General features: G+C 72.1%; 56 protein-coding genes and 4 tRNA genes (2 of these 60 only partly in view). 11 read left to right on the top strand and 49 right to left on the bottom strand.

Going from position 1 to position 55,187, the window contains the following annotated elements; translation table 11 throughout:
* The 14 genes from rplP to QSK52_RS17800 form a co-directional block, all read right to left on the bottom strand.
* Positions 1-107: the 5' portion of a 50S ribosomal protein L16 gene (gene rplP / locus QSK52_RS17865; protein ID WP_030457415.1), read on the bottom strand. 313 nt of this gene lie to the left of the window's left edge; the window shows 107 of its 420 coding nt (coding positions 1-107); it begins with the start codon at positions 105-107; the stop codon falls past the left edge of the window.
* A gap of 5 nt (positions 108-112) precedes the next feature.
* Positions 113-937 carry a 30S ribosomal protein S3 gene (gene rpsC, locus QSK52_RS17860; protein WP_285737071.1) on the bottom strand — a complete coding sequence of 275 codons (825 nt, stop codon included), beginning with the start codon at positions 935-937 and terminating at the stop codon, positions 113-115.
* Complete coding sequence (gene rplV, locus QSK52_RS17855; RefSeq protein WP_014136282.1) at positions 937-1,284, bottom strand: 50S ribosomal protein L22; 348 nt, start codon at positions 1,282-1,284, stop codon at positions 937-939. Before rplV ends, rpsC begins: the two co-directional genes overlap by 1 nt.
* A gap of 67 nt (positions 1,285-1,351) precedes the next feature.
* Entirely contained in the window at positions 1,352-1,633 is a 282-nt protein-coding gene (gene rpsS / locus QSK52_RS17850) for a 30S ribosomal protein S19 (RefSeq protein WP_014136283.1), read from the bottom strand.
* 11 nt (positions 1,634-1,644) lie between these two features.
* Complete coding sequence (rplB, locus tag QSK52_RS17845) at positions 1,645-2,481, bottom strand: 50S ribosomal protein L2 (RefSeq protein WP_111554922.1); 837 nt, start codon at positions 2,479-2,481, stop codon at positions 1,645-1,647.
* 45 nt (positions 2,482-2,526) lie between these two features.
* Positions 2,527-2,844 (bottom strand): 50S ribosomal protein L23, encoded by a 318-nt coding sequence (rplW, locus tag QSK52_RS17840; protein ID WP_033214018.1) that lies wholly within the window; start codon positions 2,842-2,844, stop codon positions 2,527-2,529.
* Positions 2,844-3,521 carry a 50S ribosomal protein L4 gene (gene rplD, locus QSK52_RS17835; RefSeq protein ID WP_285737070.1) on the bottom strand — a complete coding sequence of 226 codons (678 nt, stop codon included), beginning with the start codon at positions 3,519-3,521 and terminating at the stop codon, positions 2,844-2,846. The genes rplW and rplD overlap by 1 nt, the downstream gene beginning before the upstream one ends.
* Positions 3,522-3,526: 5 nt before the next feature.
* Entirely contained in the window at positions 3,527-4,174 is a 648-nt protein-coding gene (gene rplC, locus QSK52_RS17830) for a 50S ribosomal protein L3 (protein WP_285737069.1), read from the bottom strand.
* Positions 4,175-4,188: 14 nt separating this feature from the next.
* Positions 4,189-4,497 (bottom strand): 30S ribosomal protein S10, encoded by a 309-nt coding sequence (gene rpsJ, locus QSK52_RS17825; protein ID WP_012785157.1) that lies wholly within the window; start codon positions 4,495-4,497, stop codon positions 4,189-4,191.
* Between the two features lie 518 nt (positions 4,498-5,015).
* Positions 5,016-6,209 (bottom strand): elongation factor Tu, encoded by a 1,194-nt coding sequence (gene tuf, locus QSK52_RS17820; protein ID WP_285737068.1) that lies wholly within the window; start codon positions 6,207-6,209, stop codon positions 5,016-5,018.
* A gap of 206 nt (positions 6,210-6,415) precedes the next feature.
* On the bottom strand, positions 6,416-8,521 hold the full coding sequence (gene fusA / locus QSK52_RS17815) for an elongation factor G (protein ID WP_285737067.1): 2,106 nt from the start codon (positions 8,519-8,521) through the stop codon (positions 6,416-6,418).
* A 39-nt stretch (positions 8,522-8,560) separates the two neighbouring features.
* A complete protein-coding gene (gene rpsG, locus QSK52_RS17810) occupies positions 8,561-9,031 on the bottom strand; it encodes a 30S ribosomal protein S7 (protein WP_030457432.1) in 471 nt (156 codons plus the stop codon).
* Positions 9,032-9,033: 2 nt separating this feature from the next.
* Positions 9,034-9,405, bottom strand: a complete 372-nt coding sequence (gene rpsL / locus QSK52_RS17805) for a 30S ribosomal protein S12 (RefSeq protein WP_014144289.1) — start codon at positions 9,403-9,405, stop codon at positions 9,034-9,036.
* A 334-nt stretch (positions 9,406-9,739) separates the two neighbouring features.
* Positions 9,740-10,333, bottom strand: coding sequence for a DUF1707 and DUF4190 domain-containing protein (locus QSK52_RS17800; protein ID WP_285737066.1), 594 nt, complete (start codon positions 10,331-10,333; stop codon positions 9,740-9,742).
* A gap of 192 nt (positions 10,334-10,525) precedes the next feature.
* On the opposite strand from QSK52_RS17800, the gene QSK52_RS17795 reads away from it, so the two are divergent.
* The 5 genes from QSK52_RS17795 to QSK52_RS17775 all read left to right on the top strand — a co-directional run bounded on the left by QSK52_RS17795 (position 10,526) and on the right by QSK52_RS17775 (position 16,660).
* Positions 10,526-11,305: an ABC transporter ATP-binding protein gene (locus QSK52_RS17795; protein WP_285737065.1), complete on the top strand. Its 780-nt coding sequence runs from the start codon at positions 10,526-10,528 to the stop codon at positions 11,303-11,305.
* Positions 11,302-12,948, top strand: coding sequence for a transporter (locus tag QSK52_RS17790; protein WP_285737064.1), 1,647 nt, complete (start codon positions 11,302-11,304; stop codon positions 12,946-12,948). The genes QSK52_RS17795 and QSK52_RS17790 overlap by 4 nt, the downstream gene beginning before the upstream one ends.
* On the top strand, positions 12,945-14,039 hold the full coding sequence (locus tag QSK52_RS17785; RefSeq protein ID WP_285737063.1) for a hypothetical protein: 1,095 nt from the start codon (positions 12,945-12,947) through the stop codon (positions 14,037-14,039). Before QSK52_RS17790 ends, QSK52_RS17785 begins: the two co-directional genes overlap by 4 nt.
* A gap of 272 nt (positions 14,040-14,311) precedes the next feature.
* Positions 14,312-15,604, top strand: coding sequence for a DUF2786 domain-containing protein (locus QSK52_RS17780; RefSeq protein ID WP_285737062.1), 1,293 nt, complete (start codon positions 14,312-14,314; stop codon positions 15,602-15,604).
* Positions 15,605-15,634: 30 nt separating this feature from the next.
* A complete protein-coding gene (locus tag QSK52_RS17775; RefSeq protein WP_285737061.1) occupies positions 15,635-16,660 on the top strand; it encodes an ADP-ribosylglycohydrolase family protein in 1,026 nt (341 codons plus the stop codon).
* 168 nt (positions 16,661-16,828) lie between these two features.
* Here the strand turns inward: QSK52_RS17775 and QSK52_RS17770 are convergent, their stop codons facing one another.
* The 19 genes from QSK52_RS17770 to QSK52_RS17680 form a co-directional block, all read right to left on the bottom strand.
* Positions 16,829-17,803: an ADP-ribosylglycohydrolase family protein gene (locus tag QSK52_RS17770; RefSeq protein WP_285737159.1), complete on the bottom strand. Its 975-nt coding sequence runs from the start codon at positions 17,801-17,803 to the stop codon at positions 16,829-16,831.
* Positions 17,804-17,852: 49 nt separating this feature from the next.
* Positions 17,853-19,094, bottom strand: coding sequence for a cytochrome P450 (locus QSK52_RS17765; RefSeq protein ID WP_435053278.1), 1,242 nt, complete (start codon positions 19,092-19,094; stop codon positions 17,853-17,855).
* A gap of 59 nt (positions 19,095-19,153) precedes the next feature.
* A complete protein-coding gene (locus QSK52_RS17760) occupies positions 19,154-19,903 on the bottom strand; it encodes an SIR2 family NAD-dependent protein deacylase (RefSeq protein ID WP_285737059.1) in 750 nt (249 codons plus the stop codon).
* Positions 19,900-20,481 (bottom strand): hypothetical protein, encoded by a 582-nt coding sequence (locus tag QSK52_RS17755; RefSeq protein WP_285737058.1) that lies wholly within the window; start codon positions 20,479-20,481, stop codon positions 19,900-19,902. The genes QSK52_RS17760 and QSK52_RS17755 overlap by 4 nt, the downstream gene beginning before the upstream one ends.
* Before the next feature lie 118 nt (positions 20,482-20,599).
* Positions 20,600-21,274, bottom strand: a complete 675-nt coding sequence (locus tag QSK52_RS17750; RefSeq protein WP_285737057.1) for a response regulator — start codon at positions 21,272-21,274, stop codon at positions 20,600-20,602.
* 25 nt (positions 21,275-21,299) lie between these two features.
* Positions 21,300-22,472: a sensor histidine kinase gene (locus QSK52_RS17745; RefSeq protein ID WP_285737056.1), complete on the bottom strand. Its 1,173-nt coding sequence runs from the start codon at positions 22,470-22,472 to the stop codon at positions 21,300-21,302.
* 110 nt (positions 22,473-22,582) lie between these two features.
* The gene (locus QSK52_RS17740; RefSeq protein WP_285737055.1) at positions 22,583-24,034 is read right to left on the bottom strand and encodes a WGR domain-containing protein; all 1,452 of its coding nucleotides are present in this window, start codon (positions 24,032-24,034) and stop codon (positions 22,583-22,585) included.
* Between the two features lie 101 nt (positions 24,035-24,135).
* Positions 24,136-24,804, bottom strand: coding sequence for a hypothetical protein (locus QSK52_RS17735; RefSeq protein ID WP_285737054.1), 669 nt, complete (start codon positions 24,802-24,804; stop codon positions 24,136-24,138).
* A gap of 165 nt (positions 24,805-24,969) precedes the next feature.
* Positions 24,970-28,863 carry a DNA-directed RNA polymerase subunit beta' gene (locus tag QSK52_RS17730; protein ID WP_285737053.1) on the bottom strand — a complete coding sequence of 1,298 codons (3,894 nt, stop codon included), beginning with the start codon at positions 28,861-28,863 and terminating at the stop codon, positions 24,970-24,972.
* Positions 28,864-28,962: 99 nt separating this feature from the next.
* Entirely contained in the window at positions 28,963-32,436 is a 3,474-nt protein-coding gene (rpoB, locus tag QSK52_RS17725; RefSeq protein ID WP_285737052.1) for a DNA-directed RNA polymerase subunit beta, read from the bottom strand.
* A gap of 607 nt (positions 32,437-33,043) precedes the next feature.
* Entirely contained in the window at positions 33,044-33,427 is a 384-nt protein-coding gene (gene rplL / locus QSK52_RS17720) for a 50S ribosomal protein L7/L12 (RefSeq protein WP_285737051.1), read from the bottom strand.
* An 83-nt stretch (positions 33,428-33,510) separates the two neighbouring features.
* Positions 33,511-34,065, bottom strand: coding sequence for a 50S ribosomal protein L10 (gene rplJ / locus QSK52_RS17715; RefSeq protein ID WP_014136320.1), 555 nt, complete (start codon positions 34,063-34,065; stop codon positions 33,511-33,513).
* A 294-nt stretch (positions 34,066-34,359) separates the two neighbouring features.
* Positions 34,360-35,160 carry a hypothetical protein gene (locus QSK52_RS17710; protein WP_285737050.1) on the bottom strand — a complete coding sequence of 267 codons (801 nt, stop codon included), beginning with the start codon at positions 35,158-35,160 and terminating at the stop codon, positions 34,360-34,362.
* A 105-nt stretch (positions 35,161-35,265) separates the two neighbouring features.
* Positions 35,266-36,081, bottom strand: coding sequence for a hypothetical protein (locus tag QSK52_RS17705; protein WP_285737049.1), 816 nt, complete (start codon positions 36,079-36,081; stop codon positions 35,266-35,268).
* A gap of 194 nt (positions 36,082-36,275) precedes the next feature.
* The gene (rplA, locus tag QSK52_RS17700; protein WP_285737048.1) at positions 36,276-36,998 is read right to left on the bottom strand and encodes a 50S ribosomal protein L1; all 723 of its coding nucleotides are present in this window, start codon (positions 36,996-36,998) and stop codon (positions 36,276-36,278) included.
* A 77-nt stretch (positions 36,999-37,075) separates the two neighbouring features.
* Positions 37,076-37,510, bottom strand: coding sequence for a 50S ribosomal protein L11 (gene rplK / locus QSK52_RS17695; protein WP_030457453.1), 435 nt, complete (start codon positions 37,508-37,510; stop codon positions 37,076-37,078).
* Between the two features lie 165 nt (positions 37,511-37,675).
* Positions 37,676-38,554, bottom strand: a complete 879-nt coding sequence (gene nusG / locus QSK52_RS17690; RefSeq protein ID WP_285737047.1) for a transcription termination/antitermination protein NusG — start codon at positions 38,552-38,554, stop codon at positions 37,676-37,678.
* A 179-nt stretch (positions 38,555-38,733) separates the two neighbouring features.
* Positions 38,734-39,102: a preprotein translocase subunit SecE gene (secE, locus tag QSK52_RS17685; RefSeq protein ID WP_285737046.1), complete on the bottom strand. Its 369-nt coding sequence runs from the start codon at positions 39,100-39,102 to the stop codon at positions 38,734-38,736.
* A 141-nt stretch (positions 39,103-39,243) separates the two neighbouring features.
* Positions 39,244-39,316, bottom strand: a tRNA-Trp gene (locus QSK52_RS17680).
* Positions 39,317-39,625: 309 nt separating this feature from the next.
* Between QSK52_RS17680 and QSK52_RS17675 the strand changes: the two genes are divergently transcribed.
* The gene (locus QSK52_RS17675) at positions 39,626-40,864 is read left to right on the top strand and encodes a pyridoxal phosphate-dependent aminotransferase (RefSeq protein WP_285737045.1); all 1,239 of its coding nucleotides are present in this window, start codon (positions 39,626-39,628) and stop codon (positions 40,862-40,864) included.
* A 93-nt stretch (positions 40,865-40,957) separates the two neighbouring features.
* Positions 40,958-41,986: an adenosine deaminase gene (locus QSK52_RS17670; protein WP_285737044.1), complete on the top strand. Its 1,029-nt coding sequence runs from the start codon at positions 40,958-40,960 to the stop codon at positions 41,984-41,986.
* Here QSK52_RS17670 and QSK52_RS17665 read toward each other — a convergent pair.
* The 10 genes from QSK52_RS17665 to QSK52_RS17620 form a co-directional block, all read right to left on the bottom strand.
* The gene (locus QSK52_RS17665; protein ID WP_285737043.1) at positions 41,983-42,363 is read right to left on the bottom strand and encodes a hypothetical protein; all 381 of its coding nucleotides are present in this window, start codon (positions 42,361-42,363) and stop codon (positions 41,983-41,985) included. The genes QSK52_RS17670 and QSK52_RS17665 overlap by 4 nt on opposite strands.
* 75 nt (positions 42,364-42,438) lie before the next feature.
* Positions 42,439-43,476: a UDP-N-acetylmuramate dehydrogenase gene (locus tag QSK52_RS17660; RefSeq protein WP_285737158.1), complete on the bottom strand. Its 1,038-nt coding sequence runs from the start codon at positions 43,474-43,476 to the stop codon at positions 42,439-42,441.
* A 230-nt stretch (positions 43,477-43,706) separates the two neighbouring features.
* Complete coding sequence (locus QSK52_RS17655; protein ID WP_285737157.1) at positions 43,707-44,093, bottom strand: antibiotic biosynthesis monooxygenase family protein; 387 nt, start codon at positions 44,091-44,093, stop codon at positions 43,707-43,709.
* 68 nt (positions 44,094-44,161) lie between these two features.
* On the bottom strand, positions 44,162-45,595 hold the full coding sequence (locus QSK52_RS17650; protein ID WP_285737042.1) for a DHA2 family efflux MFS transporter permease subunit: 1,434 nt from the start codon (positions 45,593-45,595) through the stop codon (positions 44,162-44,164).
* Positions 45,596-45,676: 81 nt separating this feature from the next.
* Positions 45,677-46,246 carry a TetR/AcrR family transcriptional regulator gene (locus tag QSK52_RS17645; protein WP_435053283.1) on the bottom strand — a complete coding sequence of 190 codons (570 nt, stop codon included), beginning with the start codon at positions 46,244-46,246 and terminating at the stop codon, positions 45,677-45,679.
* A 119-nt stretch (positions 46,247-46,365) separates the two neighbouring features.
* Positions 46,366-46,794, bottom strand: a complete 429-nt coding sequence (locus tag QSK52_RS17640) for a MaoC family dehydratase (protein WP_285737041.1) — start codon at positions 46,792-46,794, stop codon at positions 46,366-46,368.
* Positions 46,791-47,252 (bottom strand): MaoC family dehydratase N-terminal domain-containing protein, encoded by a 462-nt coding sequence (locus QSK52_RS17635; protein ID WP_285737040.1) that lies wholly within the window; start codon positions 47,250-47,252, stop codon positions 46,791-46,793. The genes QSK52_RS17640 and QSK52_RS17635 overlap by 4 nt, the downstream gene beginning before the upstream one ends.
* A gap of 94 nt (positions 47,253-47,346) precedes the next feature.
* Positions 47,347-47,511, bottom strand: coding sequence for a 50S ribosomal protein L33 (gene rpmG / locus QSK52_RS17630; protein WP_006604855.1), 165 nt, complete (start codon positions 47,509-47,511; stop codon positions 47,347-47,349).
* Between the two features lie 83 nt (positions 47,512-47,594).
* Positions 47,595-47,667, bottom strand: a tRNA-Met gene (locus QSK52_RS17625).
* A 42-nt stretch (positions 47,668-47,709) separates the two neighbouring features.
* Positions 47,710-47,782 (bottom strand) — tRNA-Thr (locus tag QSK52_RS17620).
* Positions 47,783-48,099: 317 nt separating this feature from the next.
* Between QSK52_RS17620 and QSK52_RS17615 the strand changes: the two genes are divergently transcribed.
* Positions 48,100-49,353: a hydrolase gene (locus QSK52_RS17615; protein WP_285737039.1), complete on the top strand. Its 1,254-nt coding sequence runs from the start codon at positions 48,100-48,102 to the stop codon at positions 49,351-49,353.
* A gap of 87 nt (positions 49,354-49,440) precedes the next feature.
* On the opposite strand, the gene QSK52_RS17610 is transcribed toward QSK52_RS17615, so the two are convergent.
* Positions 49,441-49,521: transfer RNA gene (locus QSK52_RS17610), tRNA-Tyr, on the bottom strand.
* Positions 49,522-49,735: 214 nt separating this feature from the next.
* On the opposite strand from QSK52_RS17610, the gene QSK52_RS17605 reads away from it, so the two are divergent.
* Positions 49,736-50,224, top strand: coding sequence for a YajQ family cyclic di-GMP-binding protein (locus QSK52_RS17605; RefSeq protein WP_285737038.1), 489 nt, complete (start codon positions 49,736-49,738; stop codon positions 50,222-50,224).
* A 108-nt stretch (positions 50,225-50,332) separates the two neighbouring features.
* Here the strand turns inward: QSK52_RS17605 and QSK52_RS17600 are convergent, their stop codons facing one another.
* Positions 50,333-50,791: a hypothetical protein gene (locus QSK52_RS17600; RefSeq protein ID WP_285737037.1), complete on the bottom strand. Its 459-nt coding sequence runs from the start codon at positions 50,789-50,791 to the stop codon at positions 50,333-50,335.
* 117 nt (positions 50,792-50,908) lie between these two features.
* Positions 50,909-51,373 (bottom strand): hypothetical protein, encoded by a 465-nt coding sequence (locus QSK52_RS17595; protein WP_285737036.1) that lies wholly within the window; start codon positions 51,371-51,373, stop codon positions 50,909-50,911.
* 190 nt (positions 51,374-51,563) lie between these two features.
* On the opposite strand from QSK52_RS17595, the gene mug reads away from it, so the two are divergent.
* Positions 51,564-52,151: a G/U mismatch-specific DNA glycosylase gene (mug, locus tag QSK52_RS17590; protein ID WP_285737035.1), complete on the top strand. Its 588-nt coding sequence runs from the start codon at positions 51,564-51,566 to the stop codon at positions 52,149-52,151.
* 79 nt (positions 52,152-52,230) lie between these two features.
* Positions 52,231-53,607: a GH1 family beta-glucosidase gene (locus tag QSK52_RS17585; protein ID WP_285737034.1), complete on the top strand. Its 1,377-nt coding sequence runs from the start codon at positions 52,231-52,233 to the stop codon at positions 53,605-53,607.
* On the opposite strand, the gene QSK52_RS17580 is transcribed toward QSK52_RS17585, so the two are convergent.
* The 3 genes from QSK52_RS17580 to QSK52_RS17570 form a co-directional block, all read right to left on the bottom strand.
* On the bottom strand, positions 53,589-54,389 hold the full coding sequence (locus QSK52_RS17580; RefSeq protein WP_285737033.1) for a phosphotransferase: 801 nt from the start codon (positions 54,387-54,389) through the stop codon (positions 53,589-53,591). The genes QSK52_RS17585 and QSK52_RS17580 overlap by 19 nt on opposite strands.
* A gap of 85 nt (positions 54,390-54,474) precedes the next feature.
* The gene (locus QSK52_RS17575; RefSeq protein ID WP_285737032.1) at positions 54,475-54,876 is read right to left on the bottom strand and encodes a YccF domain-containing protein; all 402 of its coding nucleotides are present in this window, start codon (positions 54,874-54,876) and stop codon (positions 54,475-54,477) included.
* Positions 54,877-55,038: 162 nt separating this feature from the next.
* Positions 55,039-55,187, bottom strand: partial view of an SHOCT domain-containing protein gene (locus QSK52_RS17570; RefSeq protein WP_285737031.1) — the 3' end only. Its footprint extends 277 nt past the window's final position; only the last 149 of its 426 coding nucleotides appear in the window; the start codon falls outside the window, past its right edge — the gene reads right to left on this strand; the stop codon is at positions 55,039-55,041.

Below are 55,187 nucleotides of genomic sequence, written 5' to 3'. Positions count from 1 at the left end.
GCCTGGATGCCGAACTGGCCGAACGCCAGCTCGGTGCCACCCTTGGCAGCGCCGCGGCGCTTCGGGTGGTGCTGCTTGCGGTGCTTGACCCGACGGGGGATCAGCATTGCGGTCAGGCCTCCGTTCCGGTGTTCTCGGCAGCCGGAGCCTCGGCCACCGGGGCCGCGGGGGCCTCGGCAGCGGCGGGACGACGGCCGCGGCCACCGCGCTCGCCACCGCGACGCTCGCCACCGCGGGCGGGACGACCGCCCTCGGGACGGGCCGGGCGGTTGCCGGAGCGGGCAGCGGCGTTCTCAGCGCGGACCTCGGCGATGTTCTTGACGTCGCCCTTGTAGATCCAGACCTTCACGCCGATGCGGCCGAAGGTGGTCTTGGCCTCGAAGAAGCCGTAGTCGACGTTCGCGCGCAGGGTGTGCAGCGGCACACGGCCCTCGCGGTAGAACTCCGAACGGCTCATCTCGGCGCCGCCGAGACGACCGGAGCACTGGACCTTGATGCCCTTGGCGCCGGCCTTCATGGTCGACTGCATGCTCTTGCGCATGGCGCGACGGAAGGAGACGCGGGAGGACAGCTGCTCCGCGACGCCCTGAGCCACGAGCTGGGCGTCCAGCTCGGGGTTCTTGACCTCGAGGATGTTCAGCTGGACCTGCTTGCCGGTCAGCTTCTCCAGGTTGCCCCGGATCTTGTCGGCCTCCGCGCCGCGGCGGCCGATCACGATGCCCGGACGGGCGGTGTGGATGTCCACGCGGACGCGGTCACGGGTGCGCTCGATCTCCACCTTCGAGATGCCGGCGCGCTCCATGCCCTTCGTCATGAGACGCCGGATGGCGACGTCTTCCTTGACGTAGTCCTTGTACAGCTTGTCGGCGTACCAGCGGGACTTGAAGTCCGTGCTGATGCCGAGGCGGAACCCGTGCGGGTTAACCTTCTGGCCCATTACCGGGTCCCTTCCTTGCTGCTGACGACCACGGTGATGTGGCTGGTCCGCTTGCGGATCCGGTAGGCACGGCCCTGGGCGCGCGGACGGAACCGCTTCAGGGTCGGACCCTCGTCAACGTACGCCTCGGAGATGTAGAGGTCGTCCACGTTGGAGTGGTTGTAGTTGTGCGCGGCGTTGGCGATGGCGCTGTTGAGCACCTTGCCGACCGGCACGGTGGCGGCCTGCGGAGCGAAACGCAGGACCGCCTGGGCCTCCGTGGCCGGCAGGCCACGGATGAGGTCCACCACGCGGCGGGCCTTCATGGGCGTGACGCGGATGTACCGCGCCTGGGCCCTGGCTTCCATGGTTGTCCCCTTAATGGAGTAAGTCACTTTGTCGTTCTGGCGCTACAGCTCGCGGAGCAAATCGCGATTAGCGACGCTTCGACTTGCGGTCTTCCTTCACGTGCCCCTTGAAGGTGCGCGTGGGAGCGAACTCGCCGAGCTTGTGGCCGACCATCGACTCGGTGACGAACACCGGGACGTGCTTGCGGCCATCGTGAACCGCGATCGTGTGGCCCAGCATGGCCGGGGAGATCACGGAACGACGGGACCAGGTCTTGATGACGTTCTGCGTGCCCGCCTCGTTCTGCACGTCCACCTTCTTCTGAAGGTGGTCGTCGATGAAGGGGCCCTTCTTGAGACTGCGCGGCATCTGACCTGCTCCTAGCGCTTCTTGTTGGTCTTGCGGCGGCGCACGATGAGCTTGTCCGACGCCTTGTTCGGGCGACGGGTGCGGCCCTCGGGCTTGCCCCACGGCGAGACCGGGTGGCGACCACCGGAGGTCTTACCCTCACCACCACCGTGCGGGTGGTCGATCGGGTTCATGGCCACACCGCGGACGGTCGGGCGGACGCCCTTCCAGCGCATACGGCCGGCCTTGCCCCAGTTGATGTTCGACTGCTCGGCGTTGCCGACCTCGCCGACGGTCGCGCGGCAGCGCGCGTCCACCAGGCGGATCTCACCGGAGGGCATGCGCAGGTGCGCCATGCGGCCCTCACGGGCGAGCAGCTGAATGCCGGCACCCGCGGAGCGGGCCAGCTTGGCGCCACCGCCGGGACGGAGCTCCACCGCGTGGATGGTGGTACCGACCGGGATGTTGCGGAGCGGCAGGTTGTTGCCCGGCTTGATGTCGGCGCCAGCGCCGTTCTCGATCCGGTCACCCTGCGCGACGCCACGGGGGGCGATGATGTAGCGCTTCTCGCCGTCCGCGTAGTGCAGGAGCGCGATGCGCGCGGTGCGGTTCGGGTCGTACTCGATGTGCGCGACCTTGGCCGGCACGCCGTCCTTGTCGTGACGACGGAAGTCGATCAGACGGTAGGCGCGCTTGTGACCGCCACCCTGGTGGCGAGCGGTGACACGACCGGCGTTGTTACGGCCGCCCTTGCTGTGCAGCGGGCGAACCAGCGACTTCTCCGGCGTGGACCGCGTGATTTCGACGAAGTCGGCCACGCTGGAGCCACGACGGCCCGGCGTAGTCGGCTTGTACTTGCGGATACCCATTTCTGTCCTCGTCCTTTACGACGATCGCAGTCCCTGACCCGAGGGTCAGGCGACCGGACCACCGAAGATGTCGATGCGGTTGCCCTCGGCCAGCGTCACGATCGCGCGCTTGGTGTCCTTGCGCTTGCCGAAACCGGTGCGGGAGCGCTTGCGCTTGCCCTGCCGGTTCAGCGTGTTCACGGCCTCGACCTTGACCGAGAAGACCGCCTCGACGGCCTGCTTGATCTGGGTCTTGTTGGCACCGGGAGCCACGACGAACGTGTACTTGTTCTCGTCGAGGAGCGAGTAGCTCTTCTCGGAGATGACCGGCTTGATCAGGACGTCACGGGGGTCCGTGAACGTCTTGGAGGTGATCTCGCTCATCAGGCGGCAGTCCCTTCGAGCTCGCCCTCAGCAGCAACGGCCTTGGCGGACGCGGCCGGACCGGCCACGAAACGCTCGAAGGCGGCCTGGGTGAAGACCACATCGTCGGAGACGAGCACGTCGTAGGTGTTCAGCTGGCCGGCGTCCAGGATGTGCACGTTCGGCAGGTTGCGAGCGGACAGGATGCCCAGCTCGTCCTCGCGCTCGACCACCAGGAGGAGGTTCTTGCGCTCGGAGATCTTGCCGAACAGGACCTTGGCGGCCTTGGTCGACGGAGCCTCGGTCGCGGTCACGCCGGTGACGACGTGGATGCGCTCGTGGCGGGCCCGGTCGGTGAGCGCGCTGCGCAGGGCGGCGGCGATCATCTTCTTCGGGGTCCGCTGCGAGTAGTCGCGCGGCACGGGACCGTGCACGACGCCACCACCGGTGAACTGCGGCGCGCGGGTCGAGCCCTGACGGGCGCGGCCGGTGCCCTTCTGGCGGTACGGCTTCTTGCCGCCACCACGGACCTCGCCACGGCGCTTGGCCTTGTGGGTGCCCTGACGGGCAGCGGCGAGCTGCGCCACGACGACCTGGTGCATCAGCGGGACGCTGACCTTGGCGTCGAAGATCTCGGCGGGCAGCTCCAGGCTGCCGGCCTTGTCGCCGGAGGGCGACAGGATGTCAATGGTGCTCATATCCTTCACAGCCCCTTCGCCGCGGTGCGGACGAGGACGAGGCCGCCGTTCGGACCCGGGATCGCGCCCTTGATGAGGAGCAGACCCTTCTCCGCGTCGACCGCGTGCACGGTCAGGTTCTGGGTGGTCACACGCTCGTGGCCCATCCGACCCGCCATGCGCAGGCCCTTGAACACACGGCCCGGGGTGGCGCAGCCACCGATGGAACCGGGCGAGCGGTGCTTGCGCTGGGTGCCGTGACCGGCGCCGAGGCCCTTGAAGTTGTGACGCTTCATGACACCGGCGAAGCCCTTGCCCTTGGAGGTGCCGGTCACGTCGACCTTGACACCCGCCTCGAAGGTCTCGGCGGTGACTTCCTGGCCCAGGGTGTACTCGGAGGCGTCCGAGGTACGGATCTCGACCAGGTGGCGGCGGGGGGTGACACCGGCCTTGGCGAAGTGGCCCTGGAGGGGCTTGTTCACCTTGCGGGGGTCGATCTCGCCGAAGCCGAGCTGCACGGCGTCGTAGCCGGCCGGGCTGTCGGCGGTGTGGACCTGGGTCACGACATTCGGCCCGGCCTTGACGACGGTCACCGGGACGACCCGGTTGTTCTCGTCCCAGACCTGGGTCATGCCGAGCTTCTCGCCCAGGATGCCCTTAATCTGCTTAGCCATCTTCGGTGCGCCTCTCAGAGCTTGATCTCGATGTCGACGCCGGCCGGCAGGTCGAGACGCATCAGCGAGTCAACCGTCTTCGGCGTGGGGTCGAGGATGTCGATCAGACGCTTGTGAGTGCGCATCTCGAAGTGCTCGCGCGAGTCCTTGTACTTGTGCGGCGAGCGGATGACGCAGTACACGTTCTTCTCAGTGGGCAGCGGCACCGGGCCCGCGACCTGCGCACCAGTCCGGATCACCGTCTCGACGATCTTCTTCGCCGAGGAGTCGATGACCTCGTGGTCGTAGGCCTTGAGCCGGATGCGGATCTTCTGTCCCGCCATGGCTACTTCGTAGTCCTTTGTGTCGTCCGTTGCTGCACGACTCCCCTTCCGACCCCCGCGCTCGGGCGTGTCGCCCTCGCGCTTGCAAAAAACCGGCGAAACGATCTCGTCGGCTTCGAACTGCTGGGTGGGGTGGAGCCGGGTCGATACCCCGCACACGCTTCCCGGAAGATTCCCGTACTTTCGCCCCGCAGCTGCCGCGGTGTCGCTTACACACCACTGCACCCACACACAGCACGTGGGCACATGGACGGCCATTCACGGGAACGACGAGTACGTGGGACTCGCTTCCGGTCCTCCCGGCGGGAGGCGCGCAGCATCGGTACTCAACCGAGCAACTCAGACATCCTGCCACAGAACGCGGGCGATACGCCAATCGGGTTCACCCGCTGGGGTGCACGTCACACCCGCTGCGCGCTCGCCAAACCTCTCCCCCGCCGGAAAAACGCCGAGGGCCCGGCCCACTCCCGCGAAGGAGTGGACCGGGCCCCGGAGTTGACCGGAGGTCAGATCGTCAATTACTTGAGGATCTTGGTGACCTGGCCGGCGCCGACGGTGCGGCCACCCTCACGGATGGCGAACTTGAGGCCCTCCTCCATGGCGACGGGCTGGATCAGCGCGACGGTCATGGCGGTGTTGTCGCCCGGCATGACCATCTCGGTGCCCTCGGGGAGGGTCACGACGCCGGTCACGTCGGTGGTGCGGAAGTAGAACTGCGGACGGTAGTTGTTGAAGAAGGGGGTGTGACGGCCACCCTCGTCCTTCGACAGGATGTAGGCCTGGGCCTCGAAGTCGGTGTGCGGGGTGACCGAACCCGGCTTGATGATGACCTGGCCGCGCTCGACGTCCTCGCGCTTGATGCCGCGGAGCAGCAGACCGACGTTCTCACCGGCCTGGCCCTCGTCGAGCAGCTTGCGGAACATCTCGATACCGGTGACCGTGGTGGTGGTCTTGGTGGTCTTGATGCCGATGATGTCGACGGTCTCGTTGACCTTGAGGATGCCGCGCTCGATGCGGCCGGTGACGACGGTGCCACGACCGGTGATCGTGAAGACGTCCTCGATCGGCATCAGGAACGGCTGGTCGGTGAGGCGGGCCGGGGTCGGGATGGCCTCGTCGACGGCGTGCATCAGGCCGAGGAGCTTCTCGCCCCACTCCTTGTCGCCCTCGAGCGCCTTCAGCGCCGAGACGCGGACGACCGGCAGGTCGTCGCCCGGGAACTCGTACTCGGAGAGGAGCTCGCGGACCTCGAGCTCGACGAGCTCCAGGATCTCCTCGTCGTCCACCATGTCGGCCTTGTTCAGGGCGACGACGATGTAGGGGACGCCGACCTGGCGGGCCAGGAGGACGTGCTCCTTGGTCTGCGGCATCGGGCCGTCGGTGGCGGCGACGACGAGGATCGCACCGTCCATCTGGGCCGCACCGGTGATCATGTTCTTGATGTAGTCGGCGTGACCCGGGCAGTCGACGTGGGCGTAGTGACGCGCCTCGGTCTGGTACTCGACGTGCGCGATGGAGATGGTGATACCGCGCTGACGCTCCTCCGGCGCCTTGTCGATCTGGTCGAACGGCGTGAAGGGGTTGATGTCCGGGTACGCGTCGTGCAGCACCTTGGTGATGGCCGCGGTCAGCGTGGTCTTACCGTGGTCGATGTGACCGATGGTGCCGATGTTGACGTGGGGCTTCGTCCGCTCGAACTTCGCCTTCGCCACTGCAGTCCTCCTGAGGACAGTTCTGTACGCCGTACGACGTCAGTTGGTCTGGATCGGGTTTTTGGTAACGGGGCGCTGGTGTCGCGCCCCGTAGCCGTCCCGCGGGTGGGGGTGCCGGAGGGCTCCCGGGCGGAACCCGGACGGGTGAGCGTCCGGGTGCCCTCCTTCTAGCCTAAAGGGTCTGGTTCGTCCCGATTACCGGGACGTCACTCGCCCTTGGCCTTGGCGATGATGTCGTCCGCCACGTTCCGCGGAACCTCGGCGTACGAGTCGAACTGCATCGAGTAGCTCGCGCGACCAGAGGTCTTGCTGCGCAGGTCACCGACGTAGCCGAACATCTCGGAGAGCGGCACCAGCGCCTTGACGACGCGGGCACCGTGACGCTCCTCCATGGCCCGGATCTGGCCACGGCGGGAGTTGATGTCGCCGATCACGTCGCCCATGTAGTCCTCGGGGGTGGTGACCTCGACGGCCATCATCGGCTCGAGCAGAGCCGGCGACGCCTTCTTGGCACCTTCCTTGAACGCCATGGAACCGGCGATCTTGAACGCCAGCTCGGACGAGTCGACGTCGTGCGACGCACCGTCGAGCAGGCTGACGCGGACGCCCTGGAGCGGGTAGCCGGCGAGCACGCCGAACTCCATGGCCTCCTGGCAACCGGCGTCGACCGAGGGGATGTACTCCTTCGGAACGCGGCCACCGGTGACCTTGTTCACGAACTCGTAGCCCTCGCCGGACTCCAGCGGCTCGATCGCGATCTGGATCTTCGCGAACTGGCCGGAACCACCGGTCTGCTTCTTGTGCGTGTAGTCGATGCGCTCGACGGCCTTGCGGATCGTCTCGCGGTACGCCACCTGCGGCTTGCCGACGTTGGCCTCGACCTTGAACTCGCGGCGCATGCGGTCGACCAGCACCTCGAGGTGCAGCTCGCCCATGCCGGCGATGATCGTCTGGCCGGTCTCCTCGTCGGTGTTGACCTGGAAGGACGGGTCCTCCTCGGCCAGGCGCTGGATGGCGACACCCAGCTTCTCCTGGTCGCCCTTGGACTTGGGCTCGATCGCGACGCGGATGACCGGGGCCGGGAAGTCCATGGACTCCAGGATGACCGGCTGCTTCTCGTCGGACAGCGTCTCACCGGTGGTGGTCTGCTTGAGGCCCATGACGGCGACGATGTCGCCGGCGCCCACCGAGTCGATCTCCTCACGCTTGTTCGCGTGCATGCGGTAGATCTTGCCGATGCGCTCCTTCTTGCCCTTGACGGAGTTCAGCACCGAGGTGCCGGACTCCAGGCGGCCGGAGTACACGCGGACGAAGGTGAGCTTGCCCAGGTGCGGGTCCGACATGATCTTGAACGCGAGCGCGGCGAGCGGCTCGTCGTCCGAGGCCTGGCGGACGATCTTCTCGTCGGGGTTGTTCGGCTTGGTGCCCTCGATGCCCTCGATGTCGAGGGGCGACGGCAGGTACTTCACAACCGCGTCGAGCAGGGGCTGGACGCCCTTGTTCTTGAAGGCGGAGCCGCAGAAGATCGGGGTGAAGTCCGAGTTCAGCGTGCCCTTGCGGATCGCGGCGACCAGCAGCTCCTCGGGGATGTCCTCGCCCTCCAGGGCGAGCTCCATCACCTCGTCGCTGACGTTCGACACGGTGTCGATCAGGGCCTCGCGGTACTCCGCGGCCTTGTCGGCGAGGTCGGCCGGGATGTCGACGACGTCGTACATCTCGCCCTTGGGCGCGTCCGCGGACCAGACCAGGGCCTTCATCTTCACCAGGTCGACGACGCCGGAGAAGTCGGCCTCGGCGCCGATCGGCAGCTGCATGACCAGCGGGGTGGCGCCGAGGCGGTCCACGATGGTCTGCACGCAGAAGTAGAAGTCGGCACCCGTGCGGTCCAGCTTGTTGATGAAGCAGATGCGCGGGACGCCGTAGCGGTCAGCCTGCCGCCACACGGTCTCGGACTGGGGCTCGACACCGGCGACGCCGTCGAACACCGTCACGCCACCGTCGAGCACGCGCAGCGAGCGCTCCACCTCGACGGTGAAGTCGACGTGGCCCGGGGTGTCGATGATGTTGATGGTGTTGTCGACACCGTCGAGGGTCCAGTGACAGGTCGTCGCGGCCGACGTGATGGTGATGCCGCGCTCCTGCTCCTGCTCCATCCAGTCCATCGTGGCAGCGCCGTCGTGGACCTCACCGATCTTGTACGAGACACCGGTGTAGAACAGGATCCGCTCGGTGGTGGTGGTCTTGCCCGCGTCGATGTGCGCCATGATCCCGATGTTGCGGACCTTGGCGAGGTCAAGGGAGGTTGCAGCCATGGTGGCTCGTTCTCTCTCTGTCTAGTGACGGGGTTCGGACTACCAGCGGTAGTGCGCGAAGGCCTTGTTGGACTCGGCCATCTTGTGGGTGTCCTCGCGACGCTTCACGGAAGCGCCCAGGCCGTTGCTGGCGTCGAGGATCTCGTTGAGCAGACGCTCGGTCATGGTCTTCTCGCGACGGGCGCGGGAGTAGCCGACCAGCCAGCGCAGCGCCAGGGTGTTGGCGCGGCCCGGGCGGACCTCGACCGGCACCTGGTAGGTGGCGCCACCGACGCGGCGGGACTTGACCTCGAGGGTCGGCTTGACGTTCTCCAGGGCGCGCTTGAGCGCGACCACCGGGTCGGCACCGGTCTTCTCGCGGACGCCCTCGAGGGCGCCGTAGACGATCCGCTCGGCGGTGGAGCGCTTGCCGTGCAGCAGGATCTTGTTGACCAGCGAGGTCACCAGCGGGGAGCCGTAGACCGGGTCGATGATGACCGGGCGCTTCGGGGCGGGGCCCTTACGAGGCATTCTTACTTCTCCTTCTTGGCGCCGTAGCGGCTGCGGGCCTGCTTGCGGTTCTTGACACCCTGGGTGTCGAGCGAGCCGCGGATGATCTTGTAGCGGACACCAGGAAGGTCCTTCACACGGCCACCGCGGACCAGCACGATGGAGTGCTCCTGCAGGTTGTGGCCCTCGCCCGGAATGTAGGCGGTGACCTCGATCCCGCTGGTGAGGCGCACACGGGCGACCTTGCGGAGAGCCGAGTTCGGCTTCTTCGGGGTGGTCGTGTACACACGCGTGCAGACGCCGCGGCGCTGGGGCGAACCCTTCAGTGCGGGCGTCTTGTTCTTCTCGACCTTGTCCTGCCGGCCCTTTCGGACCAGCTGCTGGATCGTAGGCACCGTTTCTCCGTTTTCTGTGTGCCAAGGCTTGGTGGAACTAACCTGCGGTATGGCCCGCACACTCCGACCCACGCGGTCGGGCGTGTTGGGCCTTCTTCGGGGGAAGAATCGCGGAATCCCATGAGCTGCGCTGCGGCTACGGCGCGCACCGAGCGGGTGGAGTCTCCGCTGCGGCGGCCGATCTGCTGGCACGCACAAGGACCCGGGCACACCCCAGGCACAAGGTCAGAGCGTACCTAGCGCACAGGCGGCGGTCAAAACAAATGGGGCGCACCCGGCCGTGCGCGCCCTCGGGCCCCGCACGGGATCGGGCGCCGGGCGGGGCGAGTGCGGCTCAGCTCCCCGACGAGGCCACCACCATGACGAGCAACAGCATGACGACCAGCGACAGCCAGCCCATGATCAGACCCAGCACCGCCAGGCCGTCCCCGTCCTCCCCGGTGGTGCGCAGCTGGGCGCGGGCCCGGTGGCCGACGACGACGGCGGCGGTGCCGGCGACGCCGAGCGCGACCAGGCCGACCGGGCCGGCGATGGCGGCGGTGAAACCGGCCCCCGGCAGCGTCAGGCAGCCGATCGTCGCGGAGGCCACCGCCAGGCCGTTGTGCCGGGTGGGCACCCGCGGCAGGGGGGCGGGCATGAAGGTGGGCGGCACCACCGGGACGGGCGCGCCGAACGGCTGCACCATCGGCCCGGACGGCAGGTCGGCCACCAGGGCGGCCAACTGCCCGTAGGTGCTGGCCTGGTAGGTGGCGGACATCCGCTGCTCGTACTCGGCGGCGGTCAGCCGGCCCTCGGCGAACGCGGCCTTCAGCACGTCGACGGTGCGCTCCCGGTCCGAGTTGGCGGCCCGCATGGCGGACTGCGGCGTCGGTGCCGGCTGCCAGGGCTGCTGCCCGTACGGCGCCGGCTGACCCCATTGACCTGCCACCGCGGCCACCTCCGAATCCCCGTGCTGCGATTGCGCTCCCAGGATGCAGGACGAACGGCGGCGCCGGGTAGTTGCCGGGGCGGGGCGGGAACCGGTGGCGCACCGCCGTTCGGGGGATGTCCGGGCAACCGAATGATCATAGGGTCGCAGCGGCACCCCGTACCGGACCGCCCGCGAAGGAGACCACCTGCCATGGAGGCGACCACCCCGCCGCCCGCCGTCTCGATCCGCGACCTGTGGAAGCGCTTCGGTGCGCAGACCGCCGTCGCCGGGCTGAGCCTGGACCTGCCCGCCGGGTCGTTCATCGGCCTGGTCGGCCCGAACGGGGCCGGCAAGACCACCACGCTGTCGATGGTCACCGGGCTGCTGCGGCCCGACCGGGGCACGGTGCTGGTGCACGGCGCGGACGTCTGGCAGGACCCGGTCGCGGTCAAGGCGCGGATCGGCATCCTGCCCGAGGGGCTGCGGATGTTCGAGCGGCTCAGCGGGCGCGAACTGCTGCGCTTCAACGGGCGGTTGCGCGGGCTGCCCGGCCCGGAGACCGACCGGCGGGCCGAGGAGCTGCTGGCGGTGCTGGACCTGACCGGCTCCGCCGACAAGCTGGTCGCCGACTACTCCACCGGCATGCGCAAGAAGATCGGCCTCGCCGCCGCGCTGCTGCACAACCCCGACGTGCTGTTCCTGGACGAGCCGTTCGAGGGCGTCGACCCGGTCTCCGCGCAGACCATCCGCGGGGTGCTGACCAGGTACGCCGCCTCCGGCTCCACCGTGGTGTTCTCCAGCCACGTGATGGAGCTGGTCGAGTCGCTGTGCGACTGGGTCGCCGTGGTCAACGCCGGGCAGGTGGTCGCCGCCGGGCCCACCGAGCAGGTGCGCGGCGGGACTTCGCTGCACCAGGCGTTCCTCGGGCTGGTCGGCGTCCGCGAGGACGACGGGAACGCGCTCGACTGGCTGGGCGGGGGTCAGCGGTGAGCGCCGCCCCCGCGGACGACCGCGCCACCGCCCCCGACCCGGCCGCCGACCGCGCGGTCGTCCGGGCCCTGGTCGCGCTCAAGCTCCGGCTGCTGCGCAACGGGCTGCGCCGCAGCCGCGGCCTGGCGGTCGGGTACGTGCTCGGCCTGCTGATCGGGCTGCTGTTCGGGCTGTCCGGGGCGCTCGGGCTGGTGGTGCTGCACGGTCGGGCGGGAGCGGCGGACGCGGCCGCGGTGCTGGTCACCGGGCTGACGGTGTGCTGGGCCGCGATGCCGCTGTTCTTCTTCTCCAGCGACGAGAGCGCCGACCCGACCCGGCTGACCGTGCTGCCGCTGCGGGAGTCCGTGCTGCTGCGCGGCACCCTGCTGGGCGGCCTGGTCGGTCCCGGGCCGCTGATCAACCTGCTGCTGCTGGTCGGCGCCGCGGTGGCGGCCGGGCGGGGCGCGGCCTCGGCGGCGGTGGCGGTGCTCGCGGTGCCGCTGGTCCTGCTGACGCTGGTGGCGCTGATCCGGTCGGTCGGGGCGGCCAACGCCCGGATGCTGTCGAGCCGCCGCGGCAAGGACTTCGCGATCTTCGGCGGCCTGCTGTTCGCGGTCCTGGCGCAGGCCGGGAACCTGGGCCTGCAGAGCACGCTGAACGGCTCCGGCCGGGGCATCGACCTCTCGGTGCTGCACCCGTACGCCTCGGTGGTGCGGTGGATCCCGCCGGTGGCGGCGATCGACGCGGTGCGCTCGGCCGGGGAGGGCGCGTACGCGGTCGCCGCCGGGCAGTTGCTGCTCACCGCGGGGGTGCTGGTGCTGCTGCTGCGCTGGTGGCTGCGCAGCCTGCGGGAGCTGATGGTGAGCGGCGACTCCTCGACGCTGCTGGAGTCCTCGTCCACCGCCTCCGCCCGGGCGGAGGGCCTGTGGCGGCTGCTGCCCGCGGGCCGGGTCGGCACCGTCGCCCAGCGGCACCTGCGGTACGCCTGGCGGGAGCCGCGGGCGAAGGCCGCGGTGTTCACCGGGATCGGCATGACCGCGGTGTTCGCGGTGCTGTCGGTGGTGCAGGGCTGGGGCTCGGTGTACGTGATCGCGATCGGCGGGATGATGCTCGGCCTGCAGTCCGGCAACCTGTTCGGCATGGACGGCTCCGGGTTCTGGATGGTCGCCGCGACCCTCGGCACCCGGCGCGACGCCCGGGACGAACTGCGCGGCCGGGTGCTGGCGATCACGCTGTACGCGGTGCCGGTGCTGCTGCTGTTCGGCCCGCCGGTGGCCGCCCTCACCGGCGACTGGGCCGACCTGGCCCCGGCGCTCGGCCTGGCGCTGGCCGTGCTCGGCACCGCGCTCGGCCTGGGCTGCGTGCTCAGCGTGCTCGCCCCGTACGCCCTGCCCGCCGACGGCAACCCGATGCGCAACGCGGCGCCCGGGCAGAACGGCGCGGTGATGCTGAACGCCTTCGGCTCGATGGTCGGCGTGGCGGTGCTCTGCCTGCCGGTCGGGGCGCTGCTCGGCTTCCTGCTGCTGGGCCACCACCCGTCCTGGCCGCTGCTCCCCGCGGGCGCGCTGTACGGGGCGGGGCTGGCGCTGCTGGGGATCCGGCTGGCCGCGGGGCGGCTGCTCGGGCGGGCGCCGGAGATCCTCGCCAAGGTGATCGAGCGGTGACGAGCCGCCCCCGAGCGGGTGCGGGGACGGCGGCGCGCCGACCGGTGTCGCCGGGCGACCGCCGCGGGGCGTGGCTGTCCCTGCTGGCCGCCGTGCTGCTCGCGGCCGTCGCGGGCTGGGCGCTGCTGGGGGCGCTGCCCGCCGCCCGGGCCGAGCAGCGGGCCTTCGCGGCCGCGCCGCGCTGCCCGGCGGCGGACGGTGCGGCGTGCGTCCTGGAGGTGCCGCTGACCGTCGTCGGGAAGGAGCACCGGGGCGGGAAGCGCGAAGCCTGGTGGCTGCGGCTGGCCGGGGCGGACGGCACCGCCTTCCGGCCCGAACTACCGGACGGCGACTCGCTGTTCGGGGCCGCGGACGGTGCCCGGGTCACCGCCGAGTTCTGGCGCGGCGGCCTGGTCGCGCTCCGGCTGGACGGCGCGCGGCAGGAGACCACGGCGACGCCGAACACCGGGCACCACCTCCCGCTGGCCCTGGGCCTGGCCGCCCTGCCGCTGGCCGCGGGCGCGCTCTGGCAGGCGCTCTGGCTGGGCCTGCGGTCGTGGCGCAACCCGCTGGCCCGCCCCTGGCAGCTGCGCTGGGCCCGGGAGGCGGCGCTCGCGTCGGCCGCGGTCGGCGTGCTCGCCGGGGCGGTCGACGAGCCCGACGTCCCGTACGCCCAGGTGCTGGCGTTCCTCGGCGTACCGGTGCTGGCGGCGGCGGCCGGTCGGGCGCTGCTCCTGCGCCGCCGCGACCGGACGCCGCTGGTCGACGTCCCGGCCGTGGCGGCCCCGGACCGCGTCTGCGTCCCGGGCGCGGTGGCCGGCCCGGGCGCTCCCCCGCGGACGACGGGGCACGGCTGCCTGGTCGTCGTCGACGGCCGGCTGTCCACCGCGCTGGACGAGGGCCTGTCGGTGCGGCCGTACCCGGCCCGGCTGGTGGTGGAGCGGGTCCGGCGGCCGTTTCGGGACGATCCCCTGGTGGGTACGGGCAAGAGGCCGCTGGCCGTCGAGTGCCGGGAGGCGGGGTCCGGCGCGCCGGTGCTGCTCACCCTCGACGCCTCCGACGCGCCGCCGCTGCTGGCCGCCCTCCGGGCGGGCGACGGCGGGGCGGGATGACGGCGGGCCGTGGGGAAGGATCCGGCGCCCGCCCGCGCAGCGGCTGACGCCGGACGAGCAGCAGCGGGTCGGGGGGTCCGTCGCGGTGGCGGCGCCGACGACGGTCGTCCGCAGGTACGCCCGGCAGAACGCGGGGCGTCTGCGCCTGCTCGGACCGGCCGCGGCACCGCACCTGACCTGCGGCGTTCCCGGGCGGCGCCGGGCGGTGCGGCGCGCTCCGGCATCATGGAGGGCGTCCCCTCCCCCGTCCCCCGCAGGAAGCAGGAACCGCCGTGGCCAGCACCGATCAGCCCGTGGACGAGCTGGTGGCGGAGGCGGTGGCCCGGGTCGCGGGTGCGCCCGCCGACGGCCTGGAGTACGTGGTGGACGGGGCCGCGTCGCTGCTGGCGGCCTCGGCGGAGCGGTGGCCCGCGGTGAGCCGGGCGCTGCTCGGGGCGGCGGAGCGCTCGGTGGGCCGCTGCTGGGCGGCCGGGTGGCAGCCCGCCGACCTGGTGCGGGTGGCCCGGCGGGAGCTGGGCCCGGTGCAGGTCGCGCTGGCGGCGGACCTGATCGCGGCGGAGGGCCGACGGCACCCGGCGGCGGCCCTGGACCGGCGCTGGCGGGAGCAGCTGCGGGAGCTGGACGCGCACCCGTGGTGGCCCTCCGACGAGGCGTACCTGCCGGAGTTCGCGGCCCGGCACCGGCTGGACCGGTTCGCGCTGGCCACCGCCGCGCTGGAGCTGCTGCGGGCCTGGGCGCTGCTGCCGCCCGTCCAGCCGGTGGGCCCGGCGCCCGGGCAGGCCGCCCCGCGGGCGGGGGCGCCGCGCGCGGACGAGCCGCGGATGCTGGGCCGGATCCGGGCGCTGCTGGCGAAGGCCGAGTCGACCGGGTTCCCGGACGAGGCGGAGGCGCTGACCGCGAAGGCGCAGGAGCTGATGGCCCGCCACTCGATCGACGAGGCGCTGCTCGCGGCGGGCGGCGGCCGGTCGGCGGACGATCCGGCGGCGGTGCGGATCGGCGTGGACAACCCGTACGAGGGCCCCAAGACGATGCTGCTGGACGCCGTAGCGGCGGCGAACCGGTGCCGGGTGGTGTGGGCGAAGGAGTTCGGGTTCTGCACGGTGGTCGGCTTCGACGCCGACCTGGACGCGGTGGAACTGCTCTACACCTCGCTGCTGGTGCAGGCCACGGCCGCGATGCACCGGGCGGGCAGCCGCAAGCACAAGGACGGCGCGGCCCGCACCAAGGCGTTCCGGCAGTCCTTCCTGGTCGCGTACGCGGCCCGGATCCGGGAGCGGCTGGCGGACGCCACCGAGCGCGCCACCGAGGAGGCCGCCCAGCAGGCCGCCACCGGTCGCGCGCCCGCCGCCGACCCGGACGGCACGCCGCTGCCGGCCGTCCCCGACGGCGGCCTGCTGCCGGTCCTGGCGGCCCGGGCGGAGGCGGTCGACGACGCCGTGGGCAGAATGTTCCCCAAGCTGGTGTCGCAGCGGGTGCGGGTGAGCGACGGCGAGGGCTGGGCCGAGGGCCGGGCCGCCGCCGACCGGGCCTCCCTGCACCGCGGCTCAGGACGCATCGAGCGCTGACGGCCCGTCGGCGCACACGGGGGGACGAGGATGGACTTCAGGGAACGGGTACGGGGCGCCCTGCTCGGCGGGGCCCTGGGCGACGCCCTGGGCTGGCCGGTCGAGTTCCGGCGCCTGGACCGGATCCGGGCCGAGTACGGGCCGGAGGGCCTGACCGACCTGGCCGACGCCCCCCTCGGCGGCCAGGTCACCGACGACACCCAGATGACCCTGTTCACCGCGGAGGGCCTGCTGCGCGGCGGCCGCCCGGAGGACCTGCACGCCGCCTACCGCCGCTGGTTCACCACCCAGCGGATGTCCGGACCCGGCCCCCGGCCCGACGGCTGGCTGGCCGCCCAGGAGTTCCTGTACGCCTCCCGGGCCCCCGGCAACGCCTGCACCACCGGCGTCGCCACCGGCTACCGGCCCGCCGCCCCGTTCGGTCAGGACGGCCCGGTCAACCCCGGCTCCAAGGGCTGCGGCACCGTCATGCGCTCGGCCCCGTTCGGCCTGATCGGCCTCGACCCGGAGCAGGCCTTCCGACGCGCCGCGGTGGCCGCCCAGCTGACCCACGGCCACCCCACCGGCTACCTCGCGGCGGGCGCCTTCGCCGCCCTGGTCACCCTGGTCGCCACCGGCACCCCGCTGCGCCCGGCCGTCGACGCGGTCCTCGTCCGGCTCGACGCGCAGGACCGGGGCGCGGAGACCGCCGCCGCGCTGCGCCGGGCCCTGCGCGTGGCGGCGGAGGGCCCCGGCAGCGCGGAGGCCGTCGAACGCGTCGGCCTCGGCTGGATCGCCGAGGAGTGCCTGGCCGTCGCCGTGTACGCGGCCCTGGTCGGCACGGACGCCCGCGCGGCCCTCGTCCTGGCGGTCAACCACTCCGGCGACAGCGACTCCACCGGCGCGGTCTGCGGCAACCTGGTCGGCGCGCTGCACGGCCTGTCCGGCCTCCCCGCGGACTGGTGCGAGCTGGTCGAGGGCCGCGACGTCGTCCTCCAGGTGGCCGACGACCTGGTCACCGCGTTCGCCCTCGGCAACCGCACGGCACTGGACGGCCGCTACCCGACCGGCACGTGATCCAGGGGGCTCGGGGAACGGCGAGTCCGTGCTGCTGACGGCCGGAGCCCACCGATGTGTCCGTGCTGCTCCGGGCCGTCCGAACAGAACCCGAAGCCACCGCACGCAACGGCAGTGCACCGCCAGCAGCCCCGAGCCCGCCGTTCCCCGGGCCCCTGGCGGGCCCCCTCAGTCCCAGAGCGCCCCGAAGGCCAGCAGCTCCTCGCGGTACTCGATCCGCTCCGCCCACTCCCGCGGCCAGGCGTCCGCGCCGTGCCTGGCCCCGGCGAACGCGCCGGCCAGGCAGGCCAGCGAGTCGGAGTCGCCGGAGGAGACCGCGGCGCGGCGGACGGCGGCGACCGGGTCGTCGGGCAGCAGGAGGAAGCAGAGCAGCGCGCCGGCGAGGGCCTCCTCGGCGACCCAGCCCTCGCCGGTGCGCTCGCACGGGTCGGCCTCGACGTCCCCCGCCGCGAGCGCCGCGTCGAGCCGGTCGAGGGCGCGCAGGCTCTCGTCCCAGCCACGGGCGATGAACTCCTCCGGGGAGCCGAAGTGGTCCCGGGCGGCGAGGTCGCCGAGCCAGGTCGCGTCGTAGCGGGTGCGCTGCTGCTGCGCGTGGGCGCGCAGCCGGGCGGGGAGTTCGGCCGGTTCGACGCCCCGGGCGAGCCAGCGGACGGTGAAGGCGGTGAGTTCGCTGGCGGCGAGCGCGGTGGGGTGGCCGTGGGTGAGGCCGGACTGCAGCTGGGCGGCGCCGGCCACCTGGCGGTCGGTCAGTTCGCGGACCAGGCCGAGCGGGGCGACCCGCATGTTGGCGCCGCAGCCCTTGGAGCCGAGGTCGCTGGCGTCCTGCCAGGGGCCCCCGGTGGAGAGCCGGAAGCAGGAGCGCAGGCAGGTCATGCCGGGGGCCCGGTCGTTGCTCGGGGAGCGCCACCAGTCGACGAACTCCGCGCGCAGCGGCGGTTCGAGGCGCAGCGGGGCGAGCGGCCCCTCGGCGAGGGCGTCGCGCAGGGCGCGGGCGAGCGCGAGCGTCATCTGGGTGTCGTCGGTGACCTGGGCCTTCTTCGGGAGCGGGAGGTCGCGCCAGTCGGGGCTGAGCAGTCCGATCTCGTGGAGGTTCAGGAACTCGGTGCGCTTGCCCAGCGCGTCGCCGATCGCCAGCCCCAGCATCGCTCCCGTCGCCCGTCGCACCGTGCGCCCCTTCTTCGAACCTCGGTCCTCAGACCTCGACCAGTAGCTGTTCCAGCCCGCGGATCACGTAGCCGGGGCGCCAGTCGGGCTCGCGCAGCAGCCGTAGCCCGGGGGCCTTGCGGAGCAGTGCGCCGTAGGACTCGGTGAGTTCCATTCTGGCGAGCGGGGCGCCGAGGCAGAAGTGGATTCCGGCGCCGAAGCTGAGGTGCGGGTTGTCGGTGCGGCCGAGGTCGAGCCGGTCGGGGTCGGTGAAGCGGGCGGGGTCGCGGTTGGCGGAGCCGAACAGCAGCGCCACCTCCGCACCGCGCGGAACGGTCGTGCCGCCGACCTCGACGTCGTCCAGCACCCAGCGCTCGAACATCTGCAGCGGGGTGTCGTACCGCATGAGTTCCTCGACGGCGGTGGGCAGCAGTTCGTCCACCGCGCCGCGCAGCCGGGCGAGTTGGTCGGGGTTGCGGAACAGGGCGAGCCAGCCGTTGCCGGTGGTGTTGACGGTGGCCTCGTGGCCCGCGTTGAGCAGCAGGACGCAGGTGGAGACCGTCTCCTGCTCGCTGAGCACCTGCCCGTCCTCGGCGGCCAGGGCCAGGGCGCTGATCAGGTCGGGGCCGGGTTCGGCGCGCCGCTTGCGGATCAACTCCCGCAGGTAGGCCGAGAACTCGAGGCTGGCGGTGACGGCGCGGCGGGCGGTCTCCGGGCTGGGGTCGAGTTCGAACATGCCGGTGATGTCGGCGGACCAGGGGCGCAGCAGGTGCCGGTCGGGGGCGGGGATGCCGAGCATCTCGGCGATCACGGCGACCGGCAGCGGTTCGGCGACCCGCGCGATCAGGTCGCCGCCGCCGTCGGCGAGCAGGCCGTCGACGAGTTCGGCGGCGAGGCGCCGGACGGTGGGGCGCAGCGACTCGACCGTGCGCGGGGTGAAGGCCTTGGCGACCAGGCGGCGGATCCGGGCGTGGTCGGGGCCCTCCAGGTCGAGCAGCCCGTGGTCGTTGAGGGTGTGGAACGGCTCGTGCGCCGGATCGGGCGCGGGGCGGCCGAACTCCTCGTGGGTGAAGCGGTGGGTGTAGGTGCGGCCGAGCCGACGGTCCCGCAGCAGCGCGTTGACGTCGGCGTACCGGGATACCAGCCACTGCCCGGTCGGCTCGTGGTGGTGGACGGGCGCCCGTTCGCGCAGGGCGGCGTACGCGGGGTAGGGGTGGGCCACGAACTCGGCCGACCAGGGGTCGAAGGCGTCGGTCGTCACGGGGGTCCTCCCTGGTCGTCGGGCCGCCATGCTACGTCGGCCGCCCACCCCCGCCCCGTCCCGGACCGGCCCCCGCCCGGGGAGGGCGGTCAGACCTCGGACAGGTCGCCGTCCACCAGGCGGGCCACCAGCTCCGGGAGCGCCTGCGAGATCGGTGTCCGGATCACCTCGTGCGCGGCCCGGTCCCAGGGCGTGGGTTCGCCGTTGACCACGATCAGCCGTGCGTCGTGCTCCAGCGCGATCTTCGGCAGCAGCGCGGCCGGGTGCACCTGCAGCGAACTGCCGACCGCCAGGAACACCTGGCAGTTCCTGGCGATCGCGTCGGCCTGCTGCAGCACCCGCTCGTCCAGCGCCTCGCCGAACATCACGGTGCGCGGGCGCAGCACGCCGCCGCACTGCTCGCAGGCCGGGTCGTCCTCGCCCGCGGCGACCCGCTCCAGGGCCTCCGTCATCGGGCCGGTGGCCCGGCAGCGCACGCACTGCACCTCGGTGGCCGTCCCGTGCAGTTCGAGCACCTTCCGCGGCGGGAGCCCGGCGGCCTGGTGCAGGCCGTCCACGTTCTGGGTGAGGACCCGCACCGGGACGCCCGCGCGCTCCAGTTCGACCAGTGCCCGGTGGCCCGCGTTGGGCGCGGCGCCGATCGCCCCGGCGTCCCGCCGCATCAGCCAGGAGCGGCGGCGCACCTCGCGGCTCGCCAGGTACGGGCCGATCGTCACCAGTTCCTGCGCGCTCGGGTCGCGCTGCCAGAGCCCTTGCGGGCCGCGGTAGTCGGGGATCCCCGAGTCCGTGGAGATGCCCGCCCCCGTCAACACCGCCACCAGCGGTCGCTTACCGGTCATGCCCCGGAGGGTACGGGCCGCACCCGCCCGCGGCCACCGGTTATCACCGGCAGGAAGGCGGCCAGGTACAGCGCCGCGCCGACCGCCAGGTAGTCCAGGGACGCGCCCATGGCCAGGGTGCCCAGCAGCACCAGGGCGGGGCTCCACCAGGGGGTGGCGCGCCGCAGGGCCAGCCGGACCAGCAGCGCGATCAGGCCGACGTACAGCAGCATCGGCACCACGTCGTACACCAGCGGCTGCGCGCCCGGCACGGACCGGACCCGGTCGAACACCGCCGAGCGGGCCTCCCGGTCGGCGGAGACGGCGTTCGCGTACAGGTCGATCCCGGCCTGGGCCAGCCCGGCGGTGACGCCCGCCCAGCCCGCCGCCAGCCAGGCCCGGCCCCACCGCGAGTCCCGGCCGCCCAGCCGCCACAGTTCGTGCAGGCCGACGCCCAGCAGGGCCAGGGCGGCGAACAGCGCCAGGTGCCCCACCGTCCAGCCGACGCCCACGTCGCGCGAGCCCGGCAGCAGTCGCACCACCCCGTACACCGCCATCAGCCCGGCCGACCATCCCAGTGCCCGACGCCTTGTCACCATCTGCCCCGACCCCCTTGTGAGTGTGCCTTCTCCGACACCCCCAACCCTGCCGCGGCGGGCCGCCGCACACCTCCCCCGTGCCGGTGAGAGTCGGACCTCCCCCGCGGGGAGGAGTCGGCTACTCCCCCGCGGTGACCGCGCCCGCCTCGTAGGCGAACACCACGGCGTGGACGCGGTCGCGCAGGCCGAGCTTCTGCAGGAGGTTGCTGACGTGGGTCTTGACGGTGTGCTCGCTGACCACCAGGGCGGCGGCGATCTCGGCGTTCGACATGCCGCGGGCGACCAGCCGCAGGGTCTCCAACTCCCGGGCGGTGAGCGACTCCAGGAGCCGTCCGAGCGGCCGGGAGAGGGCCAGCGGGCCAGCGGCCTTGCGGGCGGTGACCTCGCCGATGACCCGGCGGGTGACGGACGGGGCGAGCAGCGCCTCGCCGGAGTGGACGACCCGGACGGCGTGGACGAGGTCGTCGCGGCGGACGTCCTTGAGCAGGAAGCCGCTGGCCCCGGCGTACAGCGCGTCGAAGACGTAGTCGTCGACGTCGAAGGTGGTCAGCATGACCACCTTGCAGTCGGGGTGGTCGGCGCAGACCCGGCGGGCGGCCTCCAGGCCGTCCATGACGGGCATCCGGACGTCCAGCAGCAGGACGTCGGGGGCGTGTTCGCGGACGGCCGCGACGGCCTGCTGCCCGTCGCCCGCCTCGGCGACGACCTCGATGTCGGGCTGGGCCTCCAGGATCATGCCGAATCCGGCCCGGACCAGCTCCTGGTCGTCGGCGATCACCACGCGGATGGTCAACTCTCGTTCCCCTCTAGTGAACTGCTCAGGCATGGAGCGGCAGCACGGCGGCCACCAGGTAGCCGGGGCGGCCCGGCCGGGGCCCGGTCTCGGCGCTGCCGCCGCAGGCCGCGGCGCGCTCCCGGATGGAGAGCAGGCCGCGGCCGCCGGAGCGCCCGTCGACGCCCGCGCCGACCGGAGCGGGGGCCGGTCCGGTGCCGTCGTCGGCGACCTCGACGTGCAGCCGGGCGCCGTCGCGGACCGCGACCCGGACGCTGACGTGCCGGGCGTCGGCGTGCTTGACCACGTTGGTCAGCGCCTCCTGGACGATCCGGAAGGCCGCGGCCTGCACCTCGGCGGGCCCGGCCTCCTCGATCTCGGCGTCGACCGCGACCCCGGAGTCGCGGACCCGCTGCAGCACGTCGGCGAGCTCCGCCAGCCGGGGCTGCGGGGCGAGCGCGGGAACCGCCCCGTCCTCCTTCAACACGCCGAGCACCCGCCGGAGTTGGACCATCGCGTCGCGCCCGGAGTCGGCGATGGCGTCGAACGCCCGGATCGCCCGGTCGGGGTTGCTGCGCACCACCAGCGGCCCGGCCTCGGCCTGGACCACCATCAGCGAGACCGCGTGGGCCAGGATGTCGTGCATCTCGCGGGCGATCCGGGCCCGCTCCTCGGCGACCGCCCGGGCCGCGTCGCTGGCCGCCCGCAGCCCGGCCTGCCGGGCCCGTTCGGCCTCGACGCCCGCCAGTCGGCGCAGCTCCCGCACCAGCGAGCCGAGCACGAAGCTGCCGACCGACACCACCAGGCTGAACAGCATGCCGCCGAAGGACCGGGTGCCCAGCACGTTGCCGAGCACCACGGCGGTCAGCAGCACGGCCCGCTGCCAGTCCCGGCCGCGGTCGGCGACGGTGTAGACGCCGATCGCCATGGCGAGCTGGATCTGCGGCATCGCGAAGTGCGCGAACGCCGACAGCGCCGCGGTGGGCACCGCGCAGGCCAGCACCACCGCCCACGGCGCCCGCTGGCGCCACCACAGCGGCAGCGACCCGGCCAGCGCCAACGCGTAGGCCCACCACTGCCGTTCGGAGGGGATCCGGTCGGTGTACACCCCCCACAGCGAGACGCCGACGGCGAGCGCCACCAGCGGCCCGTTCACCGCCCAGGGCCGGGCCCGGCCCCACGCCAGCAGCCCGTCCGCCCGCTTCCCCCACGCTCCCATGCCGCGCATCCTCTCGTATCCCGGTCGGGCGCCGCACGGCCCTCCCGCACGCGCGAGGGGGCGCCCCCGGCCCTCCCGGCCGGGCGCGCCCCCGTGCGGGCGTCAGGACGTCACAGCAGCCGCTTGATCTCCCCCCGCGCCCGGTAGAACCCGCCGGACTCGGACCGGCGCACCTCGGCGACCAGGTACCTGGCCCCGGCGACCCGGACGTCCTTCGGGAACTGCACCCGCAGCGCGGCGTCGTAGCCGGGCGTCACCACCCGCACCCGCAGCCGCCCGCCCTCGGCCACGCACTCCACCTCGACGCCCCCGGCGCCCGCCGCCCCGGCGCTGACGGTCTCCAGCTCGGCGCCCGCCGCGACGCGTTCGACGCCCGCCCCGCTCACCTCCGCGGTGGCCGGCAGGGTGCCCTGCTCGGCGTCCCGCACGGCGCCCTGGGAGGCGTCCAGGCAGGCCAGCGAGCCGTCGGTGGTGACCAGGTACAGCCGCCCGTCCCGGTACTGCATGCTGTACGCCGAGCCGCAGCCGGTGCCGAGCTTCCACAGCCGGGTGCCGTCCGCGGCGAAGCAGTAGACGGACGAGTGGTTGTCGCCCGCGAACACGAACTCCCCGTCGGGGGAGGCCGCGCAGGAGAACACCGCGGCGTCGCACCGGTACGCGGCGGCCTCCGAGCCGTCGGCCTTGCGCAGCCGGTGCACCCAGCCCTGCGAGGTGCCCGCGAACACCTCGTCCTTCTCCTGCCAGCCGAACAGCACCGCGCCCTTGGTGCGGGTGTGCCACAGCTGCTCGCCGCCGCGCCCGGCGTACCGGGCCACGCCCGCCGACCAGCCGTGGTAGACCGACTCGGCGTCGCAGCGCACCATCCAGCCGGCCGAGCCCTGGGCGTTGCGCCGCCACTGGAACTCGTCCTCGTGGTCGACGGTGGTCAGCCCGCCGCGCTCGTCGGCGACGCCGAGCACCCCGTCGTGGATGTCCAGCCAGTAGATGTCCACGTCCTGGGCGATCTCGTACGCCACCCGCGGCACCTTCCCGCCGAGGTCGTACACCTTGCCGTCGTCGCAGCCCGCGTAGATCCACCAGTCGTCGGCGACGATGCACTTGACGCCGTCGGGCAGCCCGAACCGGCCGGTGACCTGTCCGTCGGTGGTCAGCGTGTAGACGTCGCCCTGCTCGTTGCCGACCCAGGCGTGCTCCTCGCCGACGTACACCCCGAACGCGGGCGAGCCGGAGCGGAAGCGCCACAGCAGCGGCGCCTGGCGGGCGGTGGAGCGGCTGGAGGCGATCTGCCGCCGGGTCACGGCCCGGCGCCGGCGCACGCCCCGGACGGCCGGGGCGTAGCCCTTGCGGACCTTCTCGCCGATCTTCTTCGCGGCCTGCGCGGCGGCCTTCTCGGCGCTCGCGCACACCGTGGTCCTGGTGGTGCCGCTCTCGCCGATCCGCCCGTAGCGGATCGTCAACTCGGCTCCGTCGACCGTGACTTCGTAGAACTTGTGGGCGCTCCCCTGGTCCTCGGAGAGCTCCAGGTAGGTCACCTGCGGGTCCGCGGAAACGGTGACGGACATGGCCGACGCCCCTTTCGGGCACAGAGTTCGGAGGGGTGCCGGCCGGGCCTCGCCACCTGCCGACACCGCTCAATCTACGGCCCGGCACCGACAGTTGGCGCTCAGTCGGCGGAGACCTTCACGCCGCCGGTGTCGGCCCGCGCGACCAGCGCGTGCGCGGCCCCGGCCTGCGAGGGGACGTTCACCTCGGTGCCGCCCGTCGCGGCGTGCGCGTCCACCGCGTACGCCTGTCCGGCGGGCACGGTCAGCTCCACCCCGCCGGTCCCGGTGCGCAGTTCGGCCCGGGCCGGCGCCGCCTCGAACCGGGCCGTCACCCCGCCGGTCTCGGCCTTCAGCACGACGTTCGCGCTGCGCAGCCCGGTCGCCTCCACCCCGCCGGTGACCGTCTCCGCGGTGACGTCGCCGCTCAGGCCGTGCAGCCGGATGCCGCCGGTGGTCTCCTTCAGCCGCAGCACCGTCCCGGCGGGCACCCGCACCTGGTAGCCGATCCCGCACTGCGAGCAGGAGTACGACAGCTTCAGCACCCCGCCGGCGAGCACGTGGGCGGCCCGTGGCTCCTCGTCCCGCCAGGTGCGCTTCTCCACCACCTGCACCGGCCCGTCCCCGGCCCGCACCTCGATCCCGCCGACCTCGCCGTCCACCTGCAGCTCGGTGACCTGCCCGGGCACCTCGTAGGACACCGTCCTCTTCCGGTCGTCCCACGGTCCGCACCCGACCGCCCCGCCCGCCAGCAGCCCCACGACGGCCACCGCCCCCACCCACCGCTTCACCGCGGCCTCCTCTCGACGCCCACCAGTCTCCCGGCGCCCCCGCCCCGCCCGCCTCCCTCCCACGGCGGGTTCGCCCCCCTCCCTCCCCGGGGGGATCTCCCCTGGGGAACGCCGCAGGGCGGCCACCCCGACCGGGGTGACCGCCCTGCGTTCCGTACCGGAGGATCAGCCGGTGTACGGGCCGTAGTCGTAGTCGTCCAGCGGGACGGCCTGACCGGAGCCCGCGCCGAACGGCGACAGGTCGTAGTCGTCGTAGCCGACGGCCGAGTACATCGCGGCCTTGGCCTCCTCGGTCGGCTCGACCCGGATGTTGCGGTAGCGGGGCAGACCCGTACCGGCCGGGATGAGCTTGCCGAGGATGACGTTCTCCTTGAGGCCCAGCAGCGGGTCCGACTTGGCGTGGATCGCCGCGTCGGTGAGCACCCGGGTCGTCTCCTGGAAGGAGGCGGCCGACAGCCAGGACTCGGTGGCCAGCGAGGCCTTGGTGATACCCATCAGCTGCGGACGGCCGGAGGCGGGGTGACCGCCCTCGGAGACCACGCGGCGGTTCTCCTGCTCGAAGCGGCCGCGCTCGACGAGCTCGCCCGGGAGCAGCTCGGCGTCGCCCGACTCGATGATCGTCACGCGGCGGAGCATCTGCCGGATGATGATCTCGATGTGCTTGTCGTGGATCGACACGCCCTGCGAGTTGTAGACCTTCTGGACCTCGGCGACCAGGTGGATCTGGACGGCACGCTGGCCCATGATGCGCAGCACGTCGTGCGGGTTGGTCGCACCGACGGTCAGCTTCTGGCCGACCTCGACCGCCTCGCCCTCGCTGACCAGCAGCTTGACGCGCTTGGAGACCGGGTAGGCGATCTCGTCGCTGCCGTCGTCGGGGGTGACGACGACCTTGCGGGTCTTCTCGGTGTCCTCGATCCGGACGCGGCCGGCCGCCTCCGAGATCGGGGCCACGCCCTTGGGGGTGCGGGCCTCGAAGAGCTCGACGACACGCGGCAGACCCTGGGTGATGTCGTCACCGGCCACACCACCGGTGTGGAAGGTGCGCATGGTCAGCTGGGTGCCGGGCTCACCGATGGACTGGGCGGCGATGATGCCGACCGCCTCACCGATGTCGACCAGCTTGCCGGTGGCCAGCGAGCGGCCGTAGCAGAAGGCACAGGTGCCGACCGCGGACTCGCAGGTCAGGATCGAGCGGACCTTGACCTCGCTCACGCCGTGCCGGATCAGCTCGTCCATCAGGACGTCGCCGAGGTCGGTGTTGGCGGTGGCGATCAGCTTGCCGTCGACGGTGATGTCCTCGGCGAGCATGCGGGCGTACACGCTGGTCTCGACGTCGTCGGCCTTGCGCAGCACGCCGTCCGCACCGACCGAGCCGATCGACAGCTTGAGGCCGCGCTCGGTGCCGCAGTCCTCCTCGCGGATGATCACGTCCTGCGAGACGTCCACCAGACGACGGGTCAGGTAACCCGAGTCGGCGGTGCGCAGCGCGGTGTCGGCCAGACCCTTACGGGCACCGTGGGTGGAGATGAAGTACTCCAGCACGGACAGGCCCTCGCGGAACGAGGCCTTGATGGGACGCGCGATGGTCTCGTTCTTCGCGTTCGACACCAGACCGCGCATACCGGCGATCTGACGCATCTGCATCATGTTTCCGCGCGCACCCGAGTCGACCATCATGAAGATGGGGTTCGTCTTCGGGAAGTTCGCGGCCATCGCGTCGGCGACCTCGTTGGTCGCGCGGGTCCAGATGCCGACCAGCTCGGACTTGCGCTCGTTGTCGGTGATCAGACCGCGCTCGTACTGCTTCTGGACCTTCTCCGCCTGCGCCTCGTAGCCCTCCAGGATGGCGGGCTTGCTCGGCGGGACGATGACGTCCGAGATCGAGACGGTGACACCGGAACGGGTCGACCAGTGGAAGCCGGCCGCCTTCAGGTTGTCGAGCGCCGCGGCGACGACGACCTTCGGGTAGCGCTCGGCGAGGTCGTTGACGATCGCCGACAGCTGCTTCTTGCCGACCTCGTAGTCGACGAACGGGTAGTCCTCGGGCAGCAGCTCGTTGAAGAGCGCGCGGCCCAGGGTGGTGGTGATCCGGAACGGCTCGCCCTCGGTCCAGGCCGGCTGCCCGTCCTCGTCCACCGGCGGGGTCCAGCCGCGGGGCGGGACGGTGCCGGCCGGGAGGCGCAGGTCGATCGGGGCCTGGACGTCCAGCTCGCGGGCGTCGAAGGCCATGATCGCCTCGGCGGTCGAGGAGAAGGAACGGCCCTTGCCCTTGACCTCCTCGCGGTCCGAGGTGAGGAAGAACAGGCCCAGCACCATGTCCTGGGTCGGCATGGTGACGGGGCGGCCGTCGGCCGGCTTCAGGATGTTGTTCGAGGACAGCATCAGGATGCGGGCCTCGGCCTGCGCCTCCGCGGACAGCGGCAGGTGCACGGCCATCTGGTCGCCGTCGAAGTCCGCGTTGAACGCGGTGCAGACGAGCGGGTGGATCTGGATGGCCTTGCCCTCGACCAGCTGCGGCTCGAAGGCCTGGATGCCGAGGCGGTGCAGGGTGGGCGCACGGTTCAGCAGCACCGGGTGCTCGGCGATGACCTCTTCGAGGACGTCCCACACCACGGGGCGGGCGCGCTCGACCATGCGCTTGGCCGACTTGATGTTCTGCGCGTGGTTCAGGTCGACCAGGCGCTTCATCACGAACGGCTTGAAGAGCTCCAGCGCCATGGCCTTGGGCAGGCCGCACTGGTGCAGCTTGAGCTGCGGGCCGACGACGATGACCGAACGGGCCGAGTAGTCGACGCGCTTGCCGAGCAGGTTCTGGCGGAAACGACCCTGCTTGCCCTTGAGCATGTCGGACAGCGACTTCAGCGGACGGTTGCCGGGGCCCGTGACCGGGCGGCCGCGGCGGCCGTTGTCGAAGAGCGCGTCGACGGCCTCCTGGAGCATGCGCTTCTCGTTGTTCACGATGATCTCGGGCGCGCCGAGGTCGAGAAGCCGCTTCAGGCGGTTGTTGCGGTTGATGACGCGGCGGTACAGGTCGTTCAGGTCGGAGGTGGCGAAGCGGCCACCGTCGAGCTGGACCATCGGGCGCAGGTCCGGCGGGATCACCGGGACGCAGTCGAGCACCATGCCCTTGGGCTTGTTGCTGGTCTGCAGGAAGGCGGAGACGACCTTGAGGCGCTTGAGCGCGCGGGTCTTCTTCTGGCCCTTGCCGGTGCGGATGATCTCGCGGAGGCGCTCGGCCTCCTCGCCCAGGTCGAAGGACTCCAGGCGGTCCTTGAGGGCCGCCGCGCCCATCGAGCCGGAGAAGTAGGTGCCGAAGCGGTCGCGCAGCTCGCGGTAGAGCAGCTCGTCGCCCTCCAGGTCCTGGACCTTGAGGTTCTTGAACCGGGTCCAGACCTCGTCGAGGCGGTCGATCTCGCGCTGCGCGCGGTCGCGCAGCTGCTTCATCTCGCGCTCGGCGCCCTCGCGCACCTTGCGGCGCACGTCGGCCTTGGCGCCCTCGGCCTCCAGCTCGGCCAGGTCGGCCTCGGCCTTCTTGGCCCGGGCCTCCAGGTCGGCGTCGCGCCGGTTCTCGATCTGCTGGCGCTCGACCGAGACGTGCGCCTCCAGGGACGGGAGGTCGCGCTGGCGACGCTCGTCGTCCACCCAGGTGATCATGTAGGCGGCGAAGTAGATGACCTTCTCGAGGTCCTTCGGCGCCAGGTCGAGCAGGTAGCCCAGGCGCGACGGGACGCCCTTGAAGTACCAGATGTGGGTGACCGGGGCGGCCAGCTCGATGTGGCCCATCCGCTCGCGGCGCACCTTGGCGCGGGTCACCTCGACGCCGCAGCGCTCACAGATGATGCCCTTGAAGCGCACGCGCTTGTACTTGCCGCAGTAGCACTCCCAGTCCCGGGTGGGACCGAAGATCTTCTCGCAGAAGAGGCCGTCCTTTTCCGGCTTCAGCGTGCGGTAGTTGATGGTCTCCGGCTTCTTCACCTCGCCGTGCGACCACTGGCGGATGTCGTCGGCGGTGGCCAGTCCGATGCGGAGCTCGTCGAAGAAGTTGACGTCAAGCACTGGTCGTCAAGCCCTCTTTCGTGATTCGAGAGTCTGTCTGTTGGTCTGAGGGGGGCCTGGGGGCGGGCCGACCCGGACTAGGGGTCGGCCCGACCTCCGTCAGACCTCTTCGACGCTGCTCGGCTCGCGCCGGGACAGGTCAATGCCGAGCTCCTCGGCGGCGCGGAACACGTCCTCGTCGCTGTCGCGCATCTCGATGGACTGGCCGTCCGAGGACAGCACCTCCACGTTGAGGCAGAGCGACTGCATTTCCTTGATGAGGACCTTGAAGGACTCGGGAATGCCGGGCTCGGGGATGTTCTCGCCCTTGACGATCGCCTCGTAGACCTTCACGCGGCCCAGGACGTCGTCGGACTTGATGGTGAGCAGCTCCTGCAGCGCGTACGCGGCGCCGTATGCCTCAAGGGCCCACACCTCCATCTCACCGAAGCGCTGACCACCGAACTGCGCCTTACCACCGAGCGGCTGCTGGGTGATCATCGAGTACGGGCCGGTCGAACGGGCGTGCAGCTTGTCGTCGACCAGGTGGTGCAGCTTGAGGATGTACATGTAGCCGACCGAGATCGGCATCGGGAACGGCTCGCCGGAGCGGCCGTCGAACAGCCGGGCCTTGCCGGTGGAGTTCACCAGGCGCTCACCGTCGCGGGTGAGGGTGGTGTTGTCCAGCAGGCCGGTGATCTCGTCCTCGCGGGCGCCGTCGAAGACGGGGGTGGCGAGGTTGGTGCCGCCCTCGACCCGGTCGGCGCCGATCGCCTGGAGCCGCTTGGCCCACTCGTCGGCGAGGCCGGAGACGTCCCAGCCCTGCTTGGCGAGCCAGCCGAGGTGGATCTCCAGGACCTGTCCCGGGTTCATTCGGGACGGGACGCCCAGCGGGTTCAGGATGATGTCGACCGGGGTGCCGTCCTCCAGGAACGGCATGTCCTCGACCGGCAGGATCTTGGAGATGACGCCCTTGTTGCCATGGCGGCCGGCCAGCTTGTCACCGTTGGTGATCTTGCGCTTCTGGGCGACGTAGACGCGGACCAGCTGGTTCACGCCCGGGGGAAGCTCGTCCCCCTCCTCGCGGTCGAAGACGCGCACGCCGATGACCTTGCCGGACTCGCCGTGCGGCACCTTCAGCGAGGTGTCGCGGACCTCGCGGGCCTTCTCGCCGAAGATCGCGCGGAGCAGGCGCTCCTCCGGGGTCAGCTCGGTCTCGCCCTTCGGGGTGACCTTGCCGACCAGGATGTCGCCGGTGACGACGTCGGCGCCGATCCGGATGATGCCGCGCTCGTCGAGGTCGGCGAGGACCTCCTCGGAGACGTTCGGGATGTCCCGGGTGATCTCCTCGGGGCCCAGCTTGGTGTCGCGGGCGTCGACCTCGTGCTCCTCGATGTGGATCGAGGAGAGGACGTCGTCCTGGACGAGGCGCTGCGACAGGATGATCGCGTCCTCGTAGTTGTGGCCCTCCCACGACATGAACGCCACGAGGAGGTTCTTGCCGAGGGCCATCTCGCCCTCGTCGGTGCACGGGCCGTCGGCCAGCACCTGGCCGGCCTCGACCCGGGCGCCCTCGTCCACGAGCACCTTCTGGTTGAAGGCGGTGCCCTGGTTGGAGCGGGTGAACTTGGCGGCCCGGTAGGTGTTGTACGTGCCGTCGTCGTTGGCGACGGTGACGTAGTCGGCCGAGACCTCCTGCACCACGCCGGCCTTGTCGGCGGTGATGACGTCCGCGGCGTCGACGGCGCAGCGGTACTCCATGCCGGTGCCGACCAGCGGCGCCTCGCTGCGCAGCAGCGGGACGGCCTGGCGCATCATGTTCGAGCCCATCAGCGCGCGGTTGGCGTCGTCGTGCTCGAGGAAGGGGATCATGGCGGTCGCGACCGACACCATCTGGCGCGGCGAGACGTCCATGTAGTCGATCTCGGTGCCGGGGATGTAGTCGATCTCGCCGCCGCGGCGGCGGACCAGGACGCGGGGCTCGGCGAAGGTCAGCTCCGCGGTGAGCGGGGCGTTGGCCTGCGCGATGACGTACCGGTCCTCCTCGTCCGCGGTCAGGTAGTCCACGGCCTCGGTGACGACGCCGTCGACGACCTTGCGGTACGGGGTCTCGATGAAGCCGAAGGCGTTGACCCGACCGTACGAGGCCAGCGAGCCGATCAGACCGATGTTCGGGCCTTCGGGGGTCTCGATCGGACACATGCGGCCGTAGTGCGAGGGGTGCACGTCACGGACCTCGAAGCCGGCCCGCTCGCGGGACAGACCACCGGGGCCGAGCGCGGACAGACGGCGCTTGTGGGTCAGGCCCGACAGCGGGTTCGTCTGGTCCATGAACTGCGACAGCTGGCTGGTGCCGAAGAACTCCTTGATGGAGGCGACGACCGGCCGGATGTTGATCAGGGTCTGCGGCGTGATCGCCTCGACGTCCTGGGTGGTCATGCGCTCGCGGACCACGCGCTCCATGCGGGCGAGGCCGGTGCGGACCTGGTTCTGGATCAGCTCGCCGACGTTGCGCAGGCGGCGGTTGCCGAAGTGGTCGATGTCGTCGACCTCGATGACGATGTCGCGGCCCTCGTCATCGCGCCACTCGGTCTCGCCGGCGTGCAGCTTCACCAGGTACTTGATGGTGTTGATGATGTCCGGCTCGGTGAGCACGCCGGAGTCGAGCGACTCGGCGTTGCCCAGCTTCCGGTTCACCTTGTAGCGGCCGACCTTGGCGAGGTCGTAGCGCTTCGGGTTGAAGTACAGGTTCTCCAGCAGCGTCTGCGCGGCCTCGCGGGTCGGCGGCTCGCCCGGGCGCAGCTTGCGGTAGATGTCGAGCAGCGCGTCGTCCTGGCCCTGGGTGTGGTCCTTCTCCAGGGTGGCGCGCATCGACTCGTACTCGCCGAACTCCTCCAGGATCATCTCGGTGGTCCAGCCGAGGGCCTTGAGGAGGACGGTGACCGACTGCTTGCGCTTGCGGTCGATGCGGACACCGACCATGTCGCGCTTGTCGATCTCCATCTCCAGCCAGGCACCGCGGGAGGGGATGATCTTGGCGGAGAAGATGTCCTTGTCGGACACCTTGTCCAGGGTGGAGTCGAAGTAGACGCCGGGGGAGCGCACCAGCTGGGACACGACGACACGCTCGGTGCCGTTGATGATGAAGGTGCCCTTGTTGGTCATGAGCGGGAAGTCGCCCATGAACACGGTCTGGGACTTGATCTCACCGGTCTCGTTGTTGGTGAACTCCGCGGTGACGAAGAGCGGGGCCGCGAAGGTGAAGTCGCGGTCCTTGCACTCGTCGATGGAGTTCTTCGGCGGCTCGAAACGGTGGTCCCGGAAGGTCAGGGACATCGACCCGCTGAAGTCCTCGATCGGGGAGATCTCTTCGAAGATCTCCTCCAGACCGGACTTGGTGGGGACGTCCTGACCGCTCTCCAGGGCAGCCTCGACCCGGGACTTCCAGGCCGCGTTCCCGAGCAGCCAGTCAAAGCTCTCGGTCTGCAGGGCCAGGAGGTTCGGGACCTCGAGGGGCTCCTTGATCTTCGCGAACGAGACGCGGAGCGGGGCGGTGGATGCGGAATTGTTCGAGGCGTTGCGCGGCGCGGCCAAGAGGGGGGTCCTTCCGAGGGCTCGGAGCTCACTACGCGCATACCGGCCGGGCCTTGCCGAGGGGTGAAAACCCCAGGTCAGGACAGGGACCGCTCCGGGCGACGAGTCACGGAGCAGCTAACAGGCAGCGCAAAGGGACAGTGTAGCCAAAGGCGACACTGCTAGCAAGCCCTGATTCGGAGACCGAATCGGACGCTCCTCCCGTACAACCGACAACCCGGGCAGTGATCCCTCACCGGCCGGGCCGTCGCACCCACTTCTGCGTCACCGGGAACCTTCCCAGTGCCGCCCCCGAATATGCATCGGCGGCGGTTCCGCTTGGGCACGCGCCTCGAGAATCGCGCGCCGCGTGCTGTTCGTCAAGGCCCGCACCAGGGTGTGGACCTCGTCCTGCTCATCGTCCGGACCGCTCCCCGCGTTACACGCTGCCTGCGCCCGGGGGCCGACGGACAGCGATCACCCTACCCCCGGACGCCGACAGGAGCCGAGTCCCGCGTGGGCCATCAGGAGCAACGGCCCGCGGGCCCGGAACGCGAGCAGGCCGGGCCGGCCACCCCGAGGGGTGGCCGGCCCGGCCGGAAGAGAACCTCTCAGCGAGAGGAACGGGTCACTTGACGGTGACCTTGGCGCCCGCGCCCTCGAGCTGGGCCTTCGCCTTCTCGGCGACGTCCTTGGCGACCTTCTCCAGAACCTTGGCACCAGCGGTGTCGACGAGGTCCTTGGCCTCCTTCAGGCCGAGGGAGGTGAGGGCGCGCACCTCCTTGATGACCTGGATCTTCTTGTCGCCGGCGCCGTCGAGGATGACGTCGAACTCGTCCTGCTCGTCAGCGGCCTCGGCCGGGGCGGCCGGGCCACCGGCGGCGGCAACGGCGACCGGGGCGGCGGCGGTGACGTCGAACTTCTCCTCGAAGGCCTTCACGAACTCGGAGAGCTCGATCAGGGTCATGCCCTCGAACTGCTCGAGCAGGTCCTCGGTGCTGAGCTTCGCCATGATTGGCGTCCTTCCACTAAATCGGCAGGTGCCGGATGTACGGGTTGGCGGGCGTGCTTACGGGCCCGCTGGGACGGGAGTGGTTACTCCGCGTCCTCGGCGGGAGCCGGAGTACCGGCACCGCCCTGCTCGACCTTCTCGCGCAGCGCTTCCACGGTGCGAACGAGCTTGGACGGGAGCGCCTGGAACACGGCGGCAGCCTGGGAGGGCTTGGCCTTCAGGGCACCCGCCAGCTTGGCGAGCAGCACCTCGCGGGACTCGAGGTCCGCGAGCTTCTTGATCTCATCGGCGGACAGCGCCTTACCGTCAAGGACACCGCCCTTGATGATGAGAGCAGGGTTCTCCTTGGCGAAGTCACGCAGAGCCTTCGCCGACTCCACCGGGTCACCGGTGACGAAGGCGACAGCCGTCGGACCGGCGAACAGGTCGTCCAGCTCGGAGATCCCGGCCTCGTTGGCCGCGATCTTGGTCAGCGTGTTCTTCACCACGGCGTAATCGGCGTTGCCGCCGAGCGAGCGACGCAGCGTCTTCAGCTGCTTCACCGTGAGACCGCGGTACTCGGTCAGAACGGCGGCGCTGGAGGCACGGAACTTGTCCGTGATCTCGGCGACGTCGGCAGCCTTGTCGGGCCTGGCCATAGGCTTACGCCTCCTTCCGTGATGTCGAAGTCGGGCCGACCTTCGAGAAGTCGACCATCCAACGCCTCGGACCCCAGGAAGCGAAGAAGCCCCGGCGCACAGGCGCACGGGGCTCGCAACGACCTCGACGGACCGGAACGGTCCGGAGATCCCACTTGGCTCCACAACCTGCGCGGGCGATCCGCAACGGGTGCGGACCCTTCGGTGCCGTCCTCCCTCTCGGGCGCACGGCGACAACCAGCGGTCTTTGGCTCGGCCAGCCTAACGGGACGAGTCGGGTTTGACCAAATCGCGCTACGGGAAGGCCGGCGGGCTGGCGCCGGTGCCGGGCGCGACGTCGGCCTCGGCGGGGGCCTGGACGGAGAGCGCGGAGCTGCCGAACTCGCCGTAGTCCACGGTGTCGACCTCGGCGGCGGCCCGGCGCAGCCGCACCAGCTGGTCGCTGTCGTCGAGCCACAGGTCGAGCACCACGTCGCCGGTGCCCAGCGCGGCCGTCAGGGCCTGCCGCCGGGTCTGGTCGAGCTGGGTCTGCGCGGCGACGTACTGGGCGGACGTCAGGGTGACCCGGTAGTGCTCGGCGGTGCCGTCGAGCAGCTTCTCCTCGCCGACCAGCTGCGGGTCCGCGGCGGCCGCGGCGGCGGCGACCGCGACCACCGGGCTGAGCCGGTCGATCAGGTCGCCGTACGGGATGCGGCCGTTGGAGAACTTCTGCCAGTGCGGGCCGCCGAGCCTGACCGCGCTCCCCGGGTCGCCGCCCAGGTAGGCGGAGGTGTCCAGCACCATCAGCACCTGGCTCTCCCCGTCCGCCTGGTACTTCAGCACCGTCTTCGGCGCCCAGAACAGCTCGCCCTTGGCCCCCTGGCCGCCCAGCACCGCGGTGTACCCGGCGCGCCGGGCGTCGTGCAGCACCAGCTGGGCGGAGAGCATCACCCCGTGCGGGGAGCGGTCGGTGGGGCTGGGCTGCGCGGTGCTCGGGGCGGCGGTGGAGGGCTCGGCGCGGTCGGGCGTCCGGGCGGAGGCGGTGCAGCCGGCGGCCGCGCCGACGAGCAGGGCTGCCGTCAGGAGGGCCCCGGCCCCGCGCACCCGTGCGCCCATCGGTCCCTCCTCCTGCCGCCGCCGTCCGGTCCCCTCACCATGCCATGCGGCCCGCCCTGCGCCGGAGTCACCCCCGGGGCCGGGCGGGCCGCCGGCCCGTGCCCGCTACTGCATCTGCTGCATCAGGTCCGAGAGCTTGAGGACCTCGCCGGCGGCCGGGGCCGGGGTGGCCTTGACCGTGCCCAGGCCGCTGTAGGTGATCGTCTCCGGCTTGTCGCCCGCCTTCGGGGAGGACCCGGTGACGGACTGCTGGACCAGCTCGCCCTTGTCGTTGATCCACAGCTCGACGACGACGGTGTCGCCGTCCTTCTTGATCTCGGCCAGCACCTTGGGCTTGAGGGCCCCGTCCAGCTTCATCTTGGAGACCAGGTCCTCCGCCTTCATCTCGCTGCGGTAGTGCGTGGTGCTCTGGCCCGAGACGGTCTCGGTGCCGGCCAGGGTCGCGGTGGGCGCGGCGGCCGCCAGCTGGATCGCCGGGTTCATCACCTGCACCATCGCGTTGAGGGAGGCGGTCTCGTTCCCGTCCTCCGCCGAGCCGTCCGACGCGTCGAGCGACACCCACTTCTTGCCCTTGGCCACGGCGGCCATGTCGGGGGTGACCCCGACGTACATCTGGCCGCCGACGACGAGGGCCTTGATCTCCTTGCCGTCCTCGGTGCCGGTCATCAGGAAGGACGCGGGGTCCTTCCAGACGTAGTCGACGGTGCCGTCGTCGTCGGCCTCGCCGCCCTTGACGGCCAGCTTGGCGCTGCCCGCCTTCTCCATGACCGCGGCGGAGGCCAGCAGGGCCTCCTTGGGGGGCAGCTTGGCGCCGCCCTTGCCCGCGGCCGGGGCGCTCTGCGAGGCGTCGCCGCCGGTCTTGGCATCGGTCGAGCCGCCCGAACCGGAGCTGCTGCAGGCGGTCAGGGCGCCGATGGCCACACAAGCCACGGCAACGGTACGCAGTGCGCGCACGGGGGTCCCCCACTCATCGGATTCTCATCTGAAGTACGGGAGCGGACTCTACCGAACCGCGCCGACCGCTGCGCAAACCGTTTCCGAACGCCACCGGGCCCGCACCCCCGAGAGGGGTGCGGGCCCGGTGAGCGATGACCTCGCAGGGGGCTGACTCAGGGTCAGACCGCCGCCGGGTCCTCCTCGACGAGGAGGTTGCGGGTGCGGTTCGGGTCCACCTGGATGCCGGGGCCGATGGTGGTGGAGAAGGAGACCTTCTTCAGGTAGCGGCCCTTGGCGGCGGACGGCTTGGCCCGGAGGACCTCGTCCAGCGCGGCGGCGTAGTTCTCGACCAGCTGCTCGTCGGTGAACGAGGTCTTGCCGATGATCAGGTGGAGGTTCGAGTGCTTGTCGACGCGGAACTCGATCTTGCCGCCCTTGATGTCGTTGACGGCCTTGGCGACGTCCGGGGTCACCGTGCCGGTCTTCGGGTTCGGCATCAGGCCACGGGGACCGAGCACGCGGCCGAGGCGGCCGACCTTGCCCATGAGGTCCGGGGTGGCGACGACGGCGTCGAAGTCCAGACGACCCTTGGCGACCTCGTCGATCAGCTCGTCGGAGCCGACGATGTCGGCACCCGCGGCACGCGCGGCCTCGGCACGCTCACCGTTCGCGAAGACCAGGACCCGGGCGGTCTTACCGGTGCCGTGCGGGAGGATGACGGTGCTGCGGACCATCTGGTCGGCCTTGCGCGGGTCGACGCCCAGACGCATGGCGACCTCGACGGTGCCGTCGAACTTGGTGACGGAGGTCGCCTTGGCGAGGCGGACGGCCTCGAGGGGGGCGTAGATCCGGGCGCGGTCGACCTGGGCGTCCGCGGCCTTGAGGGCCTTGCTGCGCTTCACTGCTGCTCCTGGTGGTTATTGGAGTCGTGGTCGGAACGGGCCGCGCGCGGCCCTACCACGGAGGACGTACGGGCTGGTCAGCCCTCGACGGTGATGCCCATCGACCGGGCGGTGCCGGCGATGATCTTCTCCGCCGCGTCCAGGTCGTTGGCGTTCAGGTCGGGCATCTTGGTGGTGGCGATCTCGCGCACCTGGGCCGAGGTCAGCTTGGCGACCTTGGTCTTGTGCGGCTCCTTGGAGCCCTTGTCGATGCCCGCGGCCTTCAGGATGAGGCGCGCCGCCGGCGGGGTCTTCGTGACGAAGGTGAAGGAACGGTCGTCGTAGACCGTGATCTCCACCGGCACGATCATGCCGCGCTGCGACTCGGTGGCCGCGTTGTACGCCTTGCAGAACTCCATGATGTTGACGCCGTGCTGACCGAGCGCGGGGCCGACCGGCGGGGCCGGGTTCGCCGCACCGGCGTTGATCTGGAGCTTGATAAGCCCCGTGACCTTCTTCTTCTTGGGAGGCATGTCTCTCCGGGTCCTTCCGAGAGGTGATTGCTGATGTGCCCGGCCCGGGGCGAAACCCGGCCGCCAGGACACACATCGGACCAGGCTAACCGGTCAGGTGTCGCGGAACCAAAACGGTGCCGGGGCGGAGGCTCTCGCCCCGCCCCGGCACCGGAGACCTTCGGGTCAGTTCTTCTGGATCTGGTCGAAGGAGAGCTCGACCGGGGTCTCCCGGCCGAAGATCTCCACCAGGCCCTTGACCTTCTTCGAGTCGGGGTTGATCTCGTTGATGGTCGCCTGCAGGGTGGCGAACGGACCGTCGGTGACGGTGACCGAGTCGCCGACCTCGAAGTCCAGCACCTGCACCTCGACCGGGCGCACCGGCGAGGCCTTGCCGGCCTCCTTGGCGGCGGCGCGCTCCACGTCGGGGGCGAGCATCTTGACGACCTCGTCCAGGGTCAGCGGGTACGGGTCGTAGGCGTTGCCGACGAAGCCGGTGACACCGGGGGTGTTGCGCACGACGCCCCAGGACTCCGGGGTGAGGTCCATCCGGACCAGCACGTAGCCGGGGAGCTTGTTCTGCCGGATGGTCTTGCGGTCGCCGTTCTTGATCTGGACGACCTCCTCCTGCGGAACCTGGGACTCGAAGATGTAGTCCTCGACGTTCAGCGAGACGGAGCGCTGCTCCAGGTTCTGCTTCACCCGGTTCTCGTAGCCAGCGTAGGTGTGGATGACGTACCACTCGCCCGGCGCGCGGCGCAGCTGCTCGCGGAACTCGGCGACCGGGTCGCTCTCGACCTCCTCGGCGGCCTCGGCGTCGGCCTCCTCGGCGTCCGCCTCCTGCGCCTCGGCCTCGGCCTCGTCCACCTCGTGCACGGCGGCGGCCTCGGCCGGCTCGCCCGCCTCCAGCTCGTCGGCGGCCTCGACCTCGTCCTCCTCGGCGTCCGCCTCGGTGACGATCTCCTCGGCAGCCTCGACGTCGGCAGCCTCGGCCGCGTCCAGCTCGGCGGCGACATCCGCCTCGCGGACGGTCTCGTCGGCGTCGTACAGGGGGGACTCAGACACGGTCGCTGCTTCTTTCCTGGTTGTGGAACGGATACCTCAACAGTACCGACTCAACGGTAGTCGCCCGCGGCCCTTCGCGCCGACAGCTCGACCCGGGCCGAAGGATTCGGCCCGGGTCGGGGTGGAGTATTCGGTGCGGGACCGGCGGGGATCCCTGCGGGGTGGTGCCGGATCGGGCGTCAGCCGAAGATCCAGAAGGCGCCCTTCGCGAAGACCCAGTCGAGACCGGCGACCACCAGCATCATCACGACCACGAAGGTCACCACGACGGTGGTGTACTGGATCAGCTGGCTGCGGGTGGGCCAGACCACCTTGCGGAGCTCCGCGATGATCTGGCGGTAGAAGATCGCCGTCCGGGCGAAGATGCCCTTCTTGGCCCGCTTCCCGGACTTCTTGCCGCCCTCGCCGCCCTCGGCCTTGTTGGCACGGCGGCGCTCGCGCCGGGAGAGCTTCTTGCCGTCCTCGGTGCCCGTCGTCCCGTCCGCGCCCTCGGCCCCCTCGGGGTTGCCGCTCTCAGGCGTTGCGGTGGAGCCCGTGGTCTCCGTCACTCGTCCTCACCTGAATCCCGGTCCTGCGGAGGTCCGTGCCTGGTGCACGGGCGATCCGGCGAAAGCTGTGCTGGGTGGGGCCCTCTCCGCATCAAGCCCGCTCGCTCTGCGGAGCGAACGGGCTTGGCACGGATCGAGCAGCAGGGCACGAGGGACTCGAACCCCCAACCGCCGGTTTTGGAGACCGGTGCTCTACCAATTGAGCTAGTGCCCTACGGAGCCTCGCGGCTCCGGCGTGGCCCCCAACCTACCGCATCCGCCCGGCCGTGTGGTGTATCCGACCGGAGGATCCGCACTTCGGGAGCCGTCGAGCAGTGAGTGTACGGGTTCTTCGCCGATTGGTCGAACCTCATTCACCGAGATCACATTCGCCGACTTTCGACGCCCTCCGCTCGATATCCTCCGGCCCCGATCGCCCTCCGCCCGAGATCGTCCGGGTCCGCGGCGCGGATGCTGGAACGCCCGGGTTCGCACCGTGGAACCGCGATGACCGGCACCCGTGCGGTCTGGGACCATTCAGGGCATGAGCGCACCCACCCCCGAGAACGTGTCCCCCGCCAACCGCCGGGTCTCCGCCCGGGTCGGCGCCATCGCCGAGTCCGCCACCCTCGCCGTCGACGCCAAGGCCAAGGCCCTCAAGGCCGCCGGGCGCCCGGTGATCGGCTTCGGCGCCGGCGAGCCCGACTTCCCGACCCCCGGCTACATCGTGGACGCCGCGGTCGCCGCCTGCCAGGACCCGGCGAACCACCGCTACACCCCGGCCGGCGGCCTGCCGGAGCTGAAGGCCGCGATCGCCGCCAAGACGCTCCGCGACTCCGGCTACCAGGTGGACGCCTCGCAGGTGCTGGTGACCAACGGCGGCAAGCAGGCGATCTACAACGCCTTCGCCGCGATCCTCGACCCGGGCGACGAGGTGATCATCCCGGCCCCGTACTGGACCACCTACCCGGAGGCCGTGAAGCTGGCCGGCGGCACCCCGGTCGAGGTCGTCTCGGACGAGACCACCGGTTACAAGGTCTCGGTGGAGCAGCTGGAGGCGGCCCGCACCGCGAACACCAAGGTGGTGCTGTTCGTCTCGCCGTCGAACCCGACCGGCGCGGTGTACACCGAGGCCGAGGCCGAGGCGATCGGCCGCTGGGCGCTGGAGCACGGCCTGTGGGTGCTCACCGACGAGATCTACGAGCACCTGGTCTACGGCGACGCGACCTTCACCTCGCTGCCCGCGCTGCTGCCCGAGCTGGCCGACAAGTGCATCGTGGTCAACGGCGTGGCCAAGACCTACGCGATGACCGGCTGGCGGGTGGGCTGGCTGATCGGCCCGAAGGACGTCGTCAACGCGGCCGCCAACCTGCAGTCGCACGCCACCTCGAACGTCTCCAACGTGGCCCAGCGCGCGGCGCTCGCCGCCGTCTCCGGCGACCTCTCCGCGGTGGACGAGATGAAGACCGCCTTCGACCGCCGCCGCCGCACGATCGTGGCGATGCTGAACGAGATCGAGGGCGTGTTCTGCCCCGAGCCCGAGGGCGCGTTCTACGCCTACCCGTCGGTCAAGGGCCTGCTGGGCAAGGAGATCCGCGGCAAGCGCCCGCAGACCTCCGCCGAGCTGGCCGCCCTGATCCTGGACGAGGCCGAGGTCGCGGTCGTCCCCGGCGAGGCCTTCGGCACCCCCGGCTACCTGCGGCTGTCCTACGCGCTGGGCGACACCGACCTGGTCGAGGGCGTCAGCCGGATGCAGAAGCTGCTCGGCGAGGCCCGCGACTGACCTCCCGTCAGCGCCGCCCCCCGCGGCTCACCCGATCGGGCGAGCTGCGGGGGGCGGTTCCTGTTTCCGGGTGTTTTGCGGCAGGATCGGTGAATGGATCGCCTGCGTGATGTCCGGAGCCTGCCGAAGGCCCATCTGCACCTGCACTTCACCGGTTCGATGCGCCCCGCGACGCTGCTCGAACTCGCCGACAAGCACGGCATCCGGCTGCCCGAGGCGCTCAGCTCCGAGCACCCGCCCAAGCTCCGGGCCACCGACGAACGCGGCTGGTTCCGCTTCCAGCGGCTCTACGACACCGCCCGCTCCTGCCTGCGCGACGAGTCCGACATCCGCCGCCTCGTCCGGGAGACCGCCGAGGACGAGCGCGCCGACGGCTCCCGCTGGCTGGAGATCCAGGTCGACCCGACCTCGTACGCACCGCTGCTCGGCGGCCTGACCCCGACCCTGGAGCTGGTCCTGGACGCCGTCCGGGAAGCCTCCGAGGCGACCGGCGTCGGCATCCGGGTGCTGGTCGCCGCCAACCGGATGAAGTCCCCGATGGACGCCCGGACGCTGGCCCGGCTCGCCGTCCGGTACGCCGACCGGGGCGTGATCGGCTTCGGCCTCTCCAACGACGAGCGCCGCGGCCTGGCCCGGGACTTCGACCGCGCCTTCGCCATCGCCCGCAACGGGGGCCTGATCGCCGCCCCGCACGGCGGCGAGCTGGCCGGGCCGGAGTCCGTCCGCGACTGCCTGGACGACCTGGGCGCCGCCCGGATCGGCCACGGGGTGCGCGCCGCCGAGGACCCCCGGCTGCTCCAGCGCCTCGCCGACCGGCAGGTCACCTGCGAGGTCTGCCCCGCCTCCAACGTCGCCCTCGGCGTCTACGACAGCCCCGAGCAGGTCCCGCTGCGGCAGCTCTTCGAGGCGGGCGTCCCGCTCGCCCTGGGCGCCGACGACCCGCTGCTCTTCGGCTCCCGGCTGGCCGACCAGTACGCCCTGGCCCGCGAGTCGCACGCCTTCACCGACGCCGAACTGGCCGAACTCGCCCGCCAGTCGGTCCGCTCCTCGCAGGCCCCCGAGCACGTGGTGAAGGAACTGCTCGGCGAGATCGACGCCTGGCTGGTGGAGGAACCCGCCTAGCCCCGGCGGGTCAGGGCGGTGGTCGCCGCGGCCAGCAGCCCGCTCACCACCAGGGCGCCGACCGCGACCAGGGCCACGCCGACGGCGAACAGCCCGTCGCCGTCCCGGGACCAGTCGACCCAGGCGGCGCCCGCCAGCCCGACCGTGCTGCCCGCGACCGCGGCGAGCGTCCGGCCCCGGTACGCCGACCAGCACACCGCCGCGCCGACCGTCACCACCAGGCCGAGCACCTGCCAGACCTGGTACGGGCCGGAGACCGTGCCGTCCGGGGCGACGTCCTTCTCCCCGTCCCAGCCGAGCCAGGCGGCCCAGGCCGGGACCGCGGTCAGCAGGGGCAGCAGCAGGGACGCGCGGTCCGCGGTCGTCGCTCTTCTCATGGGTGGAGCGTCCCGCGCCCGGGGCGCGTCCGGACAGCGTGCGGGTACTCAGCCGATGGCTGAGTACCCGCCGCTTCAGAGGCTGACGCCCACCATCACCGGCTCGTTCACCAGCTCCACCCCGAACGCCGCGCGCACCCCGTCGCGCACCTCGCGGGCCAGCGCGAGCAGGTCCTCGGTGGTGGCCGAGCCGCGGTTGGTCAGGGCGAGGGTGTGCTTGGTGGAGAGCGTCGCCGGGCCGCTGCCGTGGCCCTTGCGGAAGCCCGCGTTGTCGATCAGCCAGGCCGCGGAGGTCTTGGTGCGGCCCTCGCCCGCCGGGTAGGCGGGCGCCCGCAGTCCGCCCAGCCGGGCGGTGAACGCGGCGAACTGGTCGTCCGACAGGACCGGGTTGGTGAAGAACGAGCCCGCCGACCAGGTGTCGTGGTCGGCCGCGTCCAGCACCATGCCCTTGCCCGCGCGCAGCCGCAGCACCTCGGCGTGGGCGTCCCCCAGCTTCACCCGCTGCCCCGGCTCGACGCCCATCGAACGGGCCACCTCGGCGTACTTCACCGGCGAGGACAGCCCGCCCTCGTCCGCGAGCCGGAACCACACCCGCAGCACCACGTACCGGTCCGGGTCGGCCTTGAAGCGGCTGTGCCGGTAGGAGAAGGCGCAGTCCTCGTTGGCCAGCGTGACGGTCTCGCCGAGCAGGCGGTCGTACGCGACCACCTCGGTGATGCTCTCGGCGACCTCCTGCCCGTACGCGCCCACGTTCTGCACCGGCGTCGCGCCGGCCGAGCCGGGGATCCCGGCCAGGAACTCGATCCCGGCCAGCCCGGCGGCGACGGTGCGGGCCACCGCGTCCGACCAGACCTCGCCGGCCGCGAGCTCCAGCAGCGTGCCGTCCAGCGCGTAGCCCTCGGTGGCGATCCGCAGCACCGTCCCGGGGAAGCCGGCATCCGCGATCACCAGGTTCGACCCGCCGCCCAGCACCAGCAGCGGCTCCCCCGCCGCGTCCGCCGCCCGCACCGCGGCCACCACCTCGGCGTCCGTCTGCGCCGTCACCAGCCGCCGGGCCGGGCCGCCCAACCGCAGCGTCGTCAACGGGGCCAGCGGCGCGTCCATCTCCTCGATCACCGCCCCAGCCTAAAGCAGCCCGGGAGGGACGGCGGGTGCGCGACCGGGCGCCCGGCGGGCGCGCGTTCAGGGGCTCGGGGAACGGCGAGCCCGAGCTGCTGACGGCCGGAGCCCACCGGAGTGTCCGTGCTGCTTCGGGCCGGGGTGACAGAACCCGAAGCCATCGCACGCACCGGCACCGCACCGCCGGCGGCCCCGGGCCCGCCGTTCCCCGGCCCCCGACGGCGCTACCGGCTCGCCGCGAGGCGCCGTCGCGCCTCGTCCCACCCCGGCTCCGCCGCACCCTCCGCGTCCCAGGTGGCGAACGCGGAGTGCTCCATGGCGGGGCGCAGGGCGGTCATCGCCCGCCGGTGGGTCCCGGAGCGGACGAAGGCGTCGAGCGCCTCCCGGTCGCTCCAGCTGGAGAGCACCCAGAAGGTGCGCTCCAGCGGTGCGGCCCGCAGGGTGACGCCGAGGGCGCCGGGGGCGCGGCGGGCCCGGCCGCGGACCTTCAGGGACTGCCGCAGGAAGCCGGGGACGTGCCGCAGGCCGCGGACCTTGAGTTCGGCGGCCATCACGACGGGCCGGGCGGGGGGCTGCTGGGCGGCGGGACCGGGGGCCCAGGGGAGCGTCATCGCGAGCACGGGTGGTTCCTCCTCGTTCGTCTCGTCCGTCGGTGGGTGGGTGGGTGGTCGGCCGCCGCTCAGGCCCGGCCGGCCGGAACGGGCGCGGGGGCGGGCGCGGTCTCCGGGCCGGCCGCCCCGGCCGTCCGCATGCCGTGCCGCCGCGGGACGAGCGCCGCGGCCACCGCCCCGGCCCCGACCGCGAGGGCGCCGACGACCATCGCGGGCACGAGCCCGTCGGTGAAGGCCGCGGTGCTGCCGTAGCCGCCCCGGGCGGAGAAGACCGCGGAGAGCACGGCCACGCCGAGGGCGCCGCCGACCTCCCGCATGGCGTTGTTCGCCCCGGAGGCGATGCCCTGTTCGGCGGGGCGGACGCTGGCCATCACCAGGTTGGCGGTGGGGGCGAAGTAGAGGGACATCCCGATGCCGCAGACCATCAGGACCGGGACCTGCTGCCCGTACCCGGCGGAGTGCTCGGCCAGCAGCGCCAGCCCGAGCAGGCCGAGGGCCTGCAGGACGAGTCCGGTGACGACGATCGGGCGGCCGCCGATCCGGTCGGTGAGGATCCCGGCGACCGGGGCGACCAGCAGCGGCATGGCGGTCCACGGGAGCATCCGGACGCCGGCCTGTTCGGCGGTGTAGCCGTTGACGCCCTGGAAGTACTGGCTGATCAGGAAGATCGAGCCGAACATGCCGAGGAACATCAGCAGGCTGGCCGCGTTGACGGCGCTGAACGCCCGGCTGCGGAACAGCCGCATCGGCAGCATCGGCCGCTTCGCGAAGCGGGCCTCGTACCCGACGAAGGCGGCCAGCAGCAGGGCGCCGCCGATCAGCGAGGCGAGCACCAGCGGGTGGGTCCAGCCGTCGGGGTTGCCGCGGACCAGGCCGAGGACGAGGCCGAAGAGGCCGCCGCTGACCAGCAGGGTGCCGGGGAGGTCGAGGCGGGGGTTCTCGCCGCGGCTCTCGCCGAGCACGGCGCGGGCCAGCGGCAGCAGGAGCAGGCCGACCGGGACGTTCACCCAGAAGATCCACTGCCAGGAGAACCGCTCGGTGAGGCTGCCGCCGATCAGCGGTCCGGTGGCGACGGCCAGCCCGCTGACCCCGGACCAGATGCCGAACGCCATGCCGCGCCTGGCGGCGGGCACCGCGACGGTCAGCAGGGTGAGGGTGAGCGGCATCATCACGGCCGCGCCGACGCCCTGGACGGCGCGGGCGGCGATCAGCGTCCCCATGCTCGGGGCCAGCGCGGCGGACGCCGAGCCGAGGGTGAAGACCGCGAGCCCGCCGAGGAACATCCGGCGGCGGCCGAAGCGGTCGCCGAGGGCCGCGCCGAACATCAGCAGGACGGCGAAGGTCAGGGTGTACGCGCTGACCGTCCACTCCAGGTCGGCGAGCGCGCCGCCCAGGTCGGCGCGGATCGCGGGCAGTGCGGTGGTGACCACCAGGTTGTCGAGTCCGGCCATGAAGCTGGCCACGCTGACGACCACCAGGGTCCAGACGGCTTGCCTGTTCATCTCGCTTCCCCCATAGGTTGTGATTGATCAATAACTTTTGTGGGCCGAAAAAAGGGCGCCCGCCACCGTCGGCGGAGCGCCTCAGCCTTCCCCGGCCCGCGCCTGCCTCTGCTTCTCGCCGAGCTCCACGAACGCCGACCAGAGCCCGTGCTCGAACGGGAAGCCCAGGGCCACCAGGGTGTTGATCAGCATCCCGTGCGCCATGAACTCGGTCGCCAGGGTCCGGTCCCCGATCCGCTCCTCGATCCGCTCGAACAGCCGCGACCAGCCCGCCCGCGCCGTCTCGCCGATGTCGCCGTCCCCGGCCGACTCCGCCGCGAACACCGAGACGTAGATCTGCATCTGCATCATCACCTGCTCCCGGTCCTCGACCAGGTTCAGGTACGCCTCGCCCATCGCGTCGCAGGCCGCGTCCCCCGTCAGCCCCTCCGAGGCCCGGTCGAAGACCCGCCAGGTCTCCTCCATGCAGTGCTCGGCCGCGGCCTCGAAGATCGCCTGCTTGTTGGGGAACAGCCGGAACAGGTACGGCTGCGAGACGCCCACCCGGCGGGCGATCGCCTCGGTGGAGGTGCCCCGGTACCCGCCCCGGGCGAACTCCACCATGGCCGCCCGGACGACGCTCTCGCGCCGCTCCTCGGCGGACATCCGCATGCTGTTCCTGGCCACACCCAAAGATTAGTGATTGGCCAATAACTTTGCAAGCCCCCCTGGCGCGGGCCCCGCTCCCGGGGCCCCCACCAGCTCGGACGGGACCGGCCCGCCGACCGGACTCAGCTCAGCCGGACGACGGCCCGGGCCATGCCCAGGACCTTCTGCCCCGCGCTGCTCGCGACCAGGTCCACCCGGACCCGGTTGTCCTCCAGCAGCGCTGCCACCTTCGCGGTGACCTCGATCGTCGCGCCGACGCCGTCGTTGGGCACGACCACCGGCTTGGTGAAGCGGACGCCGTACTCGACCACCGCGGCCGGGTCGCCGACCCAGTCGGTCACCACCCGGGCGGCCTCGGCCATGGTGAACATGCCGTGCGCGATCACGTCCGGGAGGCCGACCTCCAGGGCGAACTTCTCGTTCCAGTGGATCGGGTTGAAGTCCCCCGAGGCGCCGGCGTACTGCACCAGCGTCGCCCGGGTCACCGGGAAGGACTGCGCCGGCAGCTCGGTGCCGACCTGGACCTCGTCAAAGCGGACCGCCACGGTCACTCCTCCCCGGCTTCGTCGGCGGCACGCGCCACCAGCGTCATGATCGACGTCACCACGTGCTCGCCGCTGGCGTCCTCGACCTCGCCGCGGACGGTCAGCACGTCGTTGCCCGCCAGCGACTTGATCGCGTCGATCGAGACCGTGACGGAGAGCCGGTCGCCCGCCCGCACCGGGCGGGTGTAGGCGAACTTCTGGTCGCCGTGCACGACCCGGCTGTAGTCGAGCCCGAGCTCGGGGTCGTTGACCACCTGCGCGGCGGCCCGGAAGCTCAGCATGAAGGGGAAGGTCGGCGGGGCGATGACGTCCGGGTGCCCCAGCGCCTTGGCGGCCTCCGCGTCCGTGTACGCCGGGTTCGCGTCACCGATCGCGGCGGCGAACTCGCGGATCTTCTCCCGGCCCACCTCGTACGGCTCGGTGGGCGGGTAGGTCCGCCCGATGAACGAGGGGTCGAGTGGCATGGTGCAACTCCTCTGGTGGTGCGTCCGGTCCGTCATGCAGAAACGACTCCAGGCCGCGCCCCGAACGGGGTGCGGCCTGGAGTACGAGGCAAAGTCAACGGGTTTCGCGGTGCGCCGTGTGGGAGTTGCAACGCGGGCAGTGCTTCTTCATCTCAAGACGGTCCGGGTCGTTGCGCCGGTTCTTCTTGGTGATGTAGTTCCGCTCCTTGCACTCCACGCAGGCCAGCGTGATCTTCGGGCGGACGTCGGTGGCAGCCACGGGAGTGCCTTCCTTGGACAATGAATAAGAACACAGACAAGAGTAGCCGATCGGGAGTCATCCCCCCGATCGACTACGCGGGGTAGCGGTGACCGGACTTGAACCGGTGACACAGCGATTATGAGCCGCTTGCTCTACCAACTGAGCTACACCGCTTTGATGATCGGAACCCCGCCGGAGCGAGGAGCCTTTCACCAGAGCCCCCATGCGGAATCGAACCGCAGACCTTCTCCTTACCATGGAGACGCTCTACCGACTGAGCTATAGGGGCGAACGAGGAAGAGATTACACGGTTCCGGGCCAGAGGTGAAATCCGTATCCGCCGCGGATCTCCGCAGGTCGGCGGGCCCGCACTGACGGTCCGTCACCCGACACCCGTTCGACCCCCGCCGCAACCGGAACGCGCCCGACACGTCCTGGCACCCCGCCTCCGACCGTCCCGGCCGCCCGCGGCCTAGGCTCGACCGTCAGTGATCTCTCACCTGACCCCCGGCCTCGGACCACCTCCCGCGGGCGCGCCGCAGGCCGCCGCCCCGCACCGGGCCCCGGGGGGCGCCGGGCGGTCGACGGGACTGGAGGAGCGGGCCGATGAGCGAACGCAGCGAGGGCGCCCAGCCGCCGCCGTCCGCCAACCCGCTCGGACACGGGCCGGTGCTGCTGCTCACCGGGGCCCGGTTGCTGGACGGGCGGGTGGTGGACGTCCGGACCAGCGGGGACCGGATCCAGGCCGTCGGCACGGTCGGCAGCCTCGGGCCGCTGCCCGCGATGCCCGGACAGCCGACGGTCACCACCGGCGCCCGGATCGACCTGTCCGGCTACCTGCTGCTGCCCGCCCCCGCCGAACCGCACGGGCACTACGACAGCGCGTTCGCCGCGGCGGCGCCCGCGGCCGAGGAGGACGGCCCGGCCGAACTGGTCCGCCGGGCCACCGAGTCCGCGCTGACCTCGCTCGGCTACGGGGCCACCGCCCAGCGCACCCACGTCCGGATCGGCGACGTGCACGGGCTGGACCGGCTGGAGGCCGTCCTCGCCGCCCGCCAGTCGCTGCGCGGGCTGGCCGAACTGCAGGCGGTCGCGATGCCCCGGCTGCTCACCGGCCGGGCCGGGGCGGACGGGCGGGCCCTGCTCCGGGACGCGCTCAAGCTCGGTGCGGACGCGGCCGGCGGCTGCCCCGACCTGGACCCGGACCCGGTCGGCTACGTCCGGGCCGTGCTGGAGGCCGCGGCCGAGGCCGACTGCCCGGTCGACCTGCACACCAACGCCGCCGACCGGGACCAGCTCGCCCGCCTGGTCGCCGCCCTCGCCCCGCACCGGCCCCGGGTCGCGCTCGGCCCGTGCAGCGCCCTGCCGCCCGGCGGCGCGGACGTGCTGGCCGACGCGGGCGTCCGGGTGGTCTGCCTGCCGCAGAACGGCGGCTGCACCGGCCTCGAGGACCGGCCGATCGGCCTGCGCCCGGCCCTGGTGCGGGAGTTCGCCCAGGCCCGGGTCGCCCTCACGGCCGGCGCCGGCGCCCTCCGCGACGCCTCCAACCCGGTCGGCCGGGCCGACCCGCTGGACACCGCCCGCCTGCTCGCCGCGGGCGGCGCGCTCTCCCCCGAGGCCGCCTACGACGCGGTCTCCGCCCAGGCCCGCACCGCCCTCGGCCTGCCCCCCGTCCGGGTCGACGCCGGCTTCCCCGCCGAACTCCTCGCCGTCCGCGGCGACAGCCTGACCGGCGCCCTCTCCGGCGGCCACTCCCGCCTGGTCGTCCACTGCGGCCGCATCGTCTCCCGCACCAGCGCCGTCCGCGAGTTCGCCGACACCGTCACCCTGGCCCTCCCCCGCCAGAACCACCCGGGCTGAGACCCCCCGGCGGGCGGGCGCCGCGCTCCACGACGAAGAAGCCCCCGGGCTGCGTTTCCGCAGCCCGGGGGCTTCTCCACTATCCGGTGGCTGGTGCAGGGTTCGAACCTGCGTAGCTTGCGCGACAGATTTACAGTCTGCTCCCTTTGGCCGCTCGGGCAACCAGCCAGGGATGGTGTCTCGCGGGGCGCTGCCCCGTTCGACGTCGTAAACGATACCCGATGGTGGGGGGTGGTTCGCCACCCGGTTACGTCACGTCGTGATCAAGGTCGGCGCGCGGCCGTTGCGGGCGGGGGCCCGGAGCGCTGGATAGGCTGGGGCGTCGCCCGCCGGTGGCGGGTGGCGCGACCGTGCAGCCTGTAGTGCAAGGAGACCAACACCCATGGCCGACTCCAGTTTCGACATCGTCTCGAAGGTCGAGTGGCAGGAGGTCGACAACGCGATCAACCAGACCTCCCGCGAGATCGCCACCCGGTTCGACTTCAAGAACGTGGGTGCCGAGATCAAGCGGTCCGGCGAGAAGATCGAGATGAAGGCCAACGGCGAGGAGCGGGTCCGGGCGATCCTGGACGTGCTGCAGACCAAGTTCGTGAAGCGCGGGCTGTCGCTGAAGGCGCTGGACGCGGCGGAGCCGCAGCTGTCCGGCAAGGAGTACAAGATCTTCGCCGACATCAAGGAAGGCATCACCACCGAGGATGCCAAGAAGGTCGCGAAGATCATCCGCGACGAGGGCCCGAAGGGCGTCAAGGCGCAGGTCCAGGGCGACGAGCTGCGGGTCAGCTCGAAGTCGCGCGACGACCTGCAGGCCGTGCAGGCCCTGCTCAAGGGCAAGGACCTGGACTTCGCGATCCAGTTCGTGAACTACCGCTGATCCGCGGGCGGCCCCGCCGGGGAGGGCGGTGGTGCGGGCGCGGCGCCTGGTCCCCGGGCGCCTCCCCCGCACCACCGCCCTTCCCGTTCCGCCCCGGGGCGGGTCGACCTACCGCTGGAGGGCGGGGAGGGCGCCGGGCGGGGTGGTGATGGGGAGGCTGCCGGGCAGGCCCTGAAGGACGGCGGTGAGCTGGTCGATCAGGTGCCGGATCGCGCCGGTGTCGGGCAGGGCGAGGGCGCTCGGGGTGCCGGTGGCGGTGCCGAGCAGCCCGGTGAGGGTGGTGAGCAGGCCGGTGACGGTGCCGAGCAGCCCCGGGACGTCGAGCGCGGCGGGCGCGGCGGGCGCGGCGGGAACCGCGGAGGCCGCCGGGGCCGCGGGCAGCACCGGGGCCGTGACCGGCAGCGGCGGCAGCGGAACGGGCCGGACGGCGGCGGGGGCCGCGGGGGCGGGACGGGTGCGGAAGGCGTCGGCGGGGTCGGCAGCGGACGCGGGGGCGGCGGTCGCCAGGGTGACCGTGCCGAGGGTGAGGGCGACGGTCAGCGCGACGGCCGGCCAGTGGGCACGCATGGGTAAAGCCGTTCCTTTCGGGGGGAGTTCAGGCGTTTCGCCTGCACCCACACGGTGAGCCACCCGAAAGTGCGCGGCCACCGCTCGTAAGCCGAATGGTGCGCGGCCCGGTCCGGGTCAGCCCTCGGCGGTCCCGGTGGCCCCGGCGGCTCCGGTCGGTCGGCGGCGGTGCGCGTCGACGGCGGCGGCGATCTCCGGCGCGGTGGCGTCGGTGGCGCCGAGGGCGCGCAGGACGCGGTCGATCGGGGCGCCGTCAGCGGGGGCGAGCGGGCCGAGGGTGATCCGGCCGTCGTACCAGAGGGCGGCGCGCCGTCCGGCGGGGTGCTCGTCGTCGGACTCGGCGTAGGCGATGGGGGCGGCCTTGGACCAGCCCGCGATCCGGAGGGCGAAGCCGGAGGGGAACCGCTTGAAGCCGAAGTCCGGCGCGTTGGACGGGTGTTGGAGCGCGTCGTGGAGTTCGTCGGTCATCGGGACGAGCGCCAGGCCGTGCGGCAGGAGCGTGGAGCGCGCGAGCGGGACCTCGGCCGTCACCACGGCGATCAGTTCCTCGGCTGCGATCAGCGCGTTCAGTTCGTATGGCACCGCCCCATTCTCCGCCCGGGAAGTCATCAGGTCAGGAAAACAATCGAACTGACTATCCATCCGATATGCCGGACATCGGCCGCACCGCCCCCGAGCTGCCGAAACGGCCTTTCGTCACGGTGGGACCGGAAACGGTTCGCAGGCGCCCGGTGTCGCACGCGCGCCCGTCCGGTACGGCAGAGTGGACGGGGTGACCCGTACCCCGCCGCAGCGCCCGGCCACCGGCGCCAGGCCCACGCCCGAACAGCTCGCCGCCGCCCAGGACACCACCATCGAGGACGTGGCCGCGCCCGGCCTCCGGGTGCTGTTCTGCGGGATCAACCCCGGCCTGTGGTCGGGCGCCACCGGCCAGCACTTCGCCCGCCCGGGCAACCGGTTCTGGCCGGCCCTGCACCGGTCCGGCTTCACGCCGCGGCAGTTGCGGCCGGCCGAGCAGCGGGAGCTGCTCGACTACGGGCTGGGCATCACCAACGTGGTGGCGCGGACCACCGCGAAGGCGGCCGAGCTGACCGCCGAGGAGTACCGGGAGGGCGGGCTGGCGCTGGCGGCGCGGGTGCGGCAACTGCGGCCGCGGGTGCTGGCGGTGCTCGGGATCGGGGCGTACCGGGCGGCCTTCGGTCGGCCGCGGGCGACGGTCGGTCCGCAGCCGGAGCCGGTCGGCGGCACCGAGGTGTGGCTGCTGCCGAACCCGAGCGGGCTGAACGCGCACTACACGCTGGACGGGCTCGCCGCCGAGTTCCGGGCCCTGCGCGAGCACCTGGAGCGCGAGGGATCGTAAAGCAATCGTTTAGTCAAACATCGATCCGAGCGCGAGTAACCCCTGTTGGTGCTTGCTTGTGGCGGTTCAGAATCGACCCATGGCCGAACTCTCCTTCCCGCCCGGTTTCGTCTTCGGCGCCGGTACCGCCGCCTTCCAGATCGAGGGCGCCACCCGCGCCGACGGCCGCGGCCCGTCGATCTGGGACGCCTTCTGCGCCGAGCCGGGCCGGGTCGCGGGCGGTGACACCGGGGAGCCCGCCTGCGAGCACTACCGGCGCTGGCCGCAGGACGTCGAGCTGCTGCGGCGGCTCGGCGTCGGCTCGTACCGCTTCTCGGTCTCCTGGCCGCGGGTGCTGCCCGGCGGTGGCGGGGCGGTGAACCGGGCGGGGCTGGACTTCTACTCGCGGCTGGTGGACGGCCTGCTGGCGGCCGGGATCGAGCCCGCGGTGACGCTCTACCACTGGGACCTGCCGCAGCCGCTGGAGGACGGCGGCGGCTGGCGGGCCCGGGAGACCGCGCACCGCTTCGCGGAGTACGCGGCGGTGGTGGCGGGGGCGCTGGCGGACCGGGTGCCGCGCTGGACCACCCTCAACGAGCCCTGGTGCAGCGCCTTCCTGGGCTACGGCAACGGCGTGCACGCCCCGGGGGTGCGCTCGGGGACGCCCGCCCTGGCCGCCGCCCACCACCTGCTGCTCGGGCACGGCCTGGCGATGGGCGCGCTGCGCGCGGCCGGGGTCCGGGAGGCCGGGATCACCCTCAACCTGGACCACGTCACCCCTGCCACCCCGGCCGACGCCCTCGCCGCGCTGCGCGCCCGCACCCAGCGCAACCTGGTGTGGACGGAGCCGCTGCTGCGCGGTCGCTACCCGGCCGCCGAGGCGGACACCTGGGGCGAGCTGATCGAGCGCCAGGACTTCCGGCGCGAGGGCGACCTGCCGCTGATCGCGGCCCCGATGGACTTCCTGGGCGTGAACTACTACACCCCGGCGACCGTCCGCACCGCCCCGCACCGGGAACCCGACCCGGCCCGGCGGGACGCCACCGACAACCGCTTCGCGCACGTCCGCGACCCGCACGCCCGGCACACCGCGATGGACTGGGCGGTCGCCCCGGACACCCTGCGCGCCCTGCTGGTCGACCTGCACGAGGAGTACGGCCCGGCGCTGCCCCCGCTGCTCGTCACCGAGAACGGCTCCGCCGAGGACGACGCCCCGGGCCCGGACGGGGTGGTGCACGACGCCGACCGGATCGCCTACCTGGACGGCCACCTCCGGGCGGTGGCAGCGGCGCTGGCCGCGGGGGTGGACGTGCGCGGCTACTACGTCTGGTCGCTGCTGGACAACTTCGAGTGGACGTACGGCTACGGCAAGCGCTTCGGGGTGGTGCACGTGGACTACGCCACCCAGCGGCGCACCCCGAAGGACTCGTACCACTGGTACCGGGAGCTGATCTCCCGTCACTCCGCGAGGAGTTGAGCCTCGAACCGGGCGCGCTCGCGCACCACGTACGCGGCGTCGGACAGGTACATCAGGTGGTGCCCGTCGGCCAGGTGCGAGGCGAACGCGGCGCTCCCGGCGGCGGCTTCGGCCCGCATGTGCGCGACCAGGGCGTGCAGCCGGGCCTCGATCGCGTCGACCAGACCTTCCCGGTCGGCCCGGCCGAGGCCGTACGCGTCGCAGAACTCCCTTACCCGGACGGCCTGTTCGTCGGGGGTGCCGAAGCCGTCGGCGTTGCCGGGGGCGGTGGTGGGCGCCCAGCGGTAGACGGCGTGGGCGACGTCCCACAGCCGGGGTCCGGGGTGGGCGGTGTCGAAGTCGATGACGCCGACCACGCGTTCGCCGTCCAGCACGCAGTTGTGCGGGGCGTAGTCGCCGTGGCAGACCACCTCGGCGGGCTCCCGGGCGGGCAGCATCCAGCCCTCGGCGGTGTAGCCCGCGGTGGCGTCGTGGTAGGCGCGCAGCAGGCGGGCCGCGTCGAGCAGGGCGGTGCGGGAGGCGGCCGCGGGGGTGGGCGGGTAGTCGGGCACCTCGCCGGGCAGGAAGTCCAGCACCTCCCGCCCGTCCTCGCTCAGCCCGTGGAACCGCGGCCCCGCCGTGAACCCGGCCGCCCGCACGTGCGCCAGCAGCCCGTGCACGGCGGGCGACCACGGCCCGGTCGGTCGCAGCACCCGGTCGCCGCGCCGCTCCACCCGGTTGACCCCGCCCGTCAGGATCTCGCCCGCCGGGACCTCGTCCACCGGGATCTCGCCGTCCGCCATCCGCCGCTCCTCACCGTCCTCGTCCGACCCGGCAGTTGTACCCGGCGCCGGGCCGCTGCGCGAGCGGTTTCCGGGCGGCGCGGTGTCAGCGGCCGCCGAAGCCCTGGTCGGTGGTGACGACCTCCCGGCCGAGCGGGGTCAGCGAGATCGGGACCATCTTGAGGTTGGCCCAGCCGAACGGGATGCCGATGATCGACAGGAACAGCGGGATGCTGGTGACGATGTGCCCGAGCGCCAGCCACCAGCCCGCGAACACCAGCCAGATCACGTTGCCCACGCAGGAGGGGGCGCCCGCGTCGTCCCGCACCACGGTGGTGCGGCCGAACGGCCAGAGCATGAACCCCGCGAGGCGGAAGGACGCGATGCCGAACGGGATGGTGACGATCAGGACGAAGCAGATGATCCCGGCGAGCGCGTAACCGATCGCCATCCACAGGCCGCAGAACAGCAGCCAGATGACGTTGAGCAGGAAGTTGACCAGCTTCATGCCCTCCAGGCTCGCACACCGGGGGCCGGACGGTCAGGTGGCGGCCCGTCCTTGTGGCAGGGGTGTGACGGGAGGGGGCCGGACGGGGCGGAAGGGGCGGCCGGGAACGGCGGGAGGCCCGCCGGGCGGGCGGGCCTCCGTCGTCGTCGCGCCGGGCGGGCGTCAGGCGAGCAGCTTGTCCTTGGCCCGCTGGTACTCCTCCTCGGACAGCGCACCGCCGTTCCTGAGTTCGGCCAGCTTCGCCAGGTCCTCCACGTGCCCGCCGGAGCCACCGCCGGAGGACGCACCGGAGCCGGGGGCGCCGGTGCCCG

The organism is Kitasatospora phosalacinea, assembly GCF_030268885.1.
Taxonomy (GTDB): domain Bacteria; phylum Actinomycetota; class Actinomycetes; order Streptomycetales; family Streptomycetaceae; genus Kitasatospora; species Kitasatospora phosalacinea_C.
The sequence above is the reverse complement of the archived record's forward strand: the minus strand, read 5'-3'. Positions and strand labels throughout refer to the sequence as shown.

Coding starts and splice junctions, on each gene's coding strand:
- rpsC (WP_285737071.1), bottom strand. CDS start 937: ATGGGCCAGAAGGTTAACCCGCACGGGTTCCGCCTCGGCATCAGCACG.
- rplV (WP_014136282.1), bottom strand. CDS start 1,284: ATGGAAGCCAGGGCCCAGGCGCGGTACATCCGCGTCACGCCCATGAAG.
- rpsS (WP_014136283.1), bottom strand. CDS start 1,633: ATGCCGCGCAGTCTCAAGAAGGGCCCCTTCATCGACGACCACCTTCAG.
- rplB (WP_111554922.1), bottom strand. CDS start 2,481: ATGGGTATCCGCAAGTACAAGCCGACTACGCCGGGCCGTCGTGGCTCC.
- rplW (WP_033214018.1), bottom strand. CDS start 2,844: ATGAGCGAGATCACCTCCAAGACGTTCACGGACCCCCGTGACGTCCTG.
- rplD (WP_285737070.1), bottom strand. CDS start 3,521: ATGAGCACCATTGACATCCTGTCGCCCTCCGGCGACAAGGCCGGCAGC.
- rplC (WP_285737069.1), bottom strand. CDS start 4,174: ATGGCTAAGCAGATTAAGGGCATCCTGGGCGAGAAGCTCGGCATGACC.
- rpsJ (WP_012785157.1), bottom strand. CDS start 4,497: ATGGCGGGACAGAAGATCCGCATCCGGCTCAAGGCCTACGACCACGAG.
- fusA (WP_285737067.1), bottom strand. CDS start 8,521: ATGGCTGCAACCTCCCTTGACCTCGCCAAGGTCCGCAACATCGGGATC.
- rpsG (WP_030457432.1), bottom strand. CDS start 9,031: ATGCCTCGTAAGGGCCCCGCCCCGAAGCGCCCGGTCATCATCGACCCG.
- QSK52_RS17795 (WP_285737065.1), top strand. CDS start 10,526: ATGGAGGCGACCACCCCGCCGCCCGCCGTCTCGATCCGCGACCTGTGG.
- QSK52_RS17775 (WP_285737061.1), top strand. CDS start 15,635: ATGGACTTCAGGGAACGGGTACGGGGCGCCCTGCTCGGCGGGGCCCTG.
- QSK52_RS17770 (WP_285737159.1), bottom strand. CDS start 17,803: ATGCTGGGGCTGGCGATCGGCGACGCGCTGGGCAAGCGCACCGAGTTC.
- QSK52_RS17765 (WP_435053278.1), bottom strand. CDS start 19,094: ATGGCGGCCCGACGACCAGGGAGGACCCCCGTGACGACCGACGCCTTC.
- QSK52_RS17760 (WP_285737059.1), bottom strand. CDS start 19,903: ATGACCGGTAAGCGACCGCTGGTGGCGGTGTTGACGGGGGCGGGCATC.
- QSK52_RS17755 (WP_285737058.1), bottom strand. CDS start 20,481: ATGGTGACAAGGCGTCGGGCACTGGGATGGTCGGCCGGGCTGATGGCG.
- QSK52_RS17745 (WP_285737056.1), bottom strand. CDS start 22,472: ATGGGAGCGTGGGGGAAGCGGGCGGACGGGCTGCTGGCGTGGGGCCGG.
- QSK52_RS17740 (WP_285737055.1), bottom strand. CDS start 24,034: ATGTCCGTCACCGTTTCCGCGGACCCGCAGGTGACCTACCTGGAGCTC.
- rplL (WP_285737051.1), bottom strand. CDS start 33,427: ATGGCGAAGCTCAGCACCGAGGACCTGCTCGAGCAGTTCGAGGGCATG.
- rplJ (WP_014136320.1), bottom strand. CDS start 34,065: ATGGCCAGGCCCGACAAGGCTGCCGACGTCGCCGAGATCACGGACAAG.
- QSK52_RS17710 (WP_285737050.1), bottom strand. CDS start 35,160: ATGGGCGCACGGGTGCGCGGGGCCGGGGCCCTCCTGACGGCAGCCCTG.
- rplK (WP_030457453.1), bottom strand. CDS start 37,510: ATGCCTCCCAAGAAGAAGAAGGTCACGGGGCTTATCAAGCTCCAGATC.
- QSK52_RS17675 (WP_285737045.1), top strand. CDS start 39,626: ATGAGCGCACCCACCCCCGAGAACGTGTCCCCCGCCAACCGCCGGGTC.
- QSK52_RS17670 (WP_285737044.1), top strand. CDS start 40,958: ATGGATCGCCTGCGTGATGTCCGGAGCCTGCCGAAGGCCCATCTGCAC.
- QSK52_RS17665 (WP_285737043.1), bottom strand. CDS start 42,363: ATGAGAAGAGCGACGACCGCGGACCGCGCGTCCCTGCTGCTGCCCCTG.
- QSK52_RS17655 (WP_285737157.1), bottom strand. CDS start 44,093: ATGACGCTCCCCTGGGCCCCCGGTCCCGCCGCCCAGCAGCCCCCCGCC.
- QSK52_RS17650 (WP_285737042.1), bottom strand. CDS start 45,595: ATGAACAGGCAAGCCGTCTGGACCCTGGTGGTCGTCAGCGTGGCCAGC.
- QSK52_RS17645 (WP_435053283.1), bottom strand. CDS start 46,246: ATGCGGATGTCCGCCGAGGAGCGGCGCGAGAGCGTCGTCCGGGCGGCC.
- QSK52_RS17635 (WP_285737040.1), bottom strand. CDS start 47,252: ATGCCACTCGACCCCTCGTTCATCGGGCGGACCTACCCGCCCACCGAG.
- QSK52_RS17615 (WP_285737039.1), top strand. CDS start 48,100: ATGAGCGAACGCAGCGAGGGCGCCCAGCCGCCGCCGTCCGCCAACCCG.
- QSK52_RS17605 (WP_285737038.1), top strand. CDS start 49,736: ATGGCCGACTCCAGTTTCGACATCGTCTCGAAGGTCGAGTGGCAGGAG.
- QSK52_RS17600 (WP_285737037.1), bottom strand. CDS start 50,791: ATGCGTGCCCACTGGCCGGCCGTCGCGCTGACCGTCGCCCTCACCCTC.
- QSK52_RS17585 (WP_285737034.1), top strand. CDS start 52,231: ATGGCCGAACTCTCCTTCCCGCCCGGTTTCGTCTTCGGCGCCGGTACC.
- QSK52_RS17580 (WP_285737033.1), bottom strand. CDS start 54,389: ATGGCGGACGGCGAGATCCCGGTGGACGAGGTCCCGGCGGGCGAGATC.
- QSK52_RS17575 (WP_285737032.1), bottom strand. CDS start 54,876: ATGAAGCTGGTCAACTTCCTGCTCAACGTCATCTGGCTGCTGTTCTGC.